This is a genomic window from Mesorhizobium erdmanii USDA 3471, from assembly GCF_000472705.1.
In the GTDB taxonomy this organism is placed as follows: Bacteria; Pseudomonadota; Alphaproteobacteria; order Rhizobiales; family Rhizobiaceae; genus Mesorhizobium; species Mesorhizobium erdmanii.
Map to the genome: position 1 here is coordinate 1 of NZ_AXAE01000038.1, position 46,313 is coordinate 46,313.

The following is a 46,313-nucleotide window of genomic DNA, read 5'->3' on the forward strand; positions in this document are numbered from 1 at the left end:
ACTGCGTTCTCCCTGCTGGCCCACCTGCCCGAGCTCGGCCTGCGCTCACCCAAGTCGATCGCCGCACTCGCCGGCCTTGCCCCCTTCGACAACAAGAGCGGCAAGCTCAACCGCAGGAGCCAGATCCAGGGTGGCCGATCGCGTGTGCGCCGTGCTCTCTACATGGCTGCGCTCGGCGCCATCCGAGCTTGTGAGCGCTTCAGAGCTTTCTATACCGCCATCGCAGTCCGCTCAGGCTCGAAGAAGCTCGCCATCATCGCCGTCGCAAGGAAGCTCCTTGTCGTCCTCAACGCCATCATTCGAGACAAAAAAGCTTTCGCATGAACACAGTTGCCATTCCGTGACGTCGGAGCGCCGCAACGGTGCAGGGTTCTGCTCCGCTGCATCCCATAACTGAGGTCGCGGCATGGATCCTCGGGTCTGCGCTCCGCTGCGCGTCGCTTCGCCCGTGGATGACGAAGCCGCGATGGTCGCACTTCGGCGAAACCTAATTCGCCGACCCCTGCGCGTCGTCGAGCGCCTTCTTGATGTCGGCCGGCCAGGTCGTGACCGCCGGCCATGCCTGAGGCTCGCCATTGTCGCCACGGCGGGCGAAGTAGAGCGTGTGCTTGGCCGGATCGATTGCCATGAAGCCGTCATTGCCGCCACAGTCGTGCGGCACGCAGCCGGTGGCGTAGAAGGCGCCGGTGGCCGTCTTTTCCGTGCCGCCGCCGACCAGCAGGCTGGTCGCCATGTCGGGCATGTCCTTGCCGAGCAGTTTCACAGCGTCCTTGTAGACGGCCTCGTTGTGGAAGGCGTCGATGATGTTGTCGTATTTCGACGGATCGATGTCCTTCCAGTCGGTGCCGGGTTCCGGCGCGTAGGTGAGATTGCCCGAGATCGTCAGCCCCTCCGTGGGTGACCACTGCAGCGCCGGCTTGGTATCGCCGGGTAACAGGTAAGGCACGAAATAGATGGCGCTGTCGGAGATCGCGGCCGGCGGCGCGCCGCATTCGTCCTGCTCGACCGTCGTCGTCCTTATCTCCCCGTCTTTCGGCTTCCAGACGATGACCTTGGCCGGTCCGCACTGATTGCCGCCGTCTCCGACATCGACCAGCGCCACGTTGACGTCGCCGATCTTCACGATCTTGTCGAAGAAGACATCGTAGTTGCTGGCCAACTGCTTGCCGTCATAGGCCAGCACCTTCTCGCCGTCCTGCTCCGGCTGCGTGATGGTCAACTGGCCGCCCTCGAACGGTATCGGCGCTTGCTTGTCATCGTCGGCGGGCGCCGCATCGCTGGTGCTCGACCCGCCTTGGTCGGTCGCCGGCTGGTCGGCCGGCTTCTGGGCTGTCGAGGGCGCCAGTTGCGCGGCGGGTGTCTGTGTCTGCGCAACCGCGCTCGTGGCGGGCACCACCAAAATGGCCAGCCCGCAAACGCCGGCAAGAAGTGAACGTGCCATGACTGTCCCTCCCTTCAGTCGCCAAGAACCCGGCCTCGAAAGGCCGGGCCTGTCGTCAGGCGCAGCCGCTCAGGCCCAGGGGCGCAGTTCGGCGTTCCGCTTCTCGAACGAGGCGATGGCACCGGCCTTCTCCATGGTCAGGCCTATGTCGTCGAGCCCGTTGAGCAGGCAGTGCCGCTTGAAATCGTCGAGGTCGAACTTGACCACGCCACCATCCGGCCCGCGGATTTCCTTGGCTTCGAGGTCGATCGACAGAGTGGCGTTGGAGCCGCGCGAAGCATCGTCCATCAGCTTCTCGAGGTCCTCGGGGCTGACGGTGATCGGCAGCACGCCGTTCTTGAAGCAGTTGTTGTAGAAGATGTCGGCGAACGAGGTCGAGATGACGCAGCGGATGCCGAAGTCGAGCAGCGCCCACGGCGCGTGCTCGCGGCTCGAGCCGCAGCCGAAATTGTCGCCGGCGACCAGGATCTGCGCCTTGCGGTAGGCCGGCTTGTTGAGCACGAAATCCGGGTTTTCCGAACCGTCGTCATTGTAGCGCATTTCAGCGAACAGCCCGGTGCCAAGTCCGGTGCGCTTGATCGTCTTCAGATAATCCTTCGGGATGATCATGTCGGTGTCGACATTGACGATCGGCATCGGAGCGGCGACGCCGGTGAGCTTGGTGAATTTTTCCATGGCTTTTGCCCGTGTTTTCGTTGCGGGGGAATTTGCTGAGGCCCGGTTTACACAAAGCCGCGGGCAAATAAAAGCCAACTGTTTGTGCGCGACGCATCGCCTATGGCAGCGCAAGGCAAGTTTGAAATCTGGCGACGACCCGCCCCGTCTCGACCGGGGGCCTCCAGCATATAGCTGGCGCTCTTCCCCTGAGCTACGGGCCGCCGTAATGGCTGTATCATGCCGCACGCTGAAACTGAACCACCTCAAAAATGGCTTCGAAATCCTGGCCAGCTGATGCAGTCTGGCAGTCATGGTGGAAAACTCAAACGTCCTCTACGCACGCGAACCCGCGCTCGACGTCGCCGAATTCCGCCGCGTGCTGGTGGAATCCGGCCTCGGCGAGACGCGCCCCGTAGATGACGAAGCGCGACTGCGAGCGATGCTGTCAGGCGCCAATCTGGTGCTGACGGCACGTCTCGATGTGGCGGGCAAGCCGCTGGTCGGCGTTATCAGGGCAATGACCGACTTTTCCTGGGTCTGCTACATCTCCGAACTCGCCGTTTCCCAATCGGCGCAGGGGCTTGGCATCGGCAAGGGCCTGATGGACGAGGCTCGGCGCCGGCTCGGGCCGTCCGTCGCCATCAGCCTGATCTCCATGCCCGACGCCGTCGGCTTCTACGAGCGCATCGGCATGAAGCGCATGGCCGACGCATTCTGGTTCTCCCGCAAGCGCTGACGCTTTCCACTCACGATCGCCTTGCCTGATGGGCAGGCAAACTTTTCGTGATCCGCCAGCCGCTTGACATGCAACCAAATGGTTGCATATTAAAGCCATGAGCATGGATGCCGTCTTTCGCGCACTGGCCGACCCGACACGCCGGCAATTGCTGGACAGCCTCCATGCCAGGAACGGGCAGACGCTGAATGCGCTGTGCGGGGAGATGGACATGACGCGCCAGGCGGTGACCAAGCACCTGGCGGTCCTGGAGGAAGCCAACCTCGTCACCACGCTTCGGCGGGGCCGGGAGAAGGAGCACTACCTCAACCCCGTTCCCATCAACGAGATCGCCGAGCGCTGGATCGGCAAATTCGAACGGGGGCGTCTCGATGCCCTCAGCAATTTGAAGAAACGCCTCGAAAGGGAAGAGCCGTGAGCAACAACAACTTCGTCTACGTGACCTACATCCGCACCACGCCCGAAAAACTCTGGGAAGCGCTAACCGACCCGGAATTCAACCGGCAGTTCTTCCTCTGCTCCTATCAGGAAAGCGAGTGGAAGGTCGGCTCCAGCTGGAAGCTCATCTTCCCGGACGGCAGCATTGCCGACTCGGGCGAGATTCTGGAGGTCGACCCGCCGCGACGCCTGGTCATCAAATGGCGCAATGAATGGATGCCGGACGTGAAGGAAGACGGCTATACGCGCTGCACCTTCGCCATCGAGCAGGACGGCGATCTGATGAAACTTGCCGTCACCCACGAAGCGGACGGGCCGCACAGGCTTATCGGCAACGTCGCCAAGGGTTGGCCGCTGGTGCTCGCCAGCCTCAAGAGCCTGCTCGAGACCGGCAAGGGCTTCGAGCGTCCGCCGTCAAAGGGATGATAGGTCGTTTCGACGGCGGAACGATTTTGAGGAGAGAGTCATGATGCATTTCTCCCGTGTGCGGAGCATGACCAATGGCGAGACGATCATGGCTTCGGCCACCATCGAGGCGCCTCCCGAGCGGATCTTCCCGGCGCTGCTCGGCAAGGACGGCGAGCAGTGGTGGGGGTCCACCGACACCTGCCGGATGGTTGAGTGGTCGGCCGACCTTCGTGTCGGCGGCCGCTGGTCCGTTGTCGTCCGGACCGCCGACGGCAGCGAGCTGCCCGCCGGTGGCGAATTCCTGGAGATCGAGGCGTCGCGCCGGATCGTGCAGACTCGGGCCTATCATTGGGACCATCCGACACTCGGCCGGCGGCAAACCACGGTTGCCTGGTTGCTGCAGCCGATCGCCGAGGGCACGCGCCTCACCATCTGCCATGGCGGTTTTGCCGGGCTGAGCGGAGCGGCGGCCGAGCATGCCGACGGTTGGGGGCGGGTTCTGATATGGCTGCAGGCTAGTGTCGCGGCAGGGAGACTGGCGGCGGCCTGAGCAGCGGTCGCACCTTGTCTTGACCCGTGCCTTATCTGGTCCACATCCAATGCATGGAGAAGCAGGGATGTTTCATAGGTACGGCCGGCTGGGGAATTCCAAGCCGATACAAGGAAGAATTCCCGCCGCCCGGCTCGCATCTCGAACGCTATTCCAGGCACTTTCCGATCGTCGAGATCGACACCTCCTTCTACAAGCCGCATCGCCGCGAGACCTATGAACGCTGGGCAAGCTCCGTGCCGGAGCACTTCCGCTTTTCCGTCAAGACGCCGAAGGCCATGACCCATGAGCATCGTCTAGTGGATTGCCATGCGCTTGCCGACGCCTTTCTCCAGCAGGTCGAGGGCCTCGGCGGCAAGCTGAGCGTGCTTCTGGTGCAGTTGCCGCCGAGCTTGCCCTACGAGCCGGACATCGCAGGCGGCTTCTTCGATATGCTCAGCAAGCGAACAAAGGCAAGACTGGCATGCGAGCCGCGCCACGCGAGCTGGTTCGAAGCGGAGGCGGAAGCCCTTCTGGCCGGCCGGCGGATCGCGCGCGTTGCCGCCGATCCCGCTCCGGTCCCTGCGGCAGCGGTGCCGGGCGGTTGGGCCGGCCTCGCCTATTTCAGCTGGCATGGCATGCCGCGCGTCTATTATTCGGACTACGACGCCGAAAGCCTCGCCCGGATCAGGCAACAGGTGCAAACAGCGGCCGCGTCGGGCGCCGAGGTCTGGGGCATTTTCGACAACACGGCCGCCGGACATGCGCTTGGCAACGCTCTTGCTGTCGATGCCGTGGTTGCCCAGACTCCTCTTCCTTCTCCCCTTGTGGGAGAAGGTGGATCGGCGCGACAGCGCCGAGAGGGATGAGGGGTGCTCCAGCGAAGTGAGACGTTGGCGTTCCCTGGAACACCCCTCATCCGACCTCGCTTCGCGAGGCACCTTCTCCCGCAAGGGGAGAAGGGAAGAAACCCGCCTCTAGATCACATTCAGCTCCCGGAACGCCCTGCCCTCGGCCACCCGCTCATACCCGAACGCCGAGCAGTCGATCGTCCGATACCCGCCATGCACCAGAAACTCCGCCAGCGCCTTGCCCACCGCCGGCGCCTGCTGCAGGCCGTGGCCGGAAAATCCGTTGGCGAAGATGAAATTGCCGACCTCTGGATGCGGCCCGATGACCGCATTCTGGTCGAGCGTGTTGTAGTCATAGTGCCCGGCCCAGGCGCGCGTCGCCTTGATCGCCTCGAAGGCGGGAATGCGGGTGGCCAGCACCGGCCAGATCACCTCCTCGAACAGCGGCCAGTCGACCTCGAAATCGGCGGGGTCGGCCGGGCCGTCGCCCTCTTCCGGTTCCGCGCCGCCAGTAAGGTAGACCGAGCCTTCCGGGCGCACATAAATGCCGGAGGGATCGACCAGCAGCGGCATGTCGGCGTATTTCTCGCGCGCCTCGAAGACGAAGACGTTGCGCTTGCGCGGCTCGACCGGCAGCGCCAGCCCGGCAAGAGCCGCGACCTTGCCGGCATTCGGCCCGGCGGCGTTGACGACGAGGCCGGCCTCGAGCGTCTGGCCATTGTCGAGGGTGACGCTGGTGACGCGGTTGCCGTCGCGCGCGATGCCGGTGACCGAAGCGGTGATGAAATCAATTTGTTTGTCACGCAGCGCCTTGCGGAACAGCGTCAGCATGGCATGCGCGTCGAACCAGCCTTCGCCGCTGCGGCCATAGGCGCCGGCGGAAATGCCTTCGCTCGACAGCCAGGGGAAGCGCCGCGTCAACTGGCCGGCGTCCTCGAGCACGATGTCGGCGCCCTCGGACACCTGCGCGTCGTGATTGGCCTTTAGGATCGGCAGGCCGGTCTCGCCGGCCAGAATGAGATAGCCGCCTTCGCGAAAACCGATATCGGCATCGGTGCCGAAGGTCTCCTTCAGCCGCCGGAACAGTTTCAGCGTGAACTGCGACAGCCTAATGTTTTCAGGGATCGAGAATTGCTGCCGGATCGAGGCCATGGACAGTGTCGTCGCCGCATGGGCGAATTGCGGATCGCGTTCGATCAGCGCGATGGAGCCGGAAAACCCTTCCTCGCGCAGATAATAGGCAATGGAGGACCCGACGATGGCTCCGCCGATGATGACGATGTCGTAGCGCATTTTTTCTCCGATCCGGCCGCCGGCCTCTCTACGCCGCCGGCAGAATGATCTCGAAGCGCGTGCCGCGTTCGGAGTCAACCAGCCCGATCGAGCCATCATGCGCTTTCAGGAGGGCCAGCACGATGCCGAGGCCCATGCCGGTGCCGCCCGAATCGCGCCGGGTGGTGAAGAACGGTTCGAAAATGCGCGCCCGGTTGCTTGGCGAAATGCCGTCGCCATCGTCGCTCACCAGCACCGTTGCCTTGCCACCATCGCTTGTCGTGGCGATCGAAACCAGCGTCGCGCCGTGCCTGGCGGAATTGTCGATGAGATTGGCGAGCACGATCGCCGCGTTCTCGGCCGAGATGCGCAAGGCGCGATCACCGCCCGCCTCGACGCGAACCGTCAGCCTGCTGTCCACGGGCAGCAGCGCCAGCGCGGCATTGATCGAGGTGCTTTCGCCGCTGGGTGCAAGATTTTCGGCCTTCGCCAGATCGAGCAGGCGCCGGACCAGCAGGTTGAGCCGCCCGGCGTCGGTGACGATATTATTGGAGAAACGCCGCCGGTCGTCATCGTCCATGGCGCTGCCGGAATCGCGCAGCAATTCCGCCGCCCCCTGGATCGCCGTCAGCGGCGATTTGAGTTCGTGCGAGACATGGGTGGCAAACGTCTGGATCGAGTCCGATCGCGCCTGCAGTTTTTCCGCCATGTCGAGGAAGGCGGCCGAAAGCTCCGCCATTTCATAGGTGCCGTGATGGTCGAGCGGGCGGATCGCGTCGCGCTCGCCGGCGGCGATGCGTTGCGTGCGGTCGATCAGCGCATAGATCGGCCGGCTGACGGTGCGCAGGAAGACGAGGCCGATGAGTAGCGTGCCGCCGAGGATGGCGATCGCCGCCAGGGTCACCTTGCCGCGTTCGCCATAGAGATGTTTTATGATGTTGTTGGGCGTGCGCGAGACATAGACCACGCCGGCGACCCGGCCGGCGACGGCCACCGGCAAGGCGACGAAGACCCGCACCTTGGTGCCGCGGCTGACCGAATAGAGCGGTGGCGCCGGCTGGTCGGGAATGCGCAGCCGCAGCGCGCTGGCATAGCGGCCGGCCAGCGCGTCGCGCACCTCCTCGACCGCGCCAAGCGACTGCCCGACCTCGCCGCGCCCGGCGATGACGACACCTCGGGGATCGAGCAGGCGAAAGCCGGCAAGCGTGGTCTTCTGCGTCGCGTCGAGAATGCCCGACAGGCGCGCGCCTATCGCGGCGAAGGCGGGATCGGCGGTGGCGGGCTCTGCGGCCGGCCGGGTGGGCAGCACATAATCCGAAGCGAGATCGAGGCGCGGCTCGATCGGCCGGTACGGTCCGTCCGGATCGGCGCTTCGGCCAGCGCTGCCATCGGCCTGCGGCATCGGCGCGCCAAGCTTTTCCGATGGAATGCCGGCGTCGCGGACATCCCGCGCATAGATCGCGGCGATGGCGGCCCCTTGCGCGATCAGCTCCGCTTCGGTCTGGCGGATCAGCTGGTTCTCGTAGAGGCGGAAGAAGAACAGGCCGACCAGCGGCAAGGCCATGACAAGGATCAGGATGGCGACGACGACCGTGGCAAGCCGTGGCCGCCATTTGCGGCCGATCCATTTGCGCGAGGCACTCAGCCGCATCGGCCGAGCCGGAAGCCGACGCCATGCACGGTTTCGATGGCATCGAGGCACCCCACCACCGCCAGCTTGGCGCGGATGTTGCGGATGTGGCTGTCGACGGTGCGGTCGGCGACATGGATCTTGCCGGCATAGGCATTGGCCATTACCGCCTCGCGGTCGAGCACATGCGCCGGCCGCGCCAGAAACCCCTTCAGGATCGCGAACTCGATGCCTGTCAGGGCAAGCGGCTTGCCGTCGAAGGCGGCCGCGTGGCTGGCCGGCGCCAGCGTCAGCTTGCCATGCGCGAACTGCCTGTCGTCTATCGGTTCGGGCGCCGGCGGGCGGGCGCGGCGCAGGATGACGTTGACGCGGGCGACCAACTCGCGCGGGGAAAATGGCTTCGTCACATAGTCATCGCCGCCCATTTCCAGCCCGAGGATGCGGTCGATCTCCTCGTCGCGCGCCGACAGGAACAGCACCGGCACATCGGATGTGTTCCTGAGCCGCCGGCAGACCTCGAGCCCGTCCATCTCCGGCATGCCGATATCGAGCACGACGAGATCCGGCGCCCGGCGTGCGATTTCCTGCAAGGCGGCGGCGCCGTCGGCCACGCCAAGCGTCGTCATGCCGGCCTTTTCCAGCGCGAAGCAGATCACTTCGCGGATATGCGGATCATCGTCGGCGACGAGAATGTGATGCGGCATCGGTCAGCGGCCCGGCAAGGAAGGTTGCGCAGGAAGCACGAGCGACCCCTTGCTGTCGAGATATCGAAGCAGCCGCCAGTCGCGAAAGCTCCAGGCGCGCCAGTTCCGCTGGACGCCGCGATACCAGTCTTCGTCGCTGGCCCGCAATCCCTGGAGTTCGCGCACAGCGCCGGCGGCAGCCGTCTTGCCCTGGTGATCGAAGAAACGGTCGAGCGCCGGAAACGCGCCCGGCCCGAGCGAGCGCAGATACCAGGCGTCGAGGGGAATGCCCTGGCCGGTCATCTCGAGGGAATGGTCGACATTGTAATTGGCGATCGTGGCGGCGAAATTGATGAAGCAGCAGCCATAAAGCGTCAGCGATAACGTCAGAAGATTGGCGGAGGACAGCCATTCGTTGGATTTTCCGAGCGCGATGCGGGCGATGATCAGCGCCAGCCCTGCCGCCACCAACCCCATCCAGACGAAAGCGGCGATACGCCAGTAGGTCAGCGCATAGATGCCGATATAGAGGTCGAGCCGCAGGATCGACGAGATGACCAGCATTATGTTCTGCGCCACCCAGGCATAGACCAGCCGGCGGATGAGCGGATCGGCCGAAGTCTCGCTTCCAGGCCTGAGCGCCGCCAGCACGAAACCCGCGGCAAGCAAGGCGGTGACAACAAGGGGATAGGCGCCGCGATGCGCATAGGCGGCGTAGCTCAACCCGTCGGGAAGGGCCGCCCCGCCCCACAGATAGGTGGCGTCGAGCCCGGTCTGCAGCGCGAACAGAATGTTGAAGACGAGCAAGGCACGCAGGATGGCTGCCTTGCCGAACAGGATGTCTTCGATGACATGCCTTTGCGGATTGATCGCCGGTTGAGCGGCAAGGGCGGGATTTTGCCGGGAGACGCGATTCGAGAAACGCGGCAGGCGCGGCCGCAGAAAAGCCCAGACGACGGCAAGCACGAACAGCCAGAAGGCAATCCGCGCCAGCTGGATTAGTTCGAGCAGTTTCATCAGGTCGATTAGCGACAGCCAGTAGTCGATGACCGGGTTGGCGGCGCCGAACAGCGCCAGGAACACAGCGCCGAGCGTCAGCGGCATCACCCATACCGCGACCGCCGCCAGCCGGACGCGGCGCCGGCCGAACCGGCGCGCCGTCCTGCGCCAGCGAATGAAATCTCTGATGAAGCGGAACGGCACCGCGAGCCAGAATAGCGCGACCTGGCCGGCAATGCGCGCCATGCCGTGGCGCAGGCGTCCGCTCGACGAAAGCGCGAAGACGACCAGCGCCGCAAGCGCGATCGACACCGACAAGGCGCTGACATTCTCAGTGAGCGGCAGCAGCGCGACGAGCAAGGCGGCGGGCTTGAGCCAGACCCTGCCGTCGCTGAAGGCCGCTGGATGCACGGCCACCACAGCGGCCGCAATGAGGGTGGCGAAAAGGAAGACGGTGATACCGGCGGGCTGGCCGTAGAAGAGGAAATCCGCCAGCACGACCAGCAGCGCGGCAACACCGAAGCGGCGGCAATAGCTTGGTGCTGCTGAGAGAAATAATTTCATGAGCTGGCCTTGCTGATGGTGTCCAATCGCCGCCTTGGCGGCGGGCTCTTGCGGGCGAAAGGGATGAGGGTCGCCATGGGAACCGCGCGTGGCGGATCGACGAGCCACCAGCCCTCGCTGCGCAGGCGCTGTGGCAGGGACCAACGGGGTTTTGCTCGTTTGTGCATGCCGCCGGTCTCGCAGGCGGGCGGGGAATTGGCAGGGCGGATCCGAGGAGCTTTTCCGCAGGCCTGTGCAGTTTTCGTGCAGGGACCGCGCTTCCACCGTTGGTGTGCTGCCCGCTATCCCTTTCCAGACCCTGGCGCTGCCAACTTCGACGACTGGCTCATCTCAGGCACGGCCCTCCGCGCTTGCCTCACCTGTCCACACGCGGCATAGATCGGCCATGACAGCCGAACCCTACCGCCCGCGCCGCTCGGTGCTCTATGTCCCAGCCTCCAACGACAAGGCACTGGCCAAGATCGCGCAGCTGTCCTGCGATGCCGTCATCATCGACCTCGAGGATGCCGTCGCGCCGGCCGACAAGGTTGCCGCCCGCGAAAAACTGCCGGCGATCTTCGCCAACCGCCCTGGTGCCAACCACCTTGGCCACCGCTGCGAGATGGTGGTGCGCGTCAATGCGCTGGCCAGCGAATGGGGCGCCGACGACCTGCTGGCCGCGGCAAAATTCGAGCCCGACGGCATCCTCTTGTCCAAGGTCGCGACACCGCGCGATATCCTCGAGGTCGGCGACGTGCTCGATGACAATTCTGCCCCCGACAGCGTGAAGCTGTGGGCGATGATCGAGACGCCCAGGGCGCTGCTCAACATCGGCGCCATTGCCGAACTGGGTCGCGATCCGGCCTCACGGCTCAATTGTTTCGTTGCCGGAACGAATGACCTGGCCAAGGACACCGGTGTGCTGGCGACGCCGGACCGGCGCTACCTCGTGCCATGGCTGCTGCAGATGGTGCTGGCCGCGCGCGCCGGTGGCCTCGAAATGCTCGACGGCGTTGCCAATGATTTTCGCGACCTCGACGCCTTTGCCCGCGAATGCGCGGAGGCGGCGGCCATGGGCTTCGATGGCAAGACCCTCATCCATCCGGCCCAGATTGACGCGGCAAACCGCGCCTTTGCGCCGTCCACGGCAGCGCTGACCGAGGCGCGCCTGATAAGGGACGCGTTTTCACGTGCCGAGAATGCCGGCAAAGGCGTGATCGCGCTGAACGGCAGGATGGTCGAGCGGCTGCATCTGGCGCAGGCCGAAAAACTGCTGGCGAAAGCCGCCGCCGTCGGCGCATGATGCCGGCCCTATGCTCGCGGGCTACTCACGACAGGACTGAAAAATGAAACTTTACCGCTTTCTGACCGCCCCCGACGATGCCAGCTTCTGCCACAAGGTGACGGCGGCCCTGAACGAGGGCTGGCACCTGTTCGGCTCGCCGACCTACGCCTACGACAAGAAAACCAAGACCATGCGCTGCGGCCAGGCCGTGGTGAAGGATGTCGACGGCCAGGAATACGGGCCGGACACCAAGCTGAGTGATTGGTAGATTTTACAAAGCGCCGACGCAGGCTGTGTCGAGATTCAGGTCAGGCCGAGTCGAAAATGGTGGTACCCGAGAACCGGAGTGGAGCGTACTTTTGGGTACGTGAGCACAGTTCTACTGCGACGCAGTAGAACGGGGAAGCGCAGGGGACCGCCGTTTGCAGACCGGCCTCACCTGAATATCGGCATAGCCTACTCGGCCGCTTCCTCGATCCGCTCCATATCATCATCCGACAGGCCGAAATGATGGCCGATCTCGTGGATAAGCACATGGGTGACGATGTCGCCCAGCGTCTCCTCGTTCTCGGCCCAGTAGTCGAGCATGGCGCGGCGATAGAGCGTGATGCGGTTCGGGCCTTCGCCGGTCTGCGGGTTCCAGCGTTCGGCGATGCCGCGGCCCTCGAACAGACCGAGCAGGTCGAAGGGCGTCTCCAGCGACAGATCGTCCATGATCTCGTCGGTCGGGAACTCGGCGATCTGGATGACGATCTCGCCGGTCAGCTTGCGAAAATCCTCCGGCAGATGGGCGTACGCCTCCAGCGCCAGGAACTCCAGCTCCTCCATCGAGGGCGCGAGTTCGCCATGCCAAGTGCGGGTTTTGTAGATGCGAGCCATGCTTTGTCCTTTGATCCCGGCATATAGGCTTTCGAACCGGTCGAGGCAAATGACGGGACCGATGCCGTCGGTGGCGGACAAGCCATGCAGGAATAAATTCCTTGTGACTCTGCTTGACTCTTCCGTCACCCTCTGGAATCTATAGGAACATAACAGGAACAATTGTGAGTGGACACTGACCGTCATGGCGATATCAGCCGTGGCGCGGGAGACTGTTTTTGCCCTGCGCCGCCAGATCGCGAAGATCGAGGGAACGCTGCCCGAACGCCTGCAGGCGCCGGCTGGCGCGCCGCTTGATACTGACGGCAGCGCCGATGCCGCACCCAGTGATCTCACGATCGTCCGGCGCGGTCTTGCCGCGGCCTTGCCGGATGCCTTCCTGCCGGTCGGCGTCGAGCGCCTCGATGCCGCCCTGGGCGGCGGCCTGCCGAAAGCGGCGCTCAGCGAGATCCATGGCCTGGAAACCCGCGAGGCCGGAGCCGTCGCCGGCTTTGCCCTGTCGCTCACCAGCCTGATCCTCAAGCAGGCGCATGGGCTGCCGGTGTTGTGGATCGGCACTACGGAAATCTTCCGCGAAGCCGGCTTTCCCTATGCGAGAGGGCTGCAGGCCTCGTTCGGCATCGCGCCCGAGCAATTGCTGTTTTCCGAGGCGCCGAAGCTCGTCGATGCGCTGTGGGTCGCCGAGGAAGCCGCCCGGATGACGGCGCTCGCCGCTGTCATCCTCGAAATCCGCGGCAATCCGCAGCGGCTGGACCTGACCGCGACGCGCCGGCTGCATGCAAGGGCGGCAAGCGCCGGCCGCCCGGTATTCCTGCTGCGGCAGGCGGCCGAACCCGAACCGACGGCGGCACCCGTCCGCCTCATCGTCTCGTCGGCGCCGGCGGTGCCGCGCGTCACCGTCGCCGGACCGCTCGCCGGCTCGATCGGCCGCCCCGCCTTCACCATCGCCATCGGCAAGAGCCGCACGGCCCTGCCTGGACAATTCACACTGGAGTGGAACCCCGATGAACGCGCATTCGACGAAAGAAGGGGCCAACGGACAGAGAATTCTGTCCCTGTGGTTTCCCTACCTCGCGGCCGAAAGGATCCTGCGGCAGCGTCTGGGGCGGTCCTGGCGTTCCCGGCCCCAAGATCATCCGATGTCGGATCATCCGCCACTGGTGGTCAGCCACCGCCAGGGCAACGCGCAGCGCATTTCGGCCCTCGACGAGCGGGCTGAGGCGCTGCATTTGAAGCGCGACATGGGCATCGCCGATGCGCGCGCCATGCATCCCTGTATCGACATTGTCGAGGCCGATCCGGAAGCCGACCGGCGCCTGCTCGAAGGCCTGGCCGACTGGTGCGACCGCTACACACCGCTGGTGGCGCTGGACGGAGTGGACGGCCTGTTTCTCGACGTCACCGGTTGCACCCATCTGTTCGGCGGCGAACGCGCCATGCTGGACGACATCCTGTCGCGCTTCTTCCATCAGGGTTTCGATGTCCGCGCCGGCCTTGCCCCGACGCCGGGCGCGGCCTGGGCGGCGGCACGCTTTTGCGGCGACCGCATCGTTGGGTCAGGCGAGGAGGAGGCGCTGCTCGCCCCCTTGCCGCTCGCCGCATTGCGCATCGCGCCGGAAACCCGCGCCAGCCTGGAAAGTGTGGGCCTGCGCACGGCGGGCGCCGTCATGGCGGCGCCGCGCGCGCCGCTCGCCCGCCGCTTCGGCGCTTCTCTGCTGTTGCGTCTCGACCAGGCGCTTGGCCACCTCGACGAGGCGATTTCGCCCCGCCTTCCCGTGGCGCCGCTCTCGGTCGAGCGGCATCTGGTCGAACCCGTCACCCTGACCGAGGACATCGAACGGCTGGTTGGCCTGCTGGCAACGACCCTGAAGACCGATCTCGAGCGCCGTGGCGAGGGCGCAAGGAGCCTGGCGCTGCTGCTCTTCCGCGTCGACGGCGCCGTCAGCCGCATCGCGCTCGGCACCTCGCGGCCGATGCGCGATCCCCGGCTGATCCAGAAACTGTTCCATGAAAGGCTGGCCGCCCTCGAGCAGGACATCGATGCCGGCTACGGCTTCGATCTGGTCCGGCTCTCGGTGCTGGCGGCGGCCGCCTTCGACATGGCGCAGGCCGATTTGACCGGTGAGGTCGCCGACGACGGCGCCGACATCGCTTTGTTCGCCGACCGCATCCGCGCCCGGCTCGGCGAGGGCGCGGTTCTGCGGCCGGTCGCCTTCGAAAGCCATCTGCCCGAACGCGCCGTCGCCAACATCCCGTTCACCGAAGCGCCGCGCCGGATCACGCCGCCGAGGAAGCCAGGCAAGGTACAGGCGCCAAAAACCATCTTCCCGCCGGAACGCCCGATCCGGCTGTTCCGCGCGCCCGAACCGATCGAGGTTCCGGCGACCGAAATGCCCGAGGGCCCGCCCCGCAATTTCCGCTGGCGGCGCGCGCTCTACCGGGTCACCCGTGCCGAAGGGCCGGAACGCATCGCCGCCGAATGGTGGCGCGAGGCGCCGGGCGACCCGTCGGCATCGAGCCGCGACTATTTCCGCATCGAGGATGCCGACGGCCGCCGCTACTGGCTCTACCGGCAAGGCCTTTACGGCGGCTCTCAAGTCGCGCCGCGCTGGTTCATGCACGGGGTCTTCGCATGAACGCGCTTACCGTCATTCCCTATGCCGAGTTCGGCATCCAGTCGAATTTCTCCTTCCTGCGCGGCGCCTCCAAGCCGGAGGAGCTGGTGGTCGCGGCCAAGCTCCTGGGTTTTTCGGCGATCGGCCTTGCCGACCGCAACACGGTGGCAGGCGTGGTCCGCGCCTGGCAGCAGGCCAAGGTCGAAAAGCTCTCCTATCACCCCGGCTGCCGCCTGGTTTTTGGCGACGGTACGCCGGATATTCTCGCCTATCCCAGGGACCGTGCGGGTTGGGGGCATCTGTGCCGCATGCTCACCCAAGCCAATCTGCGCGACGAAAACGAAAAGGGCGCCACCCTTCTCCAGCGCGGCGACCTGCTCGAATGGGGAGATCTGATCTCGCTGGCGGTCCTGCCCGATCCGACGGCGGACGCCGAGGACAGTCTTGCCCTGCTTCACCAGCTCAAGCACCGCTTCGGCACGGCCCTGCGGCTCGGCGTCTCGCCCTGTTATGCCGGCAATGACCGTTTCCGCATCGAGCAGGCGGCGGCGCTTGCCGAGGTTGCCGGCATTCCGCTGATGGCGACCAACGATGTCCTCTACCACACCGCCGAACGCCGCCCGCTGCAGGACGTGCTGACCGCGATCCGCCTCAATACGCCTGTTGCCGAGGTCGGGCTGGAACTCGCCGCCAATGCCGAACGCCATTTGAAGCCGCCGCTGGAAATGGCCCGCCTGTTCCGCAGGCATCCGCAAGCGCTGGCTGAGAGTTTGCGGTTTGCGCAAGAGCTGACCTTCTCGCTCAGCGACCTCCAGTACAATTACCCCGACGAGCCGACGGAATCGGGCCTCGGGCCGCAGGCCGAGCTGGAAAGACTGGCGCGGGAAGGGGCGGCCAGGCGCTTTCCAGGCGGTGTCCCGACCAGCGTCATAAAACGCATCGAGGAAGAGCTCGCTCTGATCGAGCGCCTGAACTACGCCCGCTACTTCCTGACCGTCCACGACATCATCAAATTCGCCCGCGGCCAGAACATCCTCTGCCAAGGGCGCGGCTCCGCCGCCAATTCGATCATCTGCTTCTGCATCGGCATCACCGAGGTCGGGCCCGACAGGATCGATACGCTGTTCGAGCGCTTCATTTCCGAGGAGCGGAACGAGCCGCCCGATATCGACGTCGATTTCGAGCATGAGCGGCGCGAAGAGGTGATGCAGTACATCTATTCGAAATACAGCTCCAAGCGTACCGCACTTGCCGCCGCCGTCATCAGCTATCGCGGCCGCTCGGCGCTACGCGAAGTGTCGAAGGCGATGGGCCTTTCAGAGGATGTCCGGGCGTCGCTGTCGGGCTCGATCTGGGGCTGGTCGACCTCGGAGCTTGGCGAGAAGGAAGCCCGCGCCGGCGGTCTTGACCGGAGTGACCCGATATCGCGGCATGTGATGGAACGGGCCAATGAGATCATGGGCTTTCCTCGTCACCTCTCCCAGCATGTCGGCGGCTTTGTCATCACCAGGGACCGGCTCGACGAGATCGTGCCCATCGTCAAGACGGCGATGGACGAACGCAAGATGGTCGAATGGGACAAGGACGATCTCGACTCGGTGAAGATCCTCAAGGTGGACATCCTAGCGCTCGGCATGCTGACCTGCCTGCAACGCGCCTTCACCTTGCTTACCGCCCATTATCCGAAGGCACGGGACCCATATGGGCAACCCTATGTGCTGGCCACGCTGCCGGCGGAAGACCAACGTGTCTATGACATGATCTGCCGCGCCGATACGCTCGGCGTCTTCCAGATCGAGTCTCGCGCGCAAATGTCGATGCTGCCGCGGCTCCAGCCACGCGATTTTTATGACCTTGTCATCGAGGTGGCGATCGTTCGGCCGGGCCCGATCCAGGGCGACATGGTCCATCCCTATCTGCGCCGCCGGCAAGGTAAGGAGAAGGCCGAATATCAGAAGGCGGAATTGAAGGAGATCCTCGGCAAGACGCTGGGCGTGCCGCTGTTCCAGGAACAGGCTATGAAGATCGCCATCGTCGCCGGCGGCTTCAAGCCGGGCGAGGCCGACGAACTGCGGCGCGCCATGGCCACCTTCAAACGCACCGGCACCATCGGCAATTACCGCCAGCGCATGATTGATGGCATGGTCGGCAAGGGCTACACCAAGGACTTCGCCGAGCGTTGCTTCAAGCAGATCGAGGGGTTTGGCGAATATGGCTTTCCCGAAAGCCATGCCGCCTCCTTCGCCCTGCTCGTCTATGCCTCGTGCTGGTTCAAGACCTTCTATCCCGACGTGTTCTGCGCCGCGATCCTCAATTCGCAGCCGATGGGGTTCTACCAGCCGGCGCAGCTGGTGCGCGACGCGCGCGACCATGGCGTCGACATCCGCGACGTCGACGTCAATTTCTCCGCCTGGGACTGCACCCTGGAAAAAGCGCCTTTCGACCCGGCCCGCATCCTCCCGCGCCATGCCGAAATGCGCGGCGTCATCGAGACGGCCCATGCGCTGCGGCTCGGCTTCCGCCAGATCAAGGGACTTTCCAAGGACCGCATGGAGCAATTCGTCGCGCGCCGCGGCTCCGGCTACTCGACCGTCCGGGATGTCTGGCTGCGTTCCGGCCTCGATGTCGGCGAGATCGAGCGGCTGGCGCAGGCCGATGCCTTCCGTTCGATCGGCCTCGACCGCCGTGCCGCGCTTTGGGACGTGCGCGCGCTGGGCGCCAGGAGTGCCGCCGAAAAGCTGCCGCTGTTCGACCAGCCGGCGCTCGGCCTGCGCGAACTGGAGCCGCAGACGAAGCTGCCTAAAATGCCGCTCGGCGAGCATGTCATCCACGACTACCGCTCGCTCGGCCTGTCACTGAAGGCGCACCCCGTCGCCTTCCTGCGCGAGCGGCTCGACCGCACCGGCGTCACGGCAAATGCCAACCTGCCTGCCGTGCGAGACGGCAGGCGGGTTTCCGTCGCCGGCCTCGTGCTGGTGCGCCAGCGCCCCGGCAAGGGCAACGCGATCTTTCTCACACTGGAAGACGACAAGGCCGTCGCCAACGTCATCTTCTGGGAGCGGACCTTTACCCGCTTCCGCCCCATCGTCATGGGCGCGCGGTTCGTCAAGGTCACCGGCAAATTGCAGTCGGAATCCGGCGTCATCCACATCGTCGCCGAAAAGATCGAGGATCTGACGCCCTGGCTGACCGTGCTGCTGGAGAAAGTCAGCGGGGCAGGGCTGCCGGGTACCGGCCCTGCGACCATCAAGGCGGACGCTCCGGATCACGATAGCCGGGCCCCGCCACGCGACGCACCGGTCAGGCAGGATCTCGCAACGCTGTCGGAAGAGGCGGAACGCGTCATGCCCAAGGGGCGTAATTTTCAGTAGGTGCGGCCCTTACCTTCGTCATCCACGGGCGGAGCAGGAATGGTTTCGCCAATTACGAAGGCCCGCCCAGCCGCGGCGGTGACAGCACATCCTCCGCCGAGATGGTACGCGCCTCGGAGGGCAGCATGATCGGGATGCCGTCGCGCACCGGATAGGCGAGCTTGGCGACCCGCGAGATCAGCTCGCCGCGCTCGGGATCCCAGGCCAGCGGCCCCTTGGTCAGCGGACAGGCCAGGAGTTCCAGCAGCTTGGGATCGACATTGATCTTCTTTCCGTCCCGTCCGTCCGCCGCCACCGTGTTGTCTCCTGACCAACGATCGAAAGATGTGCCGAGATCCAGGTCAGGCCGAGTCGAAATGGTGGCTTCCGAGAACCGGAGCGGAGCGTACTTTTCGTACGCGAGCACCGGAAGCGCAGGAAGCCGCCATTTGCAGGCCGGCCTCACCTGAATATCGGCACATCTTATTGCAAGCTCGAGCCAAAGTCCTCATTCTCGCGCGCCAGCGCCATTTCGGTGATGGCGATCAGCGTTTCGGCCCGCGTCTTCAGGTCGGCGGCTTCGAGCAGCGCCTGTTTCTCGGCCGGCCCGTAGGGCGCCATCATCGACAGCGCGTTGACCAGCATGGTATTTTCGGCGCGGCTGACGCTTTCCCAGTCGGCTTCCAGATCGTTGGCCTGCAGATAGGCGCGAAAGGCCCTGAGCAGCGCCGGCCGGTCGATTTCGTTTGCCGCCGGATCGTCATCGAGATCGGCGAGGAAGGGCGCCGGCTTGGCTTGGCGAAACGGCGTCTTGACCGTCAGCTCATGGGCGATGCGGAAGCGGCACACGCCTTGCAGCGAAATCAGGTAGCGCCCATCGCCGGTCTCGGAAAAGGCGATGATGCGGCCGGCGCAGCCGACATTGCACAGCTGCGGCTCGCCNNCCNCNCNCNGCGCGCCGTCGAGGCTGGGCTGGATGACGCCGATCAGCCGCGAGCCGGCGACCGCCTCGTCCACCATCTGCAGATAGCGCGGCTCGAAGATGTTGAGCGGCATGCGGCCACCCGGCAACAGCAGCGCCCCTTCGAGCGGAAAGAGCGGGATCGTCGACGGCAAATCCTTGGCCATCCGATAATGCGCGTTTCCCGCTTGCACCTCATTCCTCCGATCGACTTCGCTGCCGCCCGCCGGGATCATCGGCTTGCCGAAGTTCAGCTCCTAATCTGGCGCGGCCACCAGCGACGCCAAGCCCATGCGACGAAACGGCCGCCGGCTCAGGAAAACAGCAACGCCGACAATTTGCGCCGCGCCGCCAGCGTCGCCTCGTCGGTCATGCCCCAGGCCTCGAAGAATTGCAGCAATTGCGTCCTGGCGCCATCCTCGTTCCATGCACGGTCGGCCTTGATGATCGCCAGCAGATTGTCGGCGGCCGCCGTGCGCTCGCCTCTTGCGTTCTGGATCATGGCCAGATCGAAGCGCGCCTGATGGTCCTTGGGGTTTTCGGCCAGCCGGCGCTCGAACTCGGCCGGATTGCCGAGGCTCGCCGCCTGCGCGGCCAATGCCATCTTGGCGCGCAGCGCCGCAAGCACGGGTGCATCCTTCTTGGCCTCGGGCGCCGTTGCCAGCAACGCCTCGGCGCCTTCCGTGTCGCCGGCCTCGAACAGCAGGTCGCCCAGCCCGGCGATCGCTTCGACCGTTTCCGGCGCCTGCGCCAGGACGGCGTCGAAGATGTCGGCCGCGGTCTGCATGTCGCCGGCCTCGCGCGCTTCGGCCGCCGCCGCCAGCGCATCGGCCACGGCCGGGGCGCCATTCCCCTTGCCGCCGACCTTGGTGATGAATTCGGCGATCTGGCTCTCCGGGATGGCGCCCATGAAGCCGTCGACCGGCTGGCCGTCCTTGAAGGCGATGACGGCGGGAATCGACTGGATCCCGAGCTGGCCGGCGATAGAGGGGTGATCGTCGATGTTCATCTTGACCAGCTTGACCTTGCCGCCGGCGGCCTTGACCGCCTTTTCCAGCTGCGGCGTCAGCTGCTTGCAGGGCCCGCACCATGGTGCCCAGAAATCGACGAGCACCGGCTGGCGGCGCGATTCCTGGATGACGTCGGCGGCGAAGGCCGCGGTCGTTGTGTCCTTGATGATATCGCCGGCGGCAGGTGCGGCAGGCGCATCGCCAAGCGAGACCTTTGCTGGCGCGGGTGCCGTTCCGCCATACTGTACGGTGGTGGCATACTGGCCGCCATTGCTGCCGAATGACCCGCCAAACGGCTTGTTGTCGCTCATCTCGTCACCCTTTCGGTCGCGCCGCCGGCCCGCGGGTCGGCGCCATGTCAGTGGAAGTCGGTTTCGCCATGCATGTGGCGATCACGCCGAGACTTTCAAGATAGCAGCATCATGCCCGGTTGCCTCGACGAATCTGAGGAGATCGCCAGCAGCGATCGATGTCGTCGCCTCATTGGTCAGCGGATGGCCGTTGATGACGGCATGCTCCATCAGATCCTTGTCGAGCACCACCTTGACCCGGTTTTGACTGTCGTTGATGACGCCGAAGACGGTGACGGCGCCCGGCGAAACGCCCAGAAGCTCCATCAGCATTTCCGGCTTGCCGAAAGACACACGGCTGGCGGCGCCGATCAGCTGGTGGATCTGCTTGAGATCGACGACTGCGTCCTCGCCGACGGTGACCAGAAAGAAATTGTCCTTCTTGTCCTTCAGGAACAGGTTTTTCGTGTGCCCACCGGCGATTTCACCGCGCAGCGCCTGCGAATCGGCAACGGTGTAGAGCGGCGGATGGCGTATCGTCGAGACGGCAATGCCGAGCTCGGCAAGAAAGGCCATCAATTCAGCTTCGGTCTTCGGCATCGCTTGTCTTCTTCGTCGCTTGTCTTCTTCGTCGTTTTTCCGTCTTGCCGTTTACGGCCAATGCGGTGACCGACACAAGACCATGACGCAAGCGGGCGACGAAATCCGCCTCGCGCGGGCGGTTTGCCGGCATCGCTCGAAAGGTTGCAAAAGCCTGCGATTTCCCTGTTGCAATCGCCGCGCTCTTCAGCCATATAGGCCCGGCTTGCGGCCGAGACGCCGTGTGAGCGGGTGTAGCTCAGGGGTAGAGCACAACCTTGCCAAGGTTGGGGTCGAGCGTTCGAATCGCTTCACCCGCTCCAATTTCCTCAAGGGAATCAAGCATCGAAAAGCCGCGGTCCGCCGCGGCTTTTTCGCATTTGGGCGGGCGGAACCTCGACCGCCAATGTGCCGGTCGTCACTTATGGGACTGCTGGAAGCCGGCAACGTCGTACTGAGATACGCTCTTCGGATTCTTTGAGTTCTGCGGCTGGGTGCCTGCGTAATGTGTCCCCGCGTTGCCATCCGGGTTGAAGGCTGAACCCGGGGCGGTGCTGGCATTGCCGGGCGTAACATTTCCTGTCTGAGCGGTGCCAATCGTTTGATTGGGTTGACCTTTCGTCCCCGTTACCGAATGGACGTTGGCGGCCAGAGCCAGGCCGGTGGAAGTCATTATGAGCGAGCCCAGCACTATGGGAATAAGGCGATGTTTCATCGTTGTTCTCCCAAAAGCAGTTTGATTTAGGGCGCTCGCGGTCTTAGGAGCACCCGGCGAACTAGGACTGGAACGTTTTTCGGGGCACCATTAATCCCAAGCATCGCGAATCTGTGATGTCGGCGACACTGAGATGGCCTGTTGCATGGGTCAAACCGCGCCTCCGGGCGGGTGCGCGAAACATCCGCAATTCCTGACACGCCTTGAAGAACCGCCCTTCCCAACCCCGACGCGCAAACCAAATTTCAGGCTGCGTGGCGTTGTTTTGGCCTGTCGGCAACGAACTGGATTGCTCGCGCTGACATCTCACCGCTCTGGTTTTCTCCAGGCTTCGAAAGGCGCGGGTTCCGCGGGTTTTTCCTTTTCAGGCGCTCTTCACCCCATCCGCCTTGCGCAGCGACGCCTGGTGCACCAGCGATGTCCAGCTGTTGGTCGAGGCGAGGTGGCAGTAGAGCAGGCCGAGCGCACCGGATTTCCTGAGGTCGAGAAAAGCCGTGTCGCTCAACTTGTTGAAGGCCGCCTCGTCGATCACCTGAAAATCGGTGAGGTTGAGCACTTCGCCGCCTTCCAGCGTCACTTTGCTCTGGCGCGGCGCGAACAGGCCATGCGCGTCGATCTTGTCGACCATTTCGCGGGTGGCCCTGAAATCGATCTGGAACTGGTCGCAGAAGGCGAGCGCCTGTTTCGTCGCCTCGGTCGGTTCGGCGCCGTTGAAGAACGGCGCGATCTTGTCTTCGCGGGACGGCGCCATGAGTTGGTCGATGACACGGTCGCTTGCCCGGTCGACACACAGCGTCAGCCGGCCGGCCGAGGTCGGGTCCTCGGCCAGGATGAAGGGATAGCGGCGGACATAGGCGGGGATGTAGTGCGGCGCGGTCCACCGACCCTCGGCATCGACGAACAGGTTCTCGTTCTGGCGCACGCCGGTGATGATCACCGGCGCCTTGGCGGGGCCGATGAAGACGATCGGATAAGAGCGCATCGCCGCCGGCATTTCCGACGCCACCACCGGGATGGCATGCGCGGCACGCGCGAAGGAAAAATCGTTGCGCGCCGTCAAGCCAAGCGAGGCGTGTCGGGTCGGGTTGAGCGCTTCGGGCTTCGAGTAGAACAGCGGCATTGCTTCGGCCGCCGGCGCCGTTCCCGTCCTAGCCCCGTTGTCAGCCATGGTCCGTTCCTTTCTCCCGCCAGCGACCGGGCCGGCTGCTTCGCCTCAGACCCAAGACTGGACTCTGCTCTTGTTGCGCTGATCTTGGCTGGGCCAAGAATCCGTCGCAGGAACAAAGTAGTACAGTGTCCCAGGCACGCATAAAAGGACAGTGCGCTGCTGTATTTTGCGGTTTGCCACGGCGAATTGCCTCACGCACCACCCAGGCACGCCGCCGGCCTATGGACAGCTTGCCGCGAAGCGGCGACAGTGCCGCCTTTGTAAAGAGATCGAGGCGGACAGCATGGTTTCGGTAGCGGAATTCGAGCAGGCGGCGGGGTCGGTTTTCACCATTTCGGCTGGTGGAAGGCAACTCTCCCTCGAGCTGACCCAGGTTCGCCGCATCGAGGCCAGCCCTCGCGATGGCGGTGGCTTCACGCTGCTCTTCAACGGACCACGCGACATAAGGCTGCCGCAGGCCATCTATCATTTCGCCGGCGACACGATCGCCGATGACATTTTTATCGTGCCGGTTTCGGTTGATGCGACAGGCTATCATTACGAGGCCGTGTTCAACTGAGCCTAGGCCATGGTCGACCATCTCGTCATCCCGGAAGCGCTGGACAAAGCGGCGTGCGACGCGCTGTGCGGCGAAATTCGCGGCGCTGCCGGCCATGACGCAGGGCTGCTCGGCCGCTCCGGCCAGAAGCCCGCGTGGCCGCAGGTGCGCCGGACCAGGCGCGCGGAGGTTTCGCCTGCGACCGAGGCGCTGATCGAGCGTCTGCTGGCGCGGCAAAAACCTGATCTGGAACGGCATTTTGGCGTCGCGCTGGGTGCGTTCGAGAAATCGCAGTTCCTGCACTACCGGGAGGGCGATTTCTTCGTGCCGCATCAGGACGGCAACACGCCGCTCATTCACGACGAGTCGCGCTTCCGCAAAATCTCGGCGGTTATCTTCCTCAACGCCCAATCGGACGATCCTTCGCCGCAAAACTACGCCGGCGGCTCGCTGGTCCTGCACGGGCCCTACACTGGCCCGGATCTGCGCATCGCCTTACCCGCATTGCCGGGCTCGCTCGTCGCCTTCCGGTCGGAAACCACCCACGAAGTCACCCCGGTCACGCGCGGCGAACGGTTCACCATCGTCTCCTGGTATCGCGGCGCGGGACCAGTTTCAGGGGAAGGTGACGCAGCTTCGCAATTTGCATCACAATGAGGATGCGGCCCGCAGCATCAGATCATAGACGCCCTTGTCCTCGGCGACGGTGAAGCCCAGCCGCAGATAGAGACGCATGGCCGGGTTGTGCTTTTCGACATGGATCGAGACACCCTTGCCAACAGCGTCTGCTTCGTCGATCAGGTCGCTGAGCAGCACTGAGCCCAGCCCCTTGCGACGAAACGCCGGCAGGAAGGTGATATCGATGATCCGGTGCTCGCGCGGCCAGCGCTCGATATAGAGACGGCCGATGTCGCTGCCTTCATGCGTCATCACCAGCCAATCGGCATTGGGATAGTACTTCTGGTAATGCGCGTGCTGCGCCTGGAATTGCATGTCGAGGAACGCCGTCTTCTGCCCGGCGCTCCAGGATGTCGCGGCCAGCTCCTCAGCACGAGCCGAGGCGTAAACCGCGGACAAGAAGGGCAGATCTGCGTCCGTGGCCATGCGGAATGCGAGCCCGGCACCAGCAGCGCGCATCCAGCCGGCCGCCCGGGGAAAATCGGTCATCGACAAATCAAGGACGCGGCGGGAAGACACCCTGCATCGCGATGCAAAAATTCAAGGTGATATAGGGCATCATGTTGTTGTGCGGCTGGTTGCCGCCGGCCGGAGCAAGGGTTTGCCCCGACAATGCCACCATGTTGGCCGCGGGCGTGTAGGCATTTCCTTGCGCCGACTTCCCGAATGCGGTGTTTGCGGGAACGTTCGAGTTGGCGGAGAAATTGCCGGGCACGCTCTCCACGGTATGTGGATGCAACGGCATTTCGCTCTGCAGCAGGGTGACGGTCTCGGAACCGCCGGTTTCGCCGAGATCGTGCAGCGAAAGGCCAGGGCCTTGGCCGGGGTGCATGGGCGCGTTGCCCTGCATGTTGGGCAGGGCAAAATTCGACTTGCCATCACCGCCGTAGGTGGTGCCAAGCAACGAAAAAAGAGCGGTGTTCTGCGAGAGCGGCAGGAGTTGCCCGTCGCAAAACGCCCAGCCCTTGGGCGCGAAATTGAAGGGGAAAATCCGGATTTCGGCGACGAACGGATCAGCCATGACGTCCTCTTAAGTCTGTGACGGGAAAATACCGAATAGCGAGATGATGAAGTCCACGCACAGATAAGGTTGGAAATTGGTGTGCGGCTGATTTCCACCGACGCCGTTGATGAATTGCGGGGCCATCGGGATCGAAGGAACCGCGTTGATGAACACTTTGACCTGAGGCGACCTGCCTATAACGCTGTTGCCCGGATTCGGCGAATTCGCGGTATCGTTCGACGCCATGAAAAGGTGGCTGTGCATTGGCATCTGGTTCACGTTCAAAGTGACTTCCTCGACGCCGCCGGTTTCCGCCAGGGTAAAGCCATTGCCCTGATGAATTGGAAGGCGGCCACGCAGATCCGGCAGCGCGAAAGTCTCCTGACCATCGCCGCCATAGGTTGTACCAATCAGATTGAATAGCGTTTCATTTTCGGAAATGGGCAGAAGCTGCCCATCGCAGAACATCCATCCCGCCGGCGGGAAATTGCCGGCAAACATGCGGATCTCACCAACATAGGGCTGTGCCATGGCGCGTCTCCGTCAATTCTGCGATGGGAAGATGCCCTGCAAGGCGATGCAGAAGCTCAATGTCAGGAATGGCTGCATGTTGAGATGCGCCTGGCTGCCGCCGACATTGCTCACGGTATCCGGCCGCATATTGGTAAGATTCTGCGTCGGGCCATAGAGCAAATTGGGCGCGGAACCGCCCAGGAGATCGCCGGCCGGTATCAGGTCCGATCCCGCATTGCTGGAGGCGTTCGCCTGATGCGTGTGGGACGGCATCTCGGCGATAGTAAGCGTATGCGCCTGTTCGCCACCGCGCTCACCGAGGACATGGCCCATGCCTCCTGTATGGTTGGGCGTACGACCGCGCATGTCCGGGAGAGCGAAGTTCACACGCCCGTCGCCACCATACGTGGTGCCGAGCAGCGAAAACAGCGCCTGATTCTGGTTAATGGGCAAGAGCTGCCCATCGCAAAGCGCCCACCCCTTCGGCGGGAAGCCGAAAGACATAATTCGGATTTCCGAGAGAAAAGGCTCGGCCATCTGCGCCCCTCCAAAATCAATTTGCGTAGGACAAGAAGTATCCTTCCCCAAGGGAACTGTCCAGCAATTTTCAAATTGTTTCGTTAACAAGAAATAGTGATCTTCCCTTCTCGGGAAGTTTTACACGAATCTGCAACTATACCTTGCATTGCTACTGATTGGGGTTGGTGGGCGTTTTCGTGTGGCCGCCATTATGACCAACCGGGATCGCGGATGGCAGAGGCGCGATGTTGTCCAGCTCGATCACGGAACCTACAGGCGTATTGCCGGCATTGTTCCAGGTCGTTGTCGGATCCGTGGTGAATCCTTCCATGTAAAGGTGGGAATTGACGCCACCAGTATTCTCAATGGCAAGCCCCACGTTTCCGGTGGTGCCATTGATCGAAGCAGGTGCAATAACATTGTTTTGCAGATTTACAGTTAGAATGGTTGCGTCATTGTCTGACGCCCCAGAGGAAAGCAGGATGGCATTGTTGAAGCTATTTGCGTTCAGGTTCCTGCCTGCAAGGGTAATGTTGTTGTTCTGGATGGTGAGGTCCAGTGATGCATTGAACCTGGATATTCCGTCGCCTTCTACATTCGCCGAAATCGCCGCATCCTGGCCATTGTTGATGATCGTATTGCCGATCACCTCTACCACGCCGGTGGCATTATCCTGCGGATGGATATAGATCGGGCTGCCTGCAAAATTCGTCCCTGTGGCGTTGTTTTCGATATCGGCGTTGTTGTTGATGCGGCCCTGGATGCTCGCATTGTCCTGGGCATAGATGTTGATGACCGGGCCGCCAAAACCATAGATTTTCTTGTTGCGGTTGATGTTGAAATTGAGCTGCGCGGTATCCTCGGCGTTGAGCCCTATGGCCCGCCCCGTGAAGGCCTCGGTCGTCCCGCCCGTCGTGAAGGTGTTGCCGTTGCCGGCGGTGCCGCCGTCGGTGATGTTGACATTCAGGGTTGACGTATCGCGCGCGAAAGCCTCGACACCCGAGGTTTTGAGATTCGTAAAAGTGCTGTTCGACACGTTGACCGTCGCCACCGCGGATCCGATGGTGGTTATGGCGAAGCCACCGGACCCGCTGGTCGAATCCCTTGTGTTCTGGAATGTGCTGCCGCTGATGTTCAGTGTCAGCGTGCCCGTGTTGTTACGGACCTCTACCAAATTCTCGCCGCCGGTTGTGTCGCCTGGCACAAAGCCGAAGGTGGAATTGGTGATCGCCGAGGTGCCGGAGAGGTTCCAGAGCTTGACATTGCCTTCACCGGCCGCGTCGCCGAAGCCGGTGACGGTGCTGTTGGCGAGCGTTAGGTTCGAGACGTTCTGGCCATTGATGCCGACTTGCGCGCCACCGGCGCCGCCATTTCCGACGACATTGAGGTTCGTGAAGGTCCCGGTCGCAACGCCACTCATATTGATGGCCGCCTGAGCGGCACTGTTGAACGTCGGATCGTCGATGTTGTTCACGGTGCCGTTGCCGCTGTTGGCGTTGGTGAAGTTCATATTCGACAGCGACAGATTCTTGGTCGACGTGAACAGCGCGCCCTGCACCGCGTTCTGAATGGTGCCGCCGGAGCCTGACGTTGTGCCCGTGCCGGTGACCGTCAGGCCACCATTGCCGGCGGCGAGACCGGTGTTGTTGAGCACGATGCCGTTGGTCGCGCCATTTGTCGAAATGCTCTGGAAGACCAGATTGCCGCTGCCGATAGATGTGTTGGTGACATTGAGCGCTGTCGCGGTGCCGGAGCTGATGACGCTGCCGGTGCCGGTGGCGCTGATCGTGCCGCCGCCCGTAGCGCTGAAGCCAATGGTGTTGCTGCCCGTCAGCGTCAAGGTGTTGCTGAAATTGATCGTCGCGCCGGTGTTGCCCGAAAGCGCTATGCCGCCGCTAGATCCGGTTGCCGAAATGGTGCCACTGAACGCCGTCGTGCCGCCGGTGTGGCTCTGGATACTGACGATATTGCTCGAATTGTTCGACTTCGAGATGGTGCCGGCATAAGTGATGTTTCCCGTGCCGCCGTTCACATTGAAGCCAACGCCGGTCGGATTGGTGATCGAGGTGCCAGCGCCAAAACCGAAGTTGCCGGCCGAGCCGTTGACGATATCGACGCCGGCGTCGCCGCCGTTGAGCGTCGTCGTCCCGTTGAAATTATAGGTACCGTCGGCGTTATCGAATTGCAGCCCGGTGCCGTTGGTGGCCGACAGGGTGCCGCTGTTGAAGGTCAGTGTTCCGGTGTGGCCGCCAACGACCGACAGCAAAGCCTGGGCGGCGGTCGCCTGGCTGACATTGCCGGCATAGGTCAGGTTGACGCTGCCACCGCTGATGCTGATCGCCGCCGCACTACCGCCGACCAACGTGCCTGTGCCGAGATTGACCGTTCCCGCGCCGGTGACATTGGTGAGCACGACGCCGCTGGTGCCGCCCGCGCCATTGCTGGTGGAGGCGAAATTGACACCGCCGGCCGCGACGGCAACGCCATTCATGTTGACCGGCACGCCGGTGCCGGTCGAGATCGTGTTGGCATTGGCACCTGTGCCGACACTCACCGTGCCGCCGCCGGTGGCGCTGAAGCCGGCGCCCGACGTCGTTGTGATGGCAAGCCCGCCGCCAGTGAAGTTGATAGCGGCGCCGGTGTTGGTCGCCAGATTGACCGCCGTGTTGGCGCCGGTAGTCAGCGTCTTGGTGGCGCCGGTGAAATTGAAGGTGCCGCCGGTATTGCTCTGGACATTGATGCCGTTGTCGGCGCCGCCGGTGGCGCTGAGATTGCCCGACAGCGTGACCGTGCCGCCGGTGACACCGGAGATGTCGACGATCTTGCCGGCGCTGGTTTTGGTCACGGCAGCGGCGACATTCAAGGTCGCTGCCCCGCCTGAAACTTCGACGCCGATGCCCGCCGGATCGTCGGTCGCGCCGATCGAGCCGCCATTGATGTTGACGGTCCCCGACGTGTTCAGCAGGCGCACGCCGGACGCGCCGGTGCTGTCGATCGTCACCGTGCCGAAGGTGACCGTGCCGGTCACGCCGGTGTTGATGTCGATGCCGTTGAAGGTGGCGTTGCTGACAACGGCGCTGTTGAAATTGACGGTCGATGACGTGCCGTTCTGGACGGTGATGGCGTTGTTGCTCGAACCCGCGATGGAAACATCGCCGCCGTTGAAGACGCCGCCGCTGACATTCGAGAGCTGGATGCCCGCGCCGCTGCTTACGGTTCCGGTTGATTTCAGCGTCTGGAAGGTGACGCCGCCCGCGCCGATGGTCGCGGTCTGCATCGAGACGACACGGCCGGTGGCCGTCGTCACGGTGTTGGCAGCACCGGTCACGGTCACCGCGCCGCCAGTGATGACGAAGAAGCCGTCGCCGCTTGACGTGTCGATCGTCAGGCCACCGGTGAAGGCGGTGGTGCCGCCGGTCTGCGAAAGTCCGGCGCCGCTGGTGGTATCGATATTGGCGAGGCCGGTGACGTTGAGCGTGCCGCTGGCCAGGGCGATGCCGCCGCCGGCCGTCGCGGCGTTGTTGACCGTCAGCGTGTTGAAGTTGAAGGTGCCGGTGTTGGTGTTGATCGCGCTGACACCCGCGCCGGACGTACCGGTGATGGTGGTCGTGCCCGTGACGGTAAACGTGCCGGCGACGCCGTCGAAGATGATGCCGCTGGCGCCGCCCGTGGCGGTGACGGTGCCGAACGTCATGTCGACGGTCAGCGGATCGAGATTGAACGCCGCGCCGTTGGTGGTGTCGACCGTGCCGCCACTGTTGTTCAGCGTGAAAGTGGTGTTCGCGCCCTTGGTATCGACCAGCACGCCGGTGCCGCCATTGTTGGCGAGGTTGAGCGCGCCGAGATCGAGCGTGCCGCTGGTGTTGATGAAGCTGAGGCCGTCGCCCTGGACCCGCGCGCCGGGGTTGCCGACGGTGAGCGTGCCGGCGCTGACGGTGCCGCCAACCCCGTCGGCGTCGAAGCGGACATTGGTGAAGTTGATGCCGCCGCCGGTGCCGCCGGTCACCGTATTGCCGGCGAAGGAGCGGACCGCGATCGAATTGTCGGTCGCGCTGATGTTCTGGCCGGCAAAGGACGCGGCGAGCGCCGATCCCGTCGACTGCAGCGTGTTGGCGTCAATCGACAGCAGCAGCGTGTTGGCCGGCGCGCCTGTCGTGGAGAAGTCGAGCGCCCTGCCGCCGGCCGCGATGTCGTTGTTGCGGAGGAAGAAGCTTGAGGCGGACGCCGCGTTGACGGCAACGCCTGTGCCTGTGCCTGTGTTGCGGATGATCAGGTTGGCAATGCCACCGGTGAGCGTGCCGGTGCCGGTCGTCGCCAGATCGACCACCGAGCCGGCGGTGTTGCTCTGCAGGACGGGCCGCAGTGTATCGATGCCGCCCGGCGCCGAGATGATCGAGGTGTTCTGGATCGTGGTGAAGTGGAATGCCGCCGAGGCGCCGCCGCTGGCATCGACGCCGAGTTGCGAAACATCGACCGCCGCATCCCCACTCTTGAAGGCGAGCAGCACCTGGCCGTCATCGAGCTGGAACGACGTGCCGCCGAGGTCGATGGTCTCTTGGGCACCGTTGACGTTCTGGTCGATCAGCACCACGACATTGGCGGTGGAGGCCTGGGCGCCGGCATAACTGCCCGGGTTGGCGAGGCTGCCGTCGCCGGTGCCGCCGGCTGTTACATAGTAGACGCTGATCGAGGCAAGATTCGACGTATCGCCGATCAGGTTGACGTCGTTGAAATTGTAGTCGCCGTTGGTCGGCAAACTATCAGTGGCGTGGATGACCTGGCCGCCGGTGGTCGCGATCGACGATTCGGCCGGGCCAGCGCCGTCGCCGAACACCAGCTTGGCATTGGTGACGCTGGAGAACTGCACGCCATAGCCGACATTCTTTATGGTCGAGGTCTGGCCGGCCGGATTGTTGTTGACCGTATCGCCGAACTGGATGGTGCCGGTGCCGGTCGTTCCGGCCATGTCGATGCCGATCGTGCCGGCGAAGCTGCCACCGTCGACGTCGAAATCGCCCGCCGTGATGGTGCTGGAGCCGAGCAGAGCGCCGTTGAGATCGAGGCCGACCGCGTTGGTGGCATTGAGCCGTATGTCGATGCTGGTGGCGCTGATGGAGGAGCCGAGCGTGCCGGAGATATCGATGCCATGCGCGGTGATGCCTTGCAGATCGACCACGCCGAGGCCGATCCCGCCGCCGCTGACATTGTTCAGCGCAATGCCGGTGGCCGCGCCATTGACCGAGACGGAATCGAAGGTGACGCCGCCCGCCCCGACCGTCGCGCCATCAACGCTGAGCGCGGTGCCCGTCGTTGTCTTGATTGTGTTGCTGGCGCCGGTAACCGTGATGGCACCAGTCGCGGAGTCTCCGAGAACGACGAAGCCGGCGCCTGTCGTCGTCGTAATGTCGAGACCGCCGCCAGTGAAATTGATCGCGGAGTTGGTGTTGGGGGCCGGCGTCCCCGCGGGGAAATTGCCAAGGATACCCAGGCTGACGGCATCGGTCGTGCCCGAACTGATGACCTTGCTCGAGCCCGAGAAGGTAATCGTGGCCGAATCGTTGCCGGCAACGACGATGTTGCCGCCATCGGTCGCGTTGCCATCGGTGAGATTGCCCGACAGCGTGACCGAGCCGCCGGTCATGCCCTGGATGGACGCGGCGGCGCCCGTGCCGTTGCTGGCGATCGTTCCACCATAGCTGATGACAGCGTTGCCGGCGCTGGCCGCGGTGGCCGAGCCGACATTGAACGCCGTGCCGGAACCGGTGTTGCTCAGCGTGCCGGTGCCGAATGCGGCCGTGCCGGCCAGATTCTGCAGGTCTATGCCGGTGCCGGCGCTGAATGTCGCGTTCGTCGACGCGAAGTTGATGCCGGCCGTGATGCCTTCGAGCGCCACCGCTTGCCCGTTCGTGTTCGCGATCGTCCCTGTCGTGACATTGACCGTGCCGCCGCCGGTGGCGGTGAAGGCCGTCGCGCCTGATGTGGAAACGTCCAGATCGGCAAAAGTGATCGTTGCGCCTGTATTGTTGGTCAGCGAAACGCTGTTGCCGTTGACCGTCACCTTGTCGGTGAAGTCGACCGTGCCTCCAGTGCGGTTGGCGATCGAGATGCCGCCGCCGGTCAGCGTGCCGGCCGGCCCGCTATTGGGCAAGGTGCCGCGCGTCAACGTGATGTCGCCGGCGCCGCCATTGGCGTCGAGCAGCGTGCCGGCGACGTTGATGTTGTTATTGGTGATCGACACATTGGTGTCGACGCCGATGATCTTGATCGCCGTCTGGCCGGCGGCGACATTGCTGACCGTCACGCCGTCGATGAAGATGCCGCCAGCATTGTTGAAGCCGCCCGCGCTCTGGTCGACGGTGAAGACAGAGCCGCTGCCGCCGGTGAAATCGAAGGCGGTGTTGCGAACCTGGTTGCTGCCGAGCAGATGGAGCGTATCGCTGCCCGTGCTCTTGACCACGCCCTCGTCGCCGGTGACGTTACCGCCGGTGGCGCCGAGATTGCCCTGCACGTTGACCGGCTGGACGGTGCCGGAGGTGAGGATGGAGTTGCCGTTGCCGAAGCCGGTGATCGACTGGCCGCTATCCAGCGTGAACGGCGTGCCGCTGAGATCGACGGTGCCGACGAAGGCGAAGGTCTGCGTGCCGAGCAAGGCATCGGCCTGGGCGACCGAAATGGTCGTCACCGCGGCGCTGAGTCCGTCCGTGCCGGCAGCGATGACGCCGCCCGACTGCGAGACCATGATGACGCCGCCGACTGCACTCGCCAGATGCGCGCTGCCGGTGAAGAACACGTCGTTGAAATTGTAGTTGCCGAGCGTCGGATCGAGGCCGATCGTGTTGACCGTATAGCCGCCGGCCGCCGCGCTGATGGACGATTGCAGCCCGTCTGCCGACGTGCCGTCGCCGAAGGTGAAATTGGCGTTGGCCGATGTCGCCGTGGTACCGCCGGACGACAGGTCGACGCCGACGCCGACATTGCTGATACTGGAGCCACGCAGGAAGGTGATGGTCTTGTTGCCAGTCGTCGACGACAGGTCGATGCCGCGCGAGGTCAGGTCGCCATTGCCGGTGATGGTGGTCAGCCCGAAAGCCGCCGCGGTCGACGAGCCGCTGAAGTCGATGCCGGTCTGGTTGGCGCCGGCGCCGAGCGTCACATTGGTCGTGCCGAAGCTGACATTGGCGTTTGTGCCGCTGAAGTTGATGCCGGCCGTGTTGGCAGCCGCGCCCATCGTCACAGTGGCCGTGCCGAAGGTCACCGAGCCGGCATTGCTGCCGATGTCGATGCCATTGCCCGTGGCGCCCGACACGGTGACCGCGCCGAAGGTGGCGCTGGCGCCGCTGGCAACGTTGGATACCGAAAGCCCATTGCCGGTCGCATTGGTGATGGACACCGGCGCGGTTGCATTGAAGATCGCGCTGCCGCCAAGGCCGGCGATCACCCCGCCGCCGCCGCCGGTCGCCGTCAGCGCCGAGCCGGTGAAGCTGATCGTTCCGCCCGTCGGCGCCGTGGTCGAGCCGATGTTGAAGACATTGCCTGTGCCGGTCGAGGTGACACTACCGGAGAAAGCCACCGAACCGCCGGTGATGCCGTCGACCTTGACTGCCGAGCCCGCGGTCGCCGAGCTGGAAATGGCGGCCGAGACGGTGATTGCCGCGCTGCCGCCGGAAACGACGACGCCATCGCCGCTGCCGGAATTGGTGATGGTGCCGCCAATGCCGATGGTGCCGGTGTTGTTGGTCAGGCTGACATCGGCGCCGGAAACACCGGTCGTGACGAGGTTGTTGACGCTGACGGTCGCGGCGCTGTTCTGGACGACGAAGCCCGGACCCGGACCGCCGACTGTGTCGATGGTCGTCGTGCCGTTGAACGTATAGGTGCCGCTGGCAATGTTGCTGAGCCGGATGGCATCGCCATTGACCCGGCTGACATTGACGGCACCGAAAGTGACGTTGCCGCCGCTGGTGTTCTCGATGAGGATGCCGGTCGGCACCGCGCCGCCGGACCCATCGACCGTGACGCTGGCGAAGGTGACGCCGCTGGCGCCGATGGTAAGCCCACCTGCACCGCCGAGCTGGATACCCTTCTCGGTCGGACCAGCACCCGTGGCTATGGTGTTGGTGCCGGTGACATTGAGCGTGCCGCCATTGATGGCGCTGAAGCCGAAGCCGCCATCCGTGGTCAGATCGAGCCCGCCGGTAAAGTTGATCGTGCCGCCGGTGTTGCCGGTCAGGTCGATGGCATTGGCAGCACCCGTGCTGGCGGTGATCTTGCCGCCGAAGGTGGCGCTGCCGCCGGTCATGTTGGAAATCTTCACCGCGCTGGCGGCAGCGGTCTGGTTGATGGTGCCGTTATAGGTGAAGTTGGGCGTCGAGTTGGTGATCGAGACAGCGTTGCTGGTCGTGCCGGCGATGGAACTCCCGCTGCCGAAGGTCAAGGTCCCGCTCGAGCCGCCAACGACGCCGACGCCTATGCCGCCGCCGGTGATATCGAGATCGTCGAAGGTGGCGGTGCCATCGAAGTTGTTGGCGAACAGCGCGACATTGGTGGCGCCGGCAACCGTTGTGTTGCCGGTGAAATTGGCGGTCGCGCTCGAACCGACCAACGCGATGCCGGTCTGGCTCGGGTTCTGGATGTCGAGGTCCTTGACCGACACAGTGCCGGCCACGTTGTCGAGCAACAGGCCTATCGTGCCACCGCTGACCGTCACGCCCTGAATGGTCAGGCCGGTGATGCCGGTCGCATTGATCCCCTCCGCCGACCCGCCCGAAATGTCGAAGTCGAGCAGCGAATTGCCGTTGGCAGCCGTCACCACGGCGCCGGCGCCGGAATTGGTCAGCGTCGCCGCGCCACCGCCCGGATCCGAGACGACCTGGTCGTGCTCGATATTGGCGCCGGTGACATTGACCGGCACGCCGCCGAGGGAGAACGAGCGGCCATTGCCGAACGAGGCCAGCGTCTGGCCGTCGCTGAGCGAGAAGCCGCCGCTGGCGTCGATCGGCGTGTTGCCGGCGTTGTTGACCAGCACGAAGATCGCGTTGCTGGCGCTGATGCCGTCGGCCGTGCCTATCGTCGCGAGGTTGCCGAGCGATGAGCCGTCGCCGGTACCCGAAGCCGAGGCGCCGACGAAGATTACATTCTGAACGTCGAACAGCTGCGGGCCGCTGAAGGTGGTCGAGCCGAATGCATAGTGGCCGAGCGTCTGGTTGAGCCCGCGCGCGTCGAGCGAGGCGGTAACGCCCGCGATCGAACCGCCGCCGAAGGTGAACTCGGCATTGGCCGAATGTGTCGGCGACCCCGAAATGCCGAGCCGCACGCCGGTGTCGACGCCGGAAATCGAACCGCCATTGGTGATGGTGATCGCGGCGTCGCCGGTGGTGTCGGCGAGGTCGATGCCGATCGAGCCGGCGCCGGCACCGCTGATGTTGGCCGACAGCGCGGTGAATGTCGTCTGGCTGCCGGAGAAGTCGAGACCGGTTTGGCCAAGGCCAAGTCCGGAGATGACGATATTGCCGGCCACCACAGCCGCGTTGACGCCGCTGAACGACATACCGTCGGCGCCGGGATTGGTGATGGCGATGTCGCCGAAGCGGATCGTCGCCGGCGAATTGGAAATGGCGATCGCCGGTCCCGTCGTGTTGGAAATCGTCGTCGCGCCGTTGACGGTGAAGCTGCCCGAGACTTGGTCGAGCACCACACCGGATGTGCCTCCGGTCTGCGTGATCGAATCCAGCACCACATGCGCGGTGATCGGGTCGATGAAGACGCCGACGCCGCCATTGCCCGACACGGTGCCGCCGGTGGTGGTGAAGCTGCCGCCGCTCGACGTGCCCTGCACGGTGATGCCGCGATCGGTATTGTTCAGCGCATTGACGGTGGCGAAGCTGTAGGTGCCCTGGCCGGTGATATCCAGGCCATCGTCGAGATTGCCCGACAGCAATGTCGTGCCTGTGAAATTGTAGGTGCCGTTGTCTTCTATATGCAGGCCGTCGAGGCCGTTGCCGGTGGCGGTGAAACCGGATGCCTTGACGTTGGTCGAATTGCCGGTGAACTCGGCGCCATTGCCGCCGGCGCCCGTCACCGTGACATTGGTGAGCGTCGTGCCCGTGACATTGTTGCCGAAGATGCCGTCTGCGCCGCCGGTGATGGTGATGCCGTTGAGCGTGTTGCCGTTGCCCAGCGTGATGACGTTGTTGGCGACATTCGTGCCCTGGATCGTGCCGTCGCTGCCGCCGAGGTTGAAGGTCGCGGTGCCGCCGCCGAACAGTTTCGCCGTGACGCTCTCGCCGCCGCCGATCAACGTCTGGCCGGTGGCAAGCGTTGTTCCGGCCGTCGTCAGATTGCCGTTGCCGCCAAGCGCCACCACGAAACCGCCATTGCCGGCCTTGGTAACGGCGTCGTCCAGCGTTGTCGGGTCGGCCTGCGTGCCGGCGCCGGCAAGGCCGCCATCGGCGAAGTAGAATTTGCCGAACGCCGCATTGGTGGCGGCGTTGATGGCGACACGTGTCGTCGAGCCGCCGATCTTGTCCTGCGACTGGACCCTGACGCCGATATCGCCGCGCACGCGTTCGTTGACGCGCTTGCGCAGGCCTTCGCTCACCGGATAGACCGGTTCCGTCCCGATGGCCGCGGTCGTGTCCGAGCTGTGGCCGGGATTGAACGGGATGTTCAGCCGCACACTGCCGGCGAACTGGGTGTCGTCGCGATTGTCGTTGCGGACCTCGCCGGCGAAGACCAGTTCGGTGCCGCTGCCGAAGACGTCGCCGATCGTATATTCGAACCCGGCCTTGGCACCGGTGACGCTGCCGTCGTCGCCATGCGGGTCCTCGAAATGGTAGCCGCCAATGTCGAGCCGCAGCGAGTGCTTGTCGGGCAGGTTGATCGGCACCTGGGCGCCGACCTCGCCCTCGATGCCCCAGGCCGCGTAGTCGCGGTGGTCGAGCACCGATATCTGCTCGATCAGCTGGTTCGACACCATCGACAGGCTCGAAGAGACCGAATGATCGGTGCTGTCGCCCTTGATCGGCACGAAGACGTTCACATGCGCGTCGAAGTTCGGCGTGATCGCCTCGACGCCCAGCGTGGCCGCGGTGAACTGGGTGCTGTTGTAGTTCTCGAGGTTGATATAGGCGTAGCCGCCGAGCATCAGGTCGGGATTGACGATGCGGCGAATGCCAAGGCCGATGTCCTGGCCGGAAGCGTCCTTGAAGTCGTGCTTGGCCCGCACATCCAGGAACAGTACCGATTCAGCGCTCTGCTTGATCGGGATGAAGCCTTCGAGCGCGGCGTTGCCGCCATTGTTGTCGGCGCCGACGATGGCGCGGATCTGCGGCTGCCAGAGCCCGGCGTCGTCGCCATAGGCGGCCACGCCCGAAAGGCCAAGCGCCAGCGTGGTCAGCGCAGTCGTCTTCCAGAGTTGTTTTGCGATTCGCGAACGCCGATAGACGGCGCGCATGTGGAACCCCTCCCCACGCGCCGCCATCTCACCAACTTGCCGAGAGCTCTCGGTAGTTTCCATCCCAGGCGAGTCCTTATGGGACTGCACGTCCCGCGTGTTAAGTTCTACGCGAATTCTATTGTATAGCGAGTCCGGAAAGTTCCGTGCGTTGTTGTTGGTCCTCAAAGTTCTGTCCTGTGGCCTTGCTGCCACAGTAAATTTGCCGGCTTGCTTGGTCTGCAAGCGCACTTTCGGAGCAGTCCCCATTGTTGTATCAGGCCTTTTCCAGGGGAATACCTGTTGGTCCAAGGAAAACTGCGGGGTGTGAAGAACATGACAACCACTTTAGCGAAAGCTAATCTTCTAGATCTGGTCGCGGCTGCGGCCGCCTTGTGGCTGCTATCGGCCTCGGTCGGCCCGGCACGCGCCGAGGACGCGGCCAAACCGGCGCCAGCCAAGGAGGCCAAACCGGCGGCAGACGCCAATCCCTGGGCGGTGAACTGTTCAAGCGGCTCGGCCAATTCCGAGCTTCAGTGCCAGGTGTCGCAAAACCTGACCGAAGCCAAGACCGGGCAGCGCGTGCTCACCGTCACCGTGCGCCGCGACAACGGCAATGGCAGCCTGGCCATGTTGCTGGCTTTGCCGCACGGCCTGTTCCTGCCGTCGGGCGTCAGCTATCAGATCGACCAGGGCCAGAAGACCACCATCGCCATCCAGACCAGCGACCAGAACGGCGCCTATGCCGCCACCCCGCTGTCGCCGGAACTGGTCAAGGCGATGAAGTCAGGAACCAATCTGAACATCGGCATGGAATCGGTCACCCGCAAGCCGGTCACCATCCCGGTGTCGCTCGCCGGCTTCACTGCGGCGATCGCCAAGCTGGAGACGATCAAGTAGTCGCCGCGCGTTTGGATGGGCTGGCTGCGCCCATGGATCTAGTGGCCCTGAGATTGATGGGCGCCACCCATAACTTCGAGCGGTCTCGGCAATCTCGAATGTCGACGATGCAAGGTGCCCGCAGACCGTCATCGGCAAGCAACGCACTTGATTGTCCGCGGCCGCAATGCTCCGTTGCCGCTTCGGACATCCGGAGAAACCCATGACGGGCTTTGTCGACCGCCAGCGCGCCGCGCAACTGATGGAACGCGCCGGCATCGGGGCGCTGGTGCTTTGCGCACCCGAGGCCTTCCACTATGCGACCGGTGCGTGGATGGGGCCGGCGGGCCTGTTTCGGCGTGCCGGCGGCGGCGTCGTCGTCATCCCGGCCCGGCAGGATTTGCCGATCGGCATTGTCGTCGCCGATTTCAACGCGGCGCAGACGCGGCTCGCCATGCCTGACGCGGTCGTGCGTTCGCATCCCATCTGGATCGAATCCGCGCCGCTCGACCCGGGAGCCCAGGGCCTGCCCCTGGCCGGGCGCATCGAGGCCGGCCTCGCCTCGCTTGGCCGCACACCGGATTTCTCGCGGCCCGCGACCTTCGATCTCGCCGGCTCGGTGCGCCAGTTGCAGGCCTTGCTGGACGATTTCGGCCTGGCGCGCGCGACACTCGGCATCGACCTCGATTTTGTTCCCGCCGCCGACTTCTCCGCCATCCAGGCGCTGATGCCGCGCTGTTCCATGGTGGACGGCTCACCGGTCCTGGACAGGCTGCGGGCCGTCAAATCGCAGCGCGAGATCGATTTGCTGCAGCAAGGCATTTTTCTGTCGGAAGCCGGGCTGGAGCGCCTGCAGGTGGATGCCATGGCCGGCATGCGCCAGGCCGATCTCGTCGCGCTCTACCGCAAAGGCGTCGCCGACGCGGCGGCCGGGCTGTCGCATCCGGTGGTGACGGCGGAATATGTGACGCTCGGCGCCCGAGCCAAGGGCGCCGACGCCAGGGCCGTGGCCGGCGATCCCTTGAAATGCGACATGGTGTGCACGGTCGGCGGCTACGCTTCCGACATGTCGCGCAATTTCACCTTCGGGCCGCCTTCCGCCGACCAGGCAGAACTGCACGCGATCGCCGAGCGCGCTTTCGAGGACGGGCTGGCGGCACTGATACCCGGAAACACGCTCGCCCAAGTCCACCGCGTCGCCACCGAGAGCCTGGCCCAGCAAGGCCTGGGCTCTTACCGCCGTGGGCATTTCGGCCACGGCGTCGGGCAATCGGTGTTTTCCGAGCAATGGCCGTTTATCGCCGAAGACAGCGATATCGTGATCGAGGCCGGCATGGTGCTGGCCTTCGAAATTCCGCTCTACATCGATGGCCTCGCCAGCTTCAATCTCGAGGACCAGTTCCTGATCGCGGCCGATGGACCGAAGCCGATGAACCGGCTGCCGAGACGGCTGGAGGCGATTGGGTAGGCGGGGGCCTGATCCCCGCCCGTTCCTACATGCTCTGGCGACGGGACACGGACATACCGTTGCGGCACGCAGCGGTTGCACGGTCGCCGGACGCATGGAACGACAGCGTGCAAACATGCTACGAGGTGGGGTCGAAAAGGGCAGGGGAAGACCGATTTGATCGGCGAGGGAAGACCGACTTCATGACCGAAGCTGACAGCAGGCAAGGCAGCGCCTCGAATGGGGAGCCGGACGGACGCGACCTCAGGCGCATCCCCGACATCATCTCGCTGGTCAAGGATTCCTACGCGGAATTGCGACCGGCCGAACGCCGGGTCGCCGATGTCGTGCTCGACGATGTCAGATACGCTGTCGATGCCTCCAATGCGGCGATTGCCGAGCGCGCCGGGGTGAGCGAACCGACGGTGACCCGCTTCTGCCGTGCCATCGGCTGCGAGGGCGTGCGCGATTTCAAACTGAAGCTGGCGCAGAGCCTCGTCGTCGGCGCGCTCTATCTGGACACCTCGCCTAGCAGGGACAGCGATACCGGCATGCCGTTCTGGAACGCCGTGTTCGGCGAGGCGCGCCGGGCGCTGCAGGAGGCCGAACGGCAGCTCGATCCCGGTGAGCTGCACAAGGCCGCCGAACTGATCGCCAAGGCGCGCCAGGTCACCGTCTTCGGCCTCGGCGGCAGTTCCTCGGCGCTGGCGCAGGAGACGCAGTACCGGCTGTTTCGCTACGGCATCACCGTAAGCGCCCAGTGCGATCCCTATCTGATGCGCATGACGGCCTCGACGCTGAAACCCGGCGACCTGGTCATCGCCATTTCGGCGACCGGGCGCACGCGCGAGGTGATCGAGGCGGTCGAACTCGCCAAGCACTATCGCGCCAACGCCATTGCGGTGACCGCGCCCGACACCGATCTGGCGCGTGCCTGCGATGTCAGGCTGACGGTGGCGGTGCCCGAATATCCCGACACGCTGAAGCCGACGGCGTCGCGCTATGCCTTCCTGGCGGCGATCGACCTGTTGGCGGTGGCCTCGGCCTACAAGCTCGACGGCTCCGCCCGCGAAACGGTCCGCCGCATCAAATACAACGCCCAGATCCACCGCACCGGCAAGGAGATGGAGCCGCTCGGGGATTAGCAGGCGGATGAGGGGCGGCGCCGAGTTCAACAATTGAAGATCCGCATGCAGCAAGAGGGACAAAATGCTCGAGATGGCACCGACGAAACAGGCCGCCGCATGGCTCGAATCCCTGGCGCAGGCGCTTGCAGCCGGCGACGTAGCCGGTGCGGCCAATTTGTTCGTCGACGACTGCTACTGGCGCGATCTCCTGACCTTCACCTGGAACGTCACCACCATGGAAGGCCGCGAGGCCATCGCCGCCATGCTCGAGGCAACGCTGGCGGCGACAAAGCCCACCGCATGGCAGATCACCGGCGAAGCGACCTCGGACGAAGGCACGATCGAGGCCTGGTTCACATTCGAGACGGCAGTGGCCTCAGGCCAAGGCATACTGCGGCTGCGCGACGGCCGTTGCTGTACCTTGTTCACGGCGATGACCGACCTCAGGGGATTTGAGGAGCGCAAAGGCTCGCATCGGCCGCTCGGCGTGCGCCACAAGGCCGACCCCGAACGCGAGACGTGGTCGGAGGCACGGGCGCGCGAGACGCGCGAGCTCGGCGCCTCCGAGCAACCCTATTGCCTGGTCATCGGCGGCGGCCAGGGCGGCATCATGCTGGGCGCGCGGCTGCGGCAGCTCGGCGTGCCCACCATCGTCATCGAGAAGAATGCAAGGCCGGGCGATTCCTGGCGCAACCGCTACCGCACGCTCGTGCTGCACGACCCGGTCTGGTACGACCATCTGCCCTACATTCCCTTTCCGGAGAACTGGCCCGTCTTCACGCCCAAGGACAAGATGGGCGACTGGCTGGAAATGTATACGCGCGTCATGGAGCTCACCTACTGGGTCGCCACCAAATGCCTCAGCGCGTCCTATGACGAGACGCAGAAGGAGTGGACCGTGGTGGTCGACCGCGTCGGCCGGCAGGTCACGCTGAAGCCGAAACACATCGTCTTCGCCACCGGCGCCTACGGCCCGCCGCGAAAGATCGACCTGGCCGGCGCGGAGCAGTTCAAGGGCGAGCTGCTGCATTCGAGCCAATATGCCAGCGGCGAAAAATTCCGCGGCAGGAAGGTAGCCGTCATCGGCGCGGCAAGCTCGGGGCACGACGTCTGCGTCGATCTCTGGGAAAGCGGCGCCGAGGTCACCATGATCCAGCGTTCGCCGACCACCGTGGTCAAGTCGGACACGCTGATGGAGGTCGGCTTCGAGATCTTCTCGGAGAGCGCGCTGGCGCGCGGCATCACCACCGAGAAGGCCGACATGATCGTCGCCTCGACGCCGTTCGCCCTGGTGCCCAAGGGCCAGCGCGCGCTCTACGAGGTGATCAAGGCGCGCGACGCCGGCTTCTATGATCGCCTGCGCGCCTCCGGCTTCGCCATCGATTTCGGCGACGACGAGACCGGCCTGCTGATGAAGGCCTACCGCACCGGCTCCGGCTATTACATCGACGTCGGTGCCTCGGATCTGATCATCGACGGCAAGATCGGCATCCGCAGCGGCGCCGCCATCAAGTCGCTGACGAAAAATGGCATCCTGTTCGAGGATGGCAGCGAGCTCGAGGCCGACGCCATCATCGCCTGCACCGGCTACCAGTCGATGAACGAGAATGTCGCCGCGCTCGTCTCGCGCGAGGTCGCCGACAAGGTCGGTCCGTGCTGGGGCCTCGGCTCCGGCGTCAAGGGCGACCCCGGCCCTTGGCAGGGCGAATTGCGCAACATGTGGAAACCGACGGCGCAGGAAGCGTTGTGGTTCCACGGCGGCAATCTCGCGCTATCGCGGTTCTATTCGAAATATGTCGCACTGCAGATCAAGGCGCGAATGGAGGGGATCGCGACGCCGGTCTACGGGAAGCCGAGCAACTCCTGACCGGGTGACGCAAATAGCGGTGGGCCGGTACTCGAAACTGCTTGCGAACTTTTCAGATAGGGTGAGTAGTCGCCCCAGTATTGCCTGGCAATTCGGGGAGGAAGCCGGTGGGACTGCTGAGAGGGCTTCGCATAAAGCTGGGCTTGAAGAAGGATCCGCTGCCGCCGCTGCCCGGCGTCGAGATCGGTCGCCATACCTATGGTCTTAGCAAGAAATCGTTCTTCGTTCCGCGCGAAAACGTGCCGGTGCGCATAGGATCCTTCTGTTCGATTGGCCCGGATGTTCTCTTTATCTGCGCGGCCGAGCACCGCATCGACACCGCGACCACCTTTCCGATCGCGTTTGTGAACGGCAAGATCCGCAACGGAAATGGAACCGCCGGCAAGGGACCGATCACAGTCGGCCATGACGTCTGGATTGGTGCTCGCTGTATCGTCCTGAGCGGTGTCACGATCGGCAATGGAGCGGTCCTTGGCGCTGGCAGCATCGTCACCCGGGACATTCCGCCCTACGCAATCGCGGTTGGCAATCCGGCTCGCACCATCCGGTACCGGTTCGCGCCCGATGTCATCCAACGCCTGCAGTCGCTGGAGTGGTGGAACTGGAGCGACGACCTCATCCGTGAACGCATCGAGCTTCTGACAGCGACAGGTATCGAGCGTTTCCTGAGCGTGGTGGGGGCGGCGTAACCTCCCGGCGCTCCGCGCCGCGCACGACCTCACTCGTGCCGATGCCCGAAATGCCGGGCGGCAACCTCGACATGCGTGTGGTCGGAACGCCGCTCGAAACGCTCGGTTTCGCTGACATCGTTCACCGCCTCGTTCGGCCACCAGGTGCCGCCGATGACGATGCCTTCCGACACCAGCCGCTGATCGGCTACCAGCGCGGCGCCGACCGCGTCGACGAAGGTGAAGCGGCCCGATCGTTGGCGAAGGACAGTGACGTCGCCGACGGTGCCGACCGCCAGCGTGCCGAGGTCCGGCCTTGCGATCGCCCGCGCCGGTCCTTGCGTCGCGGCGCGCAGCACCTCGACCAGCGGCATGCCGAGCGCCATCAGCTTCGACATGCAGACCAGTATGTCGAAGGCCGGCCCGTCGACGCAGTAAAGGTGCACGTCGCTCGAGATGACATCGGGCGCCAGCCCCTCGGCGAGCATGGCGCGGGCGACCTCGAAATCGAACGAACCCATGCCGTGGCCGAGATCGAAGATCACGCCGCGCTCGCGCGCCAGCCGCATGTCGGGCCGCACCGCGCCCGAGGCGAAGACCGGCGCATTGGGGAACGGCCGGAAGCAATGGGTGAGGATGTCGCCCCGGCGCAGGCGCGGCAGCACTTCCGAGCGGCCGGGCGGCGGCTCGTCAATATGCGCCATCAGCGGCAGGCCGGCCTTGTCGGCGGCTTCGAGCGCCAGATCCACCGGCGCGATGCCGCTGGTGCCGCCGGCATGCTTGCCGGAGCGGACTTTCACGCCGACCACGACGTCGGCGTGCTCGCGCGCCGCCGCCACCACCTCGCGCGGTTCGCAGAGTCTGAGATCGCTGCATTCGCCGACCGAGACCGTCTGCGAAAAGCCGAAAATGCCGGCAAAGGAAATGTTGACATAGGCCAGGATGCGCACCTTCGAGCGCTCCATGACATGGCGGCGGAAGCCGAGGAAATTGCCGGCGCCGGCGCTGCCCGCATCGATGAAGGTGGTGGTGCCGCTCTTGGCCGCCAGCCGGTCGGCGTCGACGCCGAGCGAGGTGCCGCCCCAGTAGACGTGGCTGTGCAGATCGACCAGGCCGGGCGCGACGATGCAGCCCGTCGCGTCGACCACCTGGCTGGCGCGATCCGGCGGGATAGCGGCGTCGACGGCCGCGACGCGGCCATTGGCAATGGCGACATCGCGCGGCGCATCGATGCCGGACGCCGGGTCGATCAGCCGTCCGCCCTTCAGCAGGAGGTCGAATTGCATGGGGGAAACCTCCGCTTCGTTGCCTTGTCGTCTCAGACCGGCCGGTAGGCGACCGCCTCGACCTCGATCTTGATGTCGATCATCAGCCGCGATTCGACGGTGGTGCGGGCCGGCGGATTCTGCGGAAAATGCCGGCCATAGACGGCATTGAAGGCGCCGAAATCGCGCGCATCTTCGAGCCACACCGTGGTCTTCACCACGTCGTCCAGCGTACAGCCGGCCAACGCCAGCGCCGCTCTCACATTGGCAAGCACCTGCTCGGTCTGTTCGGTGATGCCACCCTTGACCACGATGCCGTCGCTGCCGACCGGAACCTGGCCCGATATATAGACGAAGTCGCCGGCCCGCACGGCGGGCGACAGCGGCACATGAGACGTTCCAAAAGTCTGCTTGGGCAAGGAATTGCCTCCTTTGATCGTGACGGAGTTTCGGCGCAGATTTACCGCGATAAGGGTTGTCCCGATAGGGCCGTTGTTGGAAAGCAACATTCTTCGAAATCCGTGTTGCTTTATTACAAGAGCCCTTGCATCGTGCGCGCCTGACGGACGGCTTTCAAGCCGCCGCGAACCGATGCCTGTGCGAGACCGGAGAAACCGAGAATGACCTTCGACAAGAACCCGTTCCCTTCGGGCGACGCCGACCGCCACGCGCTTTGGGAGATGCTGGTGCGGCGCGACATCGACGCCTTCATTGGCCAGGACTGGTCCATGGTCGAGGACGATTTCATCGCCGAGAGCTTCTTTGGCATGCATGCGCATTTTCTCGCCAATGCCGATGCATGGCGGCTGCAATTTCCCAGGCTGGAAATCTATCGCGACGAGTGGCTGCGCCAGGCCAGGGAAACGGCGGCGACCAAATTCACCGAACCGCTGCGCGAGGCGATTTTTCGCGTCACCAACCTGCGCGACATCGATGTCGACGGCGATCGCGCCGTGCTGCACAAGAAGTTCGACGGCTCCATCGCCAAGGCCGATGGCAGCGTCGACCGGCTGAAATGGCAGACTCTGTATTTCTGCAGGAAGGTCGCCGGCAGTTGGAAGATAGCCGGCTTCGTCGGCTACATGCCTTATCCGCTGGGAGCCTAGGTGTTTGATCCCAGGCTTTGATGGGGCATCCTTATCTTCCGAATCAAAGGATGCGCTATGGGCCAGGTTCTGCATGGGAGCGCCACAACGACAGAGGCGGTCCGTCGAGCGATACAGTATAGTCAAGAGAGCCTGAGGGCTCTGGCCAAGCGCTACGGGATCAACCAGAAGACGGTCGCCAAGTGGAAGAGGCGAACTTCAGTCGCCGATCTGCCGACTGGTCCGAAGGAACC

At 64.3% G+C, this 46,313-nt stretch carries 39 protein-coding genes, 1 tRNA gene and 1 pseudogene; 21 read left to right on the forward strand and 20 right to left on the reverse strand.

What is annotated here, in order from left to right; translation table 11 throughout:
• A partial coding sequence (locus A3AU_RS0125820) for a transposase (RefSeq protein ID WP_027055461.1) occupies positions 1–324 on the forward strand: 324 nt, incomplete at its 5' end.
• Between the two features lie 163 nt (positions 325–487).
• Here the strand turns inward: A3AU_RS0125820 and A3AU_RS0125825 are convergent.
• Positions 488–1,441, reverse strand: coding sequence for a hypothetical protein (locus A3AU_RS0125825; RefSeq protein ID WP_027055462.1), 954 nt, complete (start codon positions 1,439–1,441; stop codon positions 488–490).
• Between the two features lie 69 nt (positions 1,442–1,510).
• Positions 1,511–2,116, reverse strand: coding sequence for a 3-isopropylmalate dehydratase small subunit (gene leuD, locus A3AU_RS0125830; RefSeq protein WP_027055463.1), 606 nt, complete (start codon positions 2,114–2,116; stop codon positions 1,511–1,513).
• A gap of 292 nt (positions 2,117–2,408) precedes the next feature.
• On the opposite strand from leuD, the gene A3AU_RS0125835 reads away from it, so the two are divergent.
• From A3AU_RS0125835 to A3AU_RS01000000136115, 5 genes are all read left to right on the forward strand, one after another.
• Positions 2,409–2,834 (forward strand): GNAT family N-acetyltransferase, encoded by a 426-nt coding sequence (locus A3AU_RS0125835; protein ID WP_027055464.1) that lies wholly within the window; start codon positions 2,409–2,411, stop codon positions 2,832–2,834.
• A 103-nt stretch (positions 2,835–2,937) separates the two neighbouring features.
• Entirely contained in the window at positions 2,938–3,252 is a 315-nt protein-coding gene (locus A3AU_RS0125840) for an ArsR/SmtB family transcription factor (protein ID WP_027055465.1), read from the forward strand.
• On the forward strand, positions 3,249–3,698 hold the full coding sequence (locus tag A3AU_RS0125845; RefSeq protein WP_027055466.1) for an SRPBCC family protein: 450 nt from the start codon (positions 3,249–3,251) through the stop codon (positions 3,696–3,698). Before A3AU_RS0125840 ends, A3AU_RS0125845 begins: the two co-directional genes overlap by 4 nt.
• A gap of 40 nt (positions 3,699–3,738) precedes the next feature.
• Positions 3,739–4,230 (forward strand): SRPBCC family protein, encoded by a 492-nt coding sequence (locus A3AU_RS0125850; RefSeq protein ID WP_027055467.1) that lies wholly within the window; start codon positions 3,739–3,741, stop codon positions 4,228–4,230.
• 53 nt (positions 4,231–4,283) lie between these two features.
• A complete protein-coding gene (locus A3AU_RS01000000136115; RefSeq protein WP_051355472.1) occupies positions 4,284–5,078 on the forward strand; it encodes a DUF72 domain-containing protein in 795 nt (264 codons plus the stop codon).
• 108 nt (positions 5,079–5,186) lie between these two features.
• On the opposite strand, the gene A3AU_RS0125860 is transcribed toward A3AU_RS01000000136115, so the two are convergent.
• Genes A3AU_RS0125860 through A3AU_RS0125875 form a run of 4 tightly spaced genes read right to left on the reverse strand, consistent with a single transcriptional unit; the run spans position 5,187 to position 10,208 of the window.
• The gene (locus A3AU_RS0125860) at positions 5,187–6,353 is read right to left on the reverse strand and encodes an NAD(P)/FAD-dependent oxidoreductase (protein ID WP_027055468.1); all 1,167 of its coding nucleotides are present in this window, start codon (positions 6,351–6,353) and stop codon (positions 5,187–5,189) included.
• A gap of 28 nt (positions 6,354–6,381) precedes the next feature.
• On the reverse strand, positions 6,382–7,983 hold the full coding sequence (locus A3AU_RS0125865; protein WP_027055469.1) for an ATP-binding protein: 1,602 nt from the start codon (positions 7,981–7,983) through the stop codon (positions 6,382–6,384).
• Positions 7,974–8,666, reverse strand: a complete 693-nt coding sequence (locus A3AU_RS0125870) for a response regulator transcription factor (protein ID WP_027055470.1) — start codon at positions 8,664–8,666, stop codon at positions 7,974–7,976. The genes A3AU_RS0125865 and A3AU_RS0125870 overlap by 10 nt, the downstream gene beginning before the upstream one ends.
• A gap of 3 nt (positions 8,667–8,669) precedes the next feature.
• A complete protein-coding gene (locus A3AU_RS0125875) occupies positions 8,670–10,208 on the reverse strand; it encodes a DUF4153 domain-containing protein (RefSeq protein ID WP_027055471.1) in 1,539 nt (512 codons plus the stop codon).
• 385 nt (positions 10,209–10,593) lie between these two features.
• Here A3AU_RS0125875 and A3AU_RS0125880 point away from each other — a divergent pair, with 385 nt between their 5' ends.
• On the forward strand, positions 10,594–11,490 hold the full coding sequence (locus A3AU_RS0125880) for an HpcH/HpaI aldolase/citrate lyase family protein (RefSeq protein ID WP_027055472.1): 897 nt from the start codon (positions 10,594–10,596) through the stop codon (positions 11,488–11,490).
• Positions 11,491–11,533: 43 nt separating this feature from the next.
• Positions 11,534–11,740, forward strand: a complete 207-nt coding sequence (locus A3AU_RS0125885; RefSeq protein ID WP_027055473.1) for a DUF1737 domain-containing protein — start codon at positions 11,534–11,536, stop codon at positions 11,738–11,740.
• Positions 11,741–11,928: 188 nt separating this feature from the next.
• Here A3AU_RS0125885 and A3AU_RS0125890 read toward each other — a convergent pair whose 3' ends face one another.
• Positions 11,929–12,351: a metallopeptidase family protein gene (locus A3AU_RS0125890; RefSeq protein ID WP_027055474.1), complete on the reverse strand. Its 423-nt coding sequence runs from the start codon at positions 12,349–12,351 to the stop codon at positions 11,929–11,931.
• 184 nt (positions 12,352–12,535) lie between these two features.
• Here A3AU_RS0125890 and A3AU_RS1000000140515 point away from each other — a divergent pair, with 184 nt between their 5' ends.
• Genes A3AU_RS1000000140515 through A3AU_RS0125905 form a run of 3 tightly spaced genes read left to right on the forward strand, consistent with a single transcriptional unit; the run spans position 12,536 to position 18,337 of the window.
• Positions 12,536–13,570, forward strand: a complete 1,035-nt coding sequence (locus A3AU_RS1000000140515; RefSeq protein ID WP_032918151.1) for an ImuA family protein — start codon at positions 12,536–12,538, stop codon at positions 13,568–13,570.
• Positions 13,491–14,987 carry a DNA polymerase Y family protein gene (locus tag A3AU_RS0125900; RefSeq protein ID WP_245235575.1) on the forward strand — a complete coding sequence of 499 codons (1,497 nt, stop codon included), beginning with the start codon at positions 13,491–13,493 and terminating at the stop codon, positions 14,985–14,987. Before A3AU_RS1000000140515 ends, A3AU_RS0125900 begins: the two co-directional genes overlap by 80 nt.
• Positions 14,984–18,337 (forward strand): error-prone DNA polymerase, encoded by a 3,354-nt coding sequence (locus A3AU_RS0125905; RefSeq protein ID WP_027055476.1) that lies wholly within the window; start codon positions 14,984–14,986, stop codon positions 18,335–18,337. Before A3AU_RS0125900 ends, A3AU_RS0125905 begins: the two co-directional genes overlap by 4 nt.
• 52 nt (positions 18,338–18,389) lie before the next feature.
• Here the strand turns inward: A3AU_RS0125905 and A3AU_RS0125910 are convergent, their stop codons facing one another.
• From A3AU_RS0125910 to A3AU_RS0125925, 4 genes and pseudogenes are all read right to left on the reverse strand, one after another.
• Positions 18,390–18,632 carry a Trm112 family protein gene (locus A3AU_RS0125910; protein ID WP_027055477.1) on the reverse strand — a complete coding sequence of 81 codons (243 nt, stop codon included), beginning with the start codon at positions 18,630–18,632 and terminating at the stop codon, positions 18,390–18,392.
• A gap of 167 nt (positions 18,633–18,799) precedes the next feature.
• Positions 18,800–19,471, reverse strand: a pseudogene (locus A3AU_RS0125915) (LON peptidase substrate-binding domain-containing protein).
• Positions 19,472–19,590: 119 nt separating this feature from the next.
• A complete protein-coding gene (gene trxA, locus A3AU_RS0125920; RefSeq protein WP_027055479.1) occupies positions 19,591–20,598 on the reverse strand; it encodes a thioredoxin in 1,008 nt (335 codons plus the stop codon).
• An 81-nt stretch (positions 20,599–20,679) separates the two neighbouring features.
• Entirely contained in the window at positions 20,680–21,177 is a 498-nt protein-coding gene (locus A3AU_RS0125925) for a prolyl-tRNA synthetase associated domain-containing protein (RefSeq protein WP_027055480.1), read from the reverse strand.
• Positions 21,178–21,404: 227 nt separating this feature from the next.
• Between A3AU_RS0125925 and A3AU_RS0125930 the strand changes: the two genes are divergently transcribed.
• A tRNA-Gly gene (locus A3AU_RS0125930) sits at positions 21,405–21,479 on the forward strand.
• Positions 21,480–21,574: 95 nt separating this feature from the next.
• Here the strand turns inward: A3AU_RS0125930 and A3AU_RS1000000138315 are convergent.
• Both A3AU_RS1000000138315 and A3AU_RS0125935 read right to left on the reverse strand, forming a co-directional pair.
• Positions 21,575–21,871 (reverse strand): adenylate cyclase, encoded by a 297-nt coding sequence (locus A3AU_RS1000000138315; protein WP_064990956.1) that lies wholly within the window; start codon positions 21,869–21,871, stop codon positions 21,575–21,577.
• Positions 21,872–22,235: 364 nt separating this feature from the next.
• A complete protein-coding gene (locus A3AU_RS0125935) occupies positions 22,236–23,039 on the reverse strand; it encodes a SapC family protein (protein WP_027055481.1) in 804 nt (267 codons plus the stop codon).
• A 283-nt stretch (positions 23,040–23,322) separates the two neighbouring features.
• Here A3AU_RS0125935 and A3AU_RS0125940 point away from each other — a divergent pair, with 283 nt between their 5' ends.
• Together A3AU_RS0125940 and A3AU_RS01000000136125 are read left to right on the forward strand one after the other, a co-directional pair.
• Positions 23,323–23,598: a DUF6916 family protein gene (locus tag A3AU_RS0125940; protein WP_027055482.1), complete on the forward strand. Its 276-nt coding sequence runs from the start codon at positions 23,323–23,325 to the stop codon at positions 23,596–23,598.
• A gap of 9 nt (positions 23,599–23,607) precedes the next feature.
• Complete coding sequence (locus tag A3AU_RS01000000136125; RefSeq protein WP_051355473.1) at positions 23,608–24,234, forward strand: 2OG-Fe(II) oxygenase; 627 nt, start codon at positions 23,608–23,610, stop codon at positions 24,232–24,234.
• On the opposite strand, the gene A3AU_RS01000000136130 is transcribed toward A3AU_RS01000000136125, so the two are convergent.
• From A3AU_RS01000000136130 to A3AU_RS1000000136975, 5 genes are all read right to left on the reverse strand, one after another.
• Positions 24,226–24,744: a GNAT family N-acetyltransferase gene (locus tag A3AU_RS01000000136130; protein WP_032918161.1), complete on the reverse strand. Its 519-nt coding sequence runs from the start codon at positions 24,742–24,744 to the stop codon at positions 24,226–24,228. The genes A3AU_RS01000000136125 and A3AU_RS01000000136130 overlap by 9 nt on opposite strands.
• Before the next feature lie 7 nt (positions 24,745–24,751).
• Complete coding sequence (locus tag A3AU_RS0125955) at positions 24,752–25,276, reverse strand: phage tail protein (protein ID WP_027055483.1); 525 nt, start codon at positions 25,274–25,276, stop codon at positions 24,752–24,754.
• A gap of 9 nt (positions 25,277–25,285) precedes the next feature.
• On the reverse strand, positions 25,286–25,789 hold the full coding sequence (locus A3AU_RS0125960; protein ID WP_027055484.1) for a phage tail protein: 504 nt from the start codon (positions 25,787–25,789) through the stop codon (positions 25,286–25,288).
• A 12-nt stretch (positions 25,790–25,801) separates the two neighbouring features.
• Entirely contained in the window at positions 25,802–26,308 is a 507-nt protein-coding gene (locus A3AU_RS0125965; RefSeq protein ID WP_027055485.1) for a phage tail protein, read from the reverse strand.
• Positions 26,309–26,459: 151 nt separating this feature from the next.
• Positions 26,460–37,742, reverse strand: coding sequence for a hypothetical protein (locus A3AU_RS1000000136975; protein ID WP_051355474.1), 11,283 nt, complete (start codon positions 37,740–37,742; stop codon positions 26,460–26,462).
• Positions 37,743–38,057: 315 nt separating this feature from the next.
• Here A3AU_RS1000000136975 and A3AU_RS0125975 point away from each other — a divergent pair, with 315 nt between their 5' ends.
• The 5 genes from A3AU_RS0125975 to A3AU_RS0125995 all read left to right on the forward strand — a co-directional run bounded on the left by A3AU_RS0125975 (position 38,058) and on the right by A3AU_RS0125995 (position 43,730).
• The gene (locus A3AU_RS0125975) at positions 38,058–38,621 is read left to right on the forward strand and encodes an invasion associated locus B family protein (RefSeq protein ID WP_161633533.1); all 564 of its coding nucleotides are present in this window, start codon (positions 38,058–38,060) and stop codon (positions 38,619–38,621) included.
• A 202-nt stretch (positions 38,622–38,823) separates the two neighbouring features.
• Complete coding sequence (locus tag A3AU_RS0125980) at positions 38,824–40,068, forward strand: M24 family metallopeptidase (RefSeq protein WP_027055487.1); 1,245 nt, start codon at positions 38,824–38,826, stop codon at positions 40,066–40,068.
• Positions 40,069–40,250: 182 nt separating this feature from the next.
• Positions 40,251–41,192, forward strand: a complete 942-nt coding sequence (locus A3AU_RS0125985) for a MurR/RpiR family transcriptional regulator (protein ID WP_027055488.1) — start codon at positions 40,251–40,253, stop codon at positions 41,190–41,192.
• Between the two features lie 64 nt (positions 41,193–41,256).
• Entirely contained in the window at positions 41,257–43,041 is a 1,785-nt protein-coding gene (locus A3AU_RS0125990; protein WP_027055489.1) for an NAD(P)/FAD-dependent oxidoreductase, read from the forward strand.
• A 143-nt stretch (positions 43,042–43,184) separates the two neighbouring features.
• Positions 43,185–43,730: a CatB-related O-acetyltransferase gene (locus A3AU_RS0125995; RefSeq protein WP_051355475.1), complete on the forward strand. Its 546-nt coding sequence runs from the start codon at positions 43,185–43,187 to the stop codon at positions 43,728–43,730.
• 29 nt (positions 43,731–43,759) lie between these two features.
• Here the strand turns inward: A3AU_RS0125995 and A3AU_RS0126000 are convergent, their stop codons facing one another.
• Positions 43,760–44,995, reverse strand: coding sequence for an amidohydrolase/deacetylase family metallohydrolase (locus A3AU_RS0126000; protein WP_027055491.1), 1,236 nt, complete (start codon positions 44,993–44,995; stop codon positions 43,760–43,762).
• Between the two features lie 32 nt (positions 44,996–45,027).
• Positions 45,028–45,393, reverse strand: coding sequence for a RidA family protein (locus tag A3AU_RS0126005; protein ID WP_027055492.1), 366 nt, complete (start codon positions 45,391–45,393; stop codon positions 45,028–45,030).
• Between the two features lie 201 nt (positions 45,394–45,594).
• Here A3AU_RS0126005 and A3AU_RS0126010 point away from each other — a divergent pair, with 201 nt between their 5' ends.
• Both A3AU_RS0126010 and A3AU_RS1000000138320 read left to right on the forward strand, forming a co-directional pair.
• Positions 45,595–46,080 (forward strand): hypothetical protein, encoded by a 486-nt coding sequence (locus A3AU_RS0126010; RefSeq protein WP_027055493.1) that lies wholly within the window; start codon positions 45,595–45,597, stop codon positions 46,078–46,080.
• A 57-nt stretch (positions 46,081–46,137) separates the two neighbouring features.
• Positions 46,138–46,313 (forward strand): helix-turn-helix domain-containing protein (locus A3AU_RS1000000138320; RefSeq protein ID WP_027055494.1); only part of this gene is annotated, 176 nt, incomplete at its 3' end.

Bases quoted from the DNA above. Each gene is read 5' to 3' on its own strand.
- A3AU_RS0125825 (WP_027055462.1), bottom strand. From the start codon at position 1,441: ATGGCACGTTCACTTCTTGCCGGCGTTTGCGGGCTGGCCATTTTGGTG.
- leuD (WP_027055463.1), bottom strand. From the start codon at position 2,116: ATGGAAAAATTCACCAAGCTCACCGGCGTCGCCGCTCCGATGCCGATC.
- A3AU_RS0125835 (WP_027055464.1), top strand. From the start codon at position 2,409: ATGGTGGAAAACTCAAACGTCCTCTACGCACGCGAACCCGCGCTCGAC.
- A3AU_RS0125840 (WP_027055465.1), top strand. From the start codon at position 2,938: ATGGATGCCGTCTTTCGCGCACTGGCCGACCCGACACGCCGGCAATTG.
- A3AU_RS0125850 (WP_027055467.1), top strand. From the start codon at position 3,739: ATGATGCATTTCTCCCGTGTGCGGAGCATGACCAATGGCGAGACGATC.
- A3AU_RS01000000136115 (WP_051355472.1), top strand. From the start codon at position 4,284: ATGGAGAAGCAGGGATGTTTCATAGGTACGGCCGGCTGGGGAATTCCA.
- A3AU_RS0125860 (WP_027055468.1), bottom strand. From the start codon at position 6,353: ATGCGCTACGACATCGTCATCATCGGCGGAGCCATCGTCGGGTCCTCC.
- A3AU_RS0125865 (WP_027055469.1), bottom strand. From the start codon at position 7,983: ATGCGGCTGAGTGCCTCGCGCAAATGGATCGGCCGCAAATGGCGGCCA.
- A3AU_RS0125870 (WP_027055470.1), bottom strand. From the start codon at position 8,666: ATGCCGCATCACATTCTCGTCGCCGACGATGATCCGCATATCCGCGAA.
- A3AU_RS0125875 (WP_027055471.1), bottom strand. From the start codon at position 10,208: ATGAAATTATTTCTCTCAGCAGCACCAAGCTATTGCCGCCGCTTCGGT.
- A3AU_RS0125880 (WP_027055472.1), top strand. From the start codon at position 10,594: ATGACAGCCGAACCCTACCGCCCGCGCCGCTCGGTGCTCTATGTCCCA.
- A3AU_RS0125885 (WP_027055473.1), top strand. From the start codon at position 11,534: ATGAAACTTTACCGCTTTCTGACCGCCCCCGACGATGCCAGCTTCTGC.
- A3AU_RS0125890 (WP_027055474.1), bottom strand. From the start codon at position 12,351: ATGGCTCGCATCTACAAAACCCGCACTTGGCATGGCGAACTCGCGCCC.
- A3AU_RS1000000140515 (WP_032918151.1), top strand. From the start codon at position 12,536: ATGGCGATATCAGCCGTGGCGCGGGAGACTGTTTTTGCCCTGCGCCGC.
- A3AU_RS0125900 (WP_245235575.1), top strand. From the start codon at position 13,491: ATGTCGGATCATCCGCCACTGGTGGTCAGCCACCGCCAGGGCAACGCG.
- A3AU_RS0125905 (WP_027055476.1), top strand. From the start codon at position 14,984: ATGAACGCGCTTACCGTCATTCCCTATGCCGAGTTCGGCATCCAGTCG.
- trxA (WP_027055479.1), bottom strand. From the start codon at position 20,598: ATGAGCGACAACAAGCCGTTTGGCGGGTCATTCGGCAGCAATGGCGGC.
- A3AU_RS0125925 (WP_027055480.1), bottom strand. From the start codon at position 21,177: ATGCCGAAGACCGAAGCTGAATTGATGGCCTTTCTTGCCGAGCTCGGC.
- A3AU_RS1000000138315 (WP_064990956.1), bottom strand. From the start codon at position 21,871: ATGAAACATCGCCTTATTCCCATAGTGCTGGGCTCGCTCATAATGACT.
- A3AU_RS0125935 (WP_027055481.1), bottom strand. From the start codon at position 23,039: ATGGCTGACAACGGGGCTAGGACGGGAACGGCGCCGGCGGCCGAAGCA.
- A3AU_RS0125940 (WP_027055482.1), top strand. From the start codon at position 23,323: ATGGTTTCGGTAGCGGAATTCGAGCAGGCGGCGGGGTCGGTTTTCACC.
- A3AU_RS01000000136125 (WP_051355473.1), top strand. From the start codon at position 23,608: ATGGTCGACCATCTCGTCATCCCGGAAGCGCTGGACAAAGCGGCGTGC.
- A3AU_RS01000000136130 (WP_032918161.1), bottom strand. From the start codon at position 24,744: ATGACCGATTTTCCCCGGGCGGCCGGCTGGATGCGCGCTGCTGGTGCC.
- A3AU_RS0125955 (WP_027055483.1), bottom strand. From the start codon at position 25,276: ATGGCTGATCCGTTCGTCGCCGAAATCCGGATTTTCCCCTTCAATTTC.
- A3AU_RS0125960 (WP_027055484.1), bottom strand. From the start codon at position 25,789: ATGGCACAGCCCTATGTTGGTGAGATCCGCATGTTTGCCGGCAATTTC.
- A3AU_RS0125965 (WP_027055485.1), bottom strand. From the start codon at position 26,308: ATGGCCGAGCCTTTTCTCTCGGAAATCCGAATTATGTCTTTCGGCTTC.
- A3AU_RS1000000136975 (WP_051355474.1), bottom strand. From the start codon at position 37,742: ATGCGCGCCGTCTATCGGCGTTCGCGAATCGCAAAACAACTCTGGAAG.
- A3AU_RS0125975 (WP_161633533.1), top strand. From the start codon at position 38,058: ATGACAACCACTTTAGCGAAAGCTAATCTTCTAGATCTGGTCGCGGCT.
- A3AU_RS0125980 (WP_027055487.1), top strand. From the start codon at position 38,824: ATGACGGGCTTTGTCGACCGCCAGCGCGCCGCGCAACTGATGGAACGC.
- A3AU_RS0125985 (WP_027055488.1), top strand. From the start codon at position 40,251: ATGACCGAAGCTGACAGCAGGCAAGGCAGCGCCTCGAATGGGGAGCCG.
- A3AU_RS0125990 (WP_027055489.1), top strand. From the start codon at position 41,257: ATGCTCGAGATGGCACCGACGAAACAGGCCGCCGCATGGCTCGAATCC.
- A3AU_RS0126000 (WP_027055491.1), bottom strand. From the start codon at position 44,995: ATGCAATTCGACCTCCTGCTGAAGGGCGGACGGCTGATCGACCCGGCG.
- A3AU_RS0126010 (WP_027055493.1), top strand. From the start codon at position 45,595: ATGACCTTCGACAAGAACCCGTTCCCTTCGGGCGACGCCGACCGCCAC.